Origin of the sequence: Sulfitobacter brevis (assembly GCF_900112755.1) — a bacterium.
Classification (GTDB): Bacteria; Pseudomonadota; Alphaproteobacteria; order Rhodobacterales; family Rhodobacteraceae; genus Sulfitobacter; species Sulfitobacter brevis.
On the sequence record NZ_FOMW01000010.1, the window covers coordinates 1 to 56,863 of the forward strand.

Here is a 56,863-nt window from a genome sequence, read left to right on the forward strand (position 1 = left end):
ACGAGGTGCGTGATAACTTGATGGGCGGGCTGCTGGCTTTCGGAATTGCGACTCCGGTTGTGGTCGCGTGCTGCGGTGGTGGCACGGCTCTGCTGGCTGCCACGTTCAGTAAATTTGGAGCCTGGCTGTCAGGTTTTTGGCGCACTTTCCATCGCGCTTTTGGCAGCGCTCGCCTTCCTTGTCGTTCGCGAAGTCCGGCGATCTGCCAAACGCCGCGCCCCGTATCCCAATAATTTTTCAGACAGAAAGAGTGTTACTTGACCCAGAATACTGAAAACCCCGACCGCATGCTGAAATGGGGGCTGGGCGGCGCGCTTTTTGCTGCCCTGTGCTGCTTCACCCCGCTATTGGTCATCGTCGTGGCCGGTGTCGGACTGTCGGCTTTGACCGGCTGGCTCGACTACGCGCTGTTTCCCCTGCTGTTCTTTTGTCTCGCCGTTGTGTCGCAGGCGCTCTGGCTGCGTGCAGGCAAGCCGGGTCCGGCTCCAAAAATCTGGGCTTCTGCGATTGCCGCTGCGCTGTCGTTCATAATCATCTGGATCGAGTTCCGCTTTGCTCTGCGGATCACGGCTGGCGCTTTTGTAGCTGTCGGGGTCTACGCCCTTTTCCTCAATAAGGCGAAATCTAAAGGAGCTGCACGATGATGATGGGGTCTTGCACTGCGGTTGGCATGTTCTTCGGAATGCTTGGCATGTTGACGCCGCTTATAGCCATTGGTGCGATCATTTATTTGGTCGTTGCCAAACGAAAAAACTCTGATCTGCACGAGGCACGCTGAAATGAAAGATATCAACATGAATGACGACGGTAACGGAAGCTATGATCTGATTGTCATCGGCGCAGGCTCGGCGGGTTTCTCCGCATCCATTACAGCCTCCGATGCTGGGAAGCGTGTCGCACTGGTCGGGCATGGCACCATCGGAGGTACTTGCGTGAACTTCGGGTGCGTGCCGTCCAAGGCGATGATCCGCGCGGCAGAGGCGATCCACGGCGCACAGGCGGCCAAGCGGTTCCCCGGTGTTTCAGGACAGGCCCAAGTTGATGACTGGAGCACCTTGGTGGAGTCAAAGGACGACTTGGTCGCAACCATGCGGCAGAAGAAATACGCAGACCTGCTGCCGGAGTATCCGGGTGTCGATTACATCGACGCTGGCCCGGCAAAACTGATCAAGGGCGGCGTGATGATTGGAAGCCGCACCCTGACTGCGCCCAAGATCATCATCGCGACGGGTGGCCACTCTATCTTGCCAACCATCGACGGTATTGCGGATGTAGGTGCTTTGGACAGCAAGAGCATGCTTGAGCTGAAAACCTTGCCCGAAAGCCTGATCTTCTTGGGGGCGGGCTACATCGGTGCGGAGCTGGCGCAAATGATGAGTCGGATGGGCGTGAAGGTTACGGTCGTCGCGCGCTCGCATCTGTTGCCGGGTGCCGAACCGGAAGTGTCTGAGGCTTTGGCAGATGCGTTCATGGCCGAGGGGATCACGCTGCTGACCGGCCTGAGCTACGATAGTGTGCGCCGTGATGCGGCGGGCGTAACCTTGCGCGTCATGCAGAGCGGGGAGCCTGTCGAGGTCACCGCGGATCATCTTGTCTCCACCGCTGGCAGACGCGCCAATATCGAAGGAATGGGCTTGGATGAAATCGGCGTAGAAACCGACGTGCGCGGGTCCATCATGATTGGCGACGACATGCAGACGTCGGTGCCCGGCATCTATGCGGCGGGCGACGTGACCGACCGCGACCAATTCGTCTATATGGCAGCCTACGGGGCAAAGCTGGCCGTGAAAAACGCTGTTCTCGGCGATGATCAGCGCTATGAGAATGCCGCCATGCCTTGGGTCGTCTTCTCCGATCCGCAGGTTGCCGGCGTCGGGCTGAGCGAACAGCAGGCGCGGGATGCGGGGTTTGACGTGAAAACCTCTGTCGTGCCGCTCGATCAGGTGCCGCGCGCACTTGCCGCCCGTGACCCACGTGGCTTGATTAAACTGGTGGCGGATAGGGCTACAGATAAGCTGCTGGGTGGCCAGATCATCGCGCCTGAAGGGTCCGACACCATCCAGACGCTGGTCATGGCATTGAAGTTCGGCATGACAACCAAAGACCTCGGCGCAACGATCTTTCCGTATCTGACCACCGTAGAAGGCCTGAAGCTCGCGGCCCAGACCTTCGATATGGATGTCGCAAAACTGAGCTGCTGTGCAGGATAAACGACAAAAAGTTATGACCAATGATCCTCACACAATGAGCTTGGATATGTCAGTCGTGACCGATCCCGATGTTGCGAATGCCCTGCCGCAGTTGCTGACCGAATGGCGCGCGCGCAAGCAATGGGACACAATGTCCGTGCCAGCACGTGACCTGCATCTGGCGATCCTGAAGGCATTTTTGAACCACGGCCAACCGCCAAAGGTTGACCCGCAAGATAAGGCGTTGCTTGACGACCTTGAGGCGCGGAATCTGATCGTCATGGACGGTGAAACCATCCAGCACGCCTATTCTTTCTCCAACGGTGATATGCCGCATAGCGTGACAATAGCCGGCATAACCAATCATACGGTCTGCGCGATCGATGCGTTTGGCGCATCTGCGATGGTGGGCCTCCCGGGGGAGGTTCGGTTCGACTGCGGCGCGTGCGGCGATTGCGTTTCGGTCAAGATCGGGGATCAGGGGCTGACCCTGTTGGAGGCCGAACCGCAGGATGCACGGATCTGGGCCGGTATAGTCGAGGATGGCGGATGTGCAGCCTCCAGTCAGTGTCAGTCAATGATCGGGTTTTGCAGTGAAGCTCACCTTGAGAGCTGGCGGGGCCAACAGAGTGGCGACACCAATGGCTTTTCGTTCAGTGCAGCACAGGCGCTGCAAGCGGGCTCAGCGACATTCCGGCCGTTCATGGCACATGACGCTAAGCCGATACAGCGGCCAAGCGAATAACACGCCTGTCGTGCTGCGCAAACACTTGAGATGCCTTCAGCGAAAGAGACTAACCATGAATAATTCAAATAAATACGACTTGATCGTCATCGGCGCAGGCATGGCTGGCGTCGCGGCCGCGAATAAATGCGGCGCGGCAGGCTGACGTGTGGCTATCGTTGATGCGTTGCCCTACGGCGGCACCTGCGCCTTGCGGGGCTGTGATCCCAAGAAAATCTTGCGGCGCGGCGCTGAAATCGTCGATGCCGCGCGGCTTATGGAGGGCAAAGGGATCGATCCCAGCGGGCTGAAGATCAACTGGTCGGATCTGATGGCCCACAAGCGCGGCTTTACCGACCCGGTCCCGGATAAGATGGAAAAGGGTCTGACCGGAAACGGTGTCGAAACACTGCACGGTGCTGCGCGGTTTACCGGCACCAACACGCTCGAAGTTGACGACCAGCCCTATCAGTCAAAACGTATCCTTGTCGCTGCTGGTGCGATTCCGAGACCGGTTAGCTTCACCGGTGCCGATTTGATGATCGACAGCACGGATTTTTTGAACCTCGAAGCCTTGCCCAAGCGTATCTTGTTTGTCGGGGGTGGGTTCGTATCTTTTGAGTTTGCACATATCGCCGCACGTGCTGGGGCCGAGCCTATCATCATAGATCGCGGGGCCCGCCCGCTGAACGCTTTTGACCCCGATCTGGTCGAGATGCTCATCGCGCGCAGTGCCGCTGTCGGTGTGGACTTGCAACGCGAAACCGAGATCGTCTCGATCACAGCATCTGAGGCGGGCTTTGCCGTTGAAGTGAAAACAGGCGACCAGACGACGACCATTGAGACCGATCTGGTCGTGCATGGCGCGGGTCGCATCGCCGCCCTTGCAGACCTGAACCTTGAGGCCGCTGGCGTCTCTTATGGCGACAAGGGCATTATCGTGGCCCCGCATCTGCAAAGTACGACGAACGACGCCGTGTTTGCCGCCGGAGATTCCGCCGACACGAAGGGCATGCCGCTGACGCCCGTTGCCGTAATCGAGGGCAAGGTCGCCGCATCGAACATGCTCAAGGAGCAGAAGATCGTGCCGGACTATTCGGGCATTCCAACGGCAGTGTTTACGGTACCCGAACTTGCCCGCGTCGGCATGTTAGAGGTCGAGGCCAAAGAGGCCGGTCACGATGTCGACGTCCGATTCACTGATACTGGCGGCTGGTATTCGAACTACCGGATCGGGGAAACCTCAGCAGCTGCGAAGGTTTTAGTCGACAAGTCGGACGGTAAGATCTTGGGCGCACACCTTTTTGGACCGGAATATGGCGAGTTGATCAACTTTTTCGGGCTGGCGATCAAAATGGGCCTGACTGCAAAACAGCTCAAGTCGATGACGGCTGTCTATCCCAGCGTTGGATCTGATTTAGGATCACTAATCTAACTGGGAGGGTATAGCCTTCCTACAACTTGGGGGCCGTTCATTCGCGCCTGAGTTTCTCAAAGCGGACCTTGGCATCTGGAAGGCCGAGGTCAATTTTTTTCCGCGAACTGAGAATTCGAATAATGCCAGATATTGCGCTTGCAGCGAAAGTCCGGTTTGAGGGGCCGCACCGCAGCATCGCTGAAGATGGTTGGAGGTCGGCTTTGGTGAAGGAATTCCGATGCGGGCCATTGTGTAAGATTTCCACACGGACTGACTGTGGCCCGCGTTGGAAATCCTCCCAAGGTGGAAGCCGCGGGAGACTTGGATCAGGCTATGGGGAAAGTGCGCGTGCGGTCGAGGCCGCGGGTGCAACCTGCGCCCCGACAGAGGGGTCGCAGGCCTTGGATTCCGGTCTGGTCCTGCGCCTGACGTGTGGATTTCCCGGCGGTGAAGGTTGCCCAAGACCTTTCAGGCAGCAGCCGGAGGCATTGGGCGCATGGCTTCGTGACCGGGACTGCGGGAACAGCCGGTGGTTTGCGAAGGCGGTGAACGGGTGTTGCGTCATGCGGCATGCTCCCTCGGTGGTGCGCGAGACATGGGTTTCTGACCGCGCCGAAAGATCTCGATGATGCGCATCGGGCCGCCGCAGCAGGGGCATGGTTCGCGCAGGGTGAGCGGGATGATCTCGGCTGCCGGTGTAGGCGGGGTGGCCTGTTCTGGATGCGGTGTCCCGAGCAATGTGCGGATATTTGCGATATTGACCTTGCGGGTCGCGCTGGCCAGCAGGCCATAGTGCCGGATACGATGGAAGCCATCGGGCAGAACATGGATCAGGAAACGGCGTATGAACTCGGGGGTGGCCAACCGCATCACCTTTTGCCTGTCACCAGACTTGATGCGGTAGTCCTTCCATCGGAAGGAGACCGTCTCGGCATCAGCGCTGACCAGACGGGTGTTAGAGATCGCCACTCGGTGGGTGTAGCGGCTGAGATAGGCCAGCACCGCGTCAGGCCCGCCGAAGGGCGGTTTGGCATAGACCACCCAGTCGGTTTTACGGAATGGAGCGAGCCATGCAGTGAAGGCGCGCGTGTCCGCCAGCCCAGCCAGATCGTTGAAGAAGACCAACTGCCCGGAGCGCTGCAGGCCCATCAATCCTTCCAGAAACAGACGTCTGAACAGACGCGACAGCACCCGCACGTGAAGAAAGAACCCCGGCTTGCAGGCGATCCATCTCGTGCCATCGGGCGACAGGCCGCCGCCCGGCACGATCATGTGGATGTGAGGGTGGTGGGTCAGTGCTGACCCCCAAGTATGCAGGACGCTGGTGATGCCGACCCGTGCGCCGAGACGTTTGGGATCTACCGAGATAGTCATTACCGTTTCTGCCGACGCCCTGAACAACAATCCATAGATTGCTTTCTTGTTCCAATGGGCGATCCGGGCAATCTCCGCTGGCAGGGTAAAGACCACGTGGAAATATTCCACCGGCAGCAGGTCCTCGGCGCGCGCTTCCATCCAGTCGCGCGCCGCTGGCCCCTGGCATTTGGGACAATGCCGGTTCTTGCAAGAGTTGTAAGAGATGTGATGGTGGCCGCATTTGGCACAGCCAGCCACGTGCCCGCCGAGCGCCTCGGTTCGGCAGGCCTCAATGGCTGACATCACCTTGAGCTGGGAGAGGCTGACATGCCCCGCATTGGCCTGCCGCCACGCAGGGCCATACTTGCGGAGGATGTCAGCAAGCTCCAGCTTTGGACGGGACAACGTCCGCGCCTGTCATTCCAGACTTCGCTTCACCGTCTGATCCTGCAGCTTGGCCAGCATCTCGTAGGGGCTGATCGTGTCGCGGATCGTCTTGGTGGCCACATGGGTGTATCGCGCGGTGGTCGTCAGTTTGGCGTGGCCGAGCAGGACCTGTATCACGCGCACGTCCGTGTTGGCCTCCAGCAGATGCGTCGCAAAGCTGTGCCGCAATGTGTGCAGCGTCGCGGCCTTCTTCACGCCTGCCATGTGCTTGGCCGATGTGAATGCGCGGTTCAATTGGCGTGGTGAGATCGGGTTAATCTTCGGCTTACCCGGAAACAGCCACCCTTCCGGCCGCGCCTCGCGCCAATAGGTGCGCAGCAGCTCCAGCAATCCCGGCGAGAGCATAACCTTGCGGTCTTTCTGGCCCTTTCCCTGCTCAATATGGATCAGCATGCGGTCGCTGTCGATGTCGTCGATTTTGAGGTTACAGACCTCGGCGGCCCGCAGACCTGCGCCGTAGGAAATGCTCAGTGCAGCGCGATACTTCAATCCCGGCCCTGGCGTGGCCATCAGAATATCAGACACTTCCTCGACGCTGAACACCACGGGCAACCTGCGCGGCTGTGTGCGGAACTGCATGTAGCGCTTCATCTCCTCGCGCCCGCAGGTCATGCCGAAGAAAAACCTCAGCGCGACAATGCGCGCGTTGAAGGTCGTGGGCGTGATTCCGGCATCGGTCATATGGAGTTGATAGGCGCGCAGGTCCTCCGGTGAGGCCGTATCCGGTGATCGCCCGAGAAAAGCGGCGAAATCCTTGATTGCTCGAATGTGGGCCTTCTGAGCTTTATCGCCCATCCCGCGAATGCGCATGTCTTCGATCATCCGCTCGCGCAGCGGCGTGGTTCTCTCCTCCGTCATTTGAACCTCCTGTCTGATGATTGAGAGGACCCAATCGTCAGGCAGAATCGCCGGTTGCCAAATGCACAGATCTCAAATCAATGCTGAACGCCCGATACAGGCACCATTGCCGCGCGAGCGGCTTCGTCCATGGGCCGAGAGCGAGCCGGGAGAAGGTCGGCGAGAGGGCCTTCGCTGACTATCATGAGCCTTCCCAGATGAGTTCCAGCGCCGCACTATGTGGGGTCCACGGCGGCGCCGGTGAGGTTAATTCGTGCAGGTAATTGGAGCGCCTTCTTGAACGAGTTTTTGCCAATCAGCTCCGAGCGTCTGCCTCGCTGAGAGTGCATTCTTCGCTTCCGGCGAACGAGCATCTATCAATTGGACAACCATTCCTTGTTCATTGATGCCCGACCAGCCATCATAACCCGTCGTGTCACCTTGGATAATGAATAGATCATGGCCGCGACGGATCACTTCTACGGCAGCGGTGCGAAATGCCACGTTCCGAGTACCCGCTGAGCCGCAAGCGGGCGCTCCGCGAGTTGAAACCTTGAAGCTGGTCTGCGAAAGCTGCTGAACATCGGTGGTTGCACATGCCGAAAGAGTTAATGCAATCGCTGTGATCGAGAATAAAAGACGTCTCAATTGGGTATCCTTTGTCAAAATGTAAGTTTCAAAAATCTACTGGCCAAGATAAATCGATACAACCATTGGGGGAAGCCGGGCTCAATCAGGGGCTATTTTGTTGCATTTGAGTTACGTCGCAACGCGATGGGCAATAACTTTAGACCTGCTATTCGCGGCACTTTCAACAGATTGCAGGACAAGGCTGGCAGCAACAGCCTTCATGAAGGGCGGATAGCGGACTTTTGCTGCAAGTGCGGACTGGTAGTGGGTCAACGGCAAGAGCTGACATGAAATAAGCCACGGATTGAGAGTTCTTTCTGCGATGCGGAAGGCGGTTGTTAGTGCAAACTGCCGAACGGTGCAGAGGAGAGTTTTGCGGATGCAGCAAAGTCAGCCCCGACGCGACCGTCCAACTGCGGACGGTCGCATTTGTGCACCAAACGAGTGTCCCATTGTCCATAAAGGACGGGGATAAAATATACCCTGCGGTTTCTCTCGCCATTAGATTTCAGACTCACCTTAGGCGGTAATGCCCCCAATTTCTGATAGATGCGCAAGGACCTCTGCGAGTCCCTCTCCAGATTTGAGTGAGCAGAATACGGTCGGCAGTGAAGGTCTCATTCTGGCACTGTCGCGGACCATCACATCAAGCGACGCCCCGACATGGGGCGCGAGATCGGTTTTGTTGATCACCAGAATATCGGACTTTGTAATTGCTGGCCCGCCTTTGCGCGGGATCTCTTCGCCGGCTGCGACGTCGATCACATACAAGGTTACGTCGGCCAGTTCGGGGCTGAAAGTAGCGGACAGATTGTCACCGCCACTTTCAATAAATACAATCTCAAGATCCGGATGGCGTGCCACCATTTCTGCCACCGCAGCCAGATTGATTGAGGCGTCTTCGCGAATCGCGGTATGGGGGCAACCGCCGGTTTCCACTCCGATGATGCGGTCCTGCGGCAGCACCTGCATGCGCATTAGGGCTTCTGCGTCCTCCTGCGTATAAATATCATTCGTGATCACCGCGATTGAAAGCTTGTCGCGCAAGGCTTTGCACATGGCGGCGGTCAGCGTCGTCTTGCCCGCCCCGACCGGACCACCGATGCCCACCCGCAGAGGGCCATTCCTACCTGTCATGTGCGAAAAATCCTCGAATACTGGGTTTCGTGTCTCATTGAAGCGATGTCGCTCAGGAAGGCGGTGGAGGAGAGGTCTTCCAATGAGCCTTTCATGGCTGCGTCAGCGATTTCGATGCATGTTGCGGCGAGCTCTTTGATGACAATCTGCCCATCAGTCTGGCCCAAGGGGATAAGCCGCATCCCAGCCGCCGCCAGATTTGAGATGAAGCCGTGCAGAAAGACCTGCATTGTTTGATCAAGAGGCAGGCCGTGCAACCGCGCGGCGAATCCGACAGCGACCGGATAGGTCATCACGGGCATGTCGATATTCCAAATATCACGGGTGGCGCGGCTGAAGGCCTCGCCTTGCAGGACCGTTTCCCTCAACCGTTCGGCGGAGGGCGCGAAGGCACGGGCATGGGCATCAACGTCGGTTACGTCTTCAGTCCGATACGCGGCGCAGAGGAACAAAGCGTCGGTTCGACCTGCACCGTGACGCAGGACGGTCTCTAACCAAGCCTGCAGCGTTTCACGGTCGGTAACTTGCTGCGCATCCACCGCCCATTCCAGTCCGTGGCTATAGGCAAATGCCCCAATCGGATAGGAGGGTGAAAGCCACTGGACCAGCGTGAGAAATTGGTCAGTGCGCATGGTCGTGAACGTGGCCATGATCGTGTCCATGTGTGCGCCCGTGACCATAGGCACCGCCCTCGGGTCGGAAGGGTTCCAAAATCTCGCGCACCTGCGCCCCGATCAGGTGCAGCATGTTTCGGATCACATGATCGCGCTGGATCAACAGCCGGTCAGCCTCGATCTGGCAGGGGGCATGGCGGTTGCCCACATGCCACGCGATCCGCACCAGATCGGCGCCCGTGATCTCCAGCAGCTCCTCTTCCGCCGCGACAACTTCAATATGGCGACCATCCTCTAACTCAAACGCGTCTCCATGATCCAGGGAGGTCGTATGCGCCAGATCGACAAGAAAGCGGCTTCCTTGAGCCGTGGTCAGCACCTTGCGTCGCAGGAAACGGCCTTCATAGGTCAGCTCGATCGTGTCGAAGGCATCAGACCACTCGGCGGCGCGGCGGATATTATGGCTGGCAATAGGGGGCATGATGTCTCTCAGAACAGGAAGTAGCGTTGGGCCATGGGCAGGACCGATGCGGGCTCGCAAGTTAGCAACTCACCGTCGGCACGGACCTCGTAGGTCTCGGGGTTCACGTCGATTTTCGGGGTGGCCGTGTTGAGCAATAGATCCTTCTTGCCGATGTCACGGGTATTGCGCACCGCGATGGTCTGCTTGGCGAGGCCGAGGCTTTTGCCGATCCCCTCGGCTTGGGCCGCTTCGCTGACGAAAACCACTGCCGAGTTCTCTACGGACCGGCCGAACGCCCCGAACATCGGACGGGAGTAAACCGGCTGCGGTGTCGGGATCGACGCATTCGGGTCGCCCATCTGCGCCATGACAATGCTGCCGCCGAGCAAAACCATCTCGGGTTTCACCCCGAAAAACGCGGGGTTCCACAGCACCAGATCGGCGCGTTTGCCCTCTTCAATGCTACCGATCTCGCGAGAGATGCCGTGGGCAATCGCGGGGTTGATGGTGTATTTAGCGATGTAGCGGCGGACGCGGAAATTGTCATTGTCGCCGGCTTCCTCAGCCAGACGCCCGCGCTGTTTCTTCATCTTGTCGGCGGTTTGCCATGTGCGGATCAGCACCTCACCTACGCGACCCATGGCCTGACTGTCCGACGCGATGATACTGAACGCGCCCATGTCGTGCAAAATATCCTCGGCGGCGATGGTCTCACGCCGGATGCGGCTTTCGGCAAAGGCGACATCTTCGGGGATAGATTTATCAAGGTGGTGACAGACCATGAGCATGTCGAGGTGCTCTTCAAGGGTGTTGACGGTGAACGGCCGCGTGGGGTTGGTAGAAGACGGCAGAACATGCTCTTCGCCGCAGATTTTGATGATGTCGGGCGCATGACCGCCGCCCGCGCCTTCGGTGTGAAAAGCATGGATCGTGCGGCCCTTGAGCGCCGCGACCGTATGTTCGACAAAGCCGGATTCGTTGAGCGTGTCGGTGTGGATCATCACTTGAACGTCCATTGCGTCGGCCACCGTCAAGCAGCAGTCGATGGCCGCAGGGGTGGTGCCCCAGTCCTCATGTAGTTTCAACGCGCAGGCCCCTGCCTTCACCTGTTCCTCAAGCGCTGCTGGCAGCGAAGCGTTGCCCTTTCCGGCGAAGGCGAGATTCATCGGAAAGGCGTCAGCGGCCTGAAGCATGCGCCCGATGTGCCAGCCGCCGGGGGTGCAGGTGGTGGCCAGCGTACCGTGAGCGGGGCCAGTGCCGCCGCCGAGCATCGTGGTCAGACCCGAATGCAGAGCATCTTCGATCTGCTGCGGGCAAATGAAATGGATGTGGCTGTCGAAACCGCCTGCGGTGAGGATGCGGCCTTCTCCGGCGATGATCTCGGTTCCTGGCCCGATGATGATGCTAACGGCCGGTTGGGTGTCGGGGTTGCCAGCTTTGCCGATTCTAGCGATCCGCCCGTCCTTGAGGCCGACATCCGCCTTGTAGATACCCGAGTGGTCGACGATTAGCGCGTTGGTAATCACGGTATCGACTGCCCCGCCTGCGCGGGTGACCTGAGACTGCCCCATGCCATCGCGGATCACTTTGCCGCCCCCGAACTTGACTTCTTCGCCGTAGGTGAGCGTATTGCTCCCCGTCCTTTCGGCAGTCAGGTCTCGCTCGACCTCGATGACGAGTTCGGTATCGGCCAGGCGCACCCTGTCGCCAGTTGTGGGGCCGAACATGGCGGCGTAATCACCGCGTTTGATGGATGCAGGCATCAGAGGCCTCCCATTACGGCCTGATTAAAGCCGAATATCCGGCGCGCTCCGGCGATTGGGATCAGGTGGACTTCACGACGCTGGCCGGGTTCGAACCGCACAGCAGTGCCCGCCGCAATATCGAGACGGCAGCCACGCGCCGCGTCACGGTCAAACGCCAGTGCCGGATTGCTTTCAGCAAAATGATAGTGGCTGCCGACCTGCACCGGACGGTCACCGGTATTGGCGACCATCAGCGTGATCGCCTCGCGGTCGGGGTTTAGCGTCAGGGTCCCTGGGGCGGGAAAGACCTCGCCCGGGATCATGGCCGCGATACCGCTTTGCGGCGGCGCACTAAGACAACTGACACCACGCCTGCGGTGGCCAATGACGCAGCAAGCCAGTTGAACTCACCCGTATGTGCATGGGCCGATGGCTCGACATGCGCCAGTGCGGGCGCGGCCGTAATAGCGGCGAAGGTGGCGAAAGCGAAAAGCTGTGAACGGATCATTGGGTAAGGTCCTTATCTGATCGGGTTGTGAACCGTGACGAGTTTGGTCCCGTCAAGGAATGTGGCTTCTACCTGCACTTCGGGAATCATCTCGGAGATACCTTCCATGCATTGCGCGCGCGTGATGACATGGGCTCCTGCCTGCATCATATCCGCGACGCTGCGGCCATCACGCGCGCCCTCGACGACCGCGTCGGTGATCAGCGCGATGGCCTCTGGGTGGTTCAATTTGACGCCGCGCGCGAGGCGCTTGCGGGCCACTTCGGCCGCCATGGAAATCAACAGTTTGTCGCGTTCACGAGGGGTTAGTTGCATGTCAGGTCATCCAGGATCGGGGAAGCGCATCAGCGCTGAGTTGGCGCAAGATTGGGATCAGCGAGCGCCGTAATTCAAAGCTGTCTGGCGCAAGTATACGCGCAACCAAGAGGTCGGCGCCGATCAGGCTTGCCCCTCCCGAAGCGGGCAGGAGTGCGCGGAGTCTGGGCAAATGCGCTTCGGCATCGGGGGCGACGTAGACGACTGTCGCCAAAGCGCCGGCCCCGCTAGCAATATTTGCTGAGGCCAGATGCGCGGTCACATCGCCTTGCAACGAGATGGCGTCGAGGTAAAGCGGCCGCCCCTCGCGCCGAACCTCGATGCGGTCTTTAAAGTTGATCGCGCGAAGTTCTTCCCCCATCGCAGCACGGCCAAAAACCAATGGCTCGACCAACAGCAGGGATGCTCCTTCGTCCAGATCAATCGACAACCGCCGCTGCAATGCGCAGGCCTCATAGAGGATGGTCTCTTGCGGCAGCCAATGCAGCGTGGCTCCGCGTCTCACCATAAGCCGGTTGCGAATTTCGGCGACCTGATCCGGTTGGGCGCGGTAGGCGCGTTCGGCGGCCTGTGTGGTCAGAGTGAGAAAGGCATCTTCTTCGGCGCAGGCGTTCAGGGCGAAGTCATCGCCCCCCGTCACCCCGCCTGCCGTGTTGATCACAATGGCCTGCAAGGCGGCGCTGTCGGGCCTTGGAAAGAGCAACTTCATCGCGCCGGACTGGTGCAGATCAGTAATGACCGAGTGCTCGGACAGCCGCTTGGCCCGCACCATAACGGCACCGATGGCACGCGGTTGTGCCGCGAGACTGGCCGCTCTGGGTATGATCGCCGCGCGTGTAATCTGTCGCATTCCAAAGATGGGTTGGGTTACCTGGTACCCACCACATGCATGGTGCCGTGTCATCGAATAGGCGCTTTTTACGCCTTGGCGCGTCTTGCGATGCTGAATGATTAAGCATCAATTTTGGCAGCAGATTAAATTTTAGGCGCAAGGCGACGAATATCTCCGGAGGGGCGAGATGTGGCTTGCCAGTTTCGCTGCGACGCAGAAACGATCACCTTGCCATCCCGACCGCGCACAGTGTCGGAATAGGTGTGTGGTAACCGGACGAAGTGAAGCCCGACCCGGCCACCACACGGATTGCAACACTTAAGTTGCGGGATTGACGTAGGACACTCAGCGCTGTCGCGCAAGATCGTCTGCGCTCGTCCTGCGAGGAGAAATATCATGAACACGCTTAATTCCGTACTGGCTGGCACGCTTGCCTTTTCCGGTTTGGCAGCACCCGCATTTGCCGCCAATTGCCCGATCAAAGTCGGCGTCCTGCACTCTCTCTCCGGCACCATGGCAATTTCCGAAACGACGCTGAAAGACACCATGCTAATGTTGATCGAACAGCAAAATGCCAAGGGTGGCTTGCTCGGCTGTGATCTTGAGGCGGTTGTGGTCGATCCGGCCTCTGACTGGCCGCTGTTTGCCGAAAAGGCACGGGAGCTTTTGTCGGTCCATGAGGTTGATGTGATTTTCGGCAATTGGACCTCCGTCAGCCGCAAATCCGTTCTGCCGGTCATCGAAGAACTCAACGGACTGCTGTTCTATCCCGTGCAATACGAAGGCGAAGAAAGCTCCAAAAACGTATTCTACACCGGAGCTGCTCCAAACCAGCAGGCGATACCGGCGACCGACTATTTTCTTGAGGAACTGGGCGTCGAGAAGTTTGCGCTTCTGGGCACCGATTACGTCTATCCGCGAACAACAAATAACATCCTCGAAAGCTATCTGAAGTCCAAAGACATCGCCGACGCCGACATCTTTGTAAACTATACGCCTTTCGGCCATTCCGACTGGTCCAAGATCGTGGCTGATGTTGTGGCGCTGGGTGCGGACGGCAAGAAAGTCGGCGTGATCTCGACCATCAATGGCGACGCGAACATTGGTTTTTACAAAGAACTGGCCGCAGCAGGCATTTCCGCTGACGACATTCCCGTCATCGCCTTTTCGGTTGGCGAGGAAGAGCTTTCGGGCCTCGACACCTCCAACCTCGTCGGCCACCTCGCCGCTTGGAACTACTTCCAGTCTGCCGAAGCCGAAGCCAACACCAGCTTTATCGAAGCGTGGAAAGCCAAGATGGGTGAAGAGCGCGTAACCAACGATCCGATGGAGGCGCATTACATCGGCTTCAACATGTGGGTGAACGCGGCCACAGCTGCCGACTCCACCGAGGTCGACGCCGTGCGTGCCAAGATGTACGGGCAGGAATTTCCCAATCTGACAGGCGGCACCGCCGTGATGCTGCCCAACCATCACCTCGCCAAGCCAGTGCTGATCGGGGAAATCCAGGCCGACGGGCAGTTCGATATTGTTAGCCAGACTGCTGAAGTGCCCGGCGATGCATGGACCGATTTCCTGCCGGAAAGCGCGCTGCTGACCTCGGATTGGAAAGATCTGGACTGCGGGATGTACAACACCGAGACCAAGACCTGTGTCCAGACATTGTCCAACTACTGATCACTGTCACCGAGTAGCGGAAGGGGCGCGTTGTCCCTTCCGAACCTTACGGGATTTTACATGAAACACCTATTGATTGCGGCCCTTGCCCTGGCGATGACCAGTTCGCTTGCGCGCGCCCAAGAGGCTCCGATACAGGCGATCCTTCAGGCACAATCTGCGCTGATCATGGAGAATTCGCGCAGGACCATCGCCCCGGTAATCGCCGCGGTGTCGGGCAGCGGATTGCCTCAGGCGCAGGACGTTTTGCAGGCGTGGCAGGGCAAGAAGCTTTGGCAGCGCACTACCGACGGGCTGTTCTTTCGTGCCGAGAAGGCCGATGGCGCAACCTATAATCTCTATGATTTCGATACACGTGACGCTTCCGGTTCTGCCCCTGTTTCTGATTTGGAACAGATCAAACCCAATAGTGGTATCCGCGCATTGATTGGCTCAGCGCTGGTGCAATTTCAGTTACAGGATGCCGATCCCAAGCGGCGGCTTGCCGCACTCACGTCGGTGCAGCGCAATCCCAGTGCGGATGTGCTGGAACCGCTCAGAGGATCGATTGCCGCAGAAAATGATCCGATGATCCGCGCCATGAAGGTCAGAGCCGAGCGGTTGCTAACCATCGCCTATGATGCCGATGAAGCCGCGCGGATCAAGGCCATATCCGAGATGTCTGGCGACCTTGGTGTTGACGTCAGGGCGACGCTCAATCCTCTGCTCGTAACGCGCAGGGCTGTTTTTGTGGGCGCACCGCCAGCGACATTAAACATTGCCGAGATATTGGAGCCGGGCACCTCGATCGAGGTGACGAAGGCCTATGACATGCTGGTAGAGGCTGACCTTGCGCCGCCGCGGGTGACGGAGGCGCAAGTGCGCAGCGCACTGGCAGAAAATGCCGAAGGTGGCAGGGTCGGGGGCATTCCGATCCGCCAATTGGATGATCCAGATATGCGGCTGCGTGCCTATGCCGCTTTGGCCGCCGCGGGTAGCGTGCCACCTGCGCCGGGCGCCGCGCAGATCGCACAGGCGCTGAAGGCACACAGCATTGCCGATATTTATTTGGAGCCCTCGCGGATAGTGACAGACGCCGTTTCCGAGGCGTTGGGTACCATTGCGCTTACGGTTGGATTGAACCAGACGATTGATCTCGTTCTTGATGGTCTGTCGCTCACATCGATCTACTTTCTCGCGGCCATCGGGCTTGCCATCACCTTTGGCGTTATGGGCGTCATCAACATGGCGCATGGCGAATTTATCATGATGGGCGCCTACACCGGTTATGTGGTGCAACAGATCATCCCAAACCACACCGCCAGCATTCTGGTCGCAATACCGGTGGCCTTTGCCGTGACATTCGCAGCGGGCGTGGTGATGGAGCGGCTGGTGATCCGCTGGCTTTACAATCGCCCCCTGGAGACCTTGCTGGCGACCTTTGGTGTCTCCATCGCGCTGCAGCAATTGGCCAAAAATATTTTCGGGACGCAGGCGCGACCGCTGACATCTCCGGCCTGGCTGGATGGTGCTTTGGTAATCAATGACGTGGTGGCGATCAGCTTTATCCGCATCGCTATCTTTGTGCTCGCCGTGTTTTTCCTCGGGGTTTATCTGTTCATCATGCGGCGCACGCGGTTGGGTTTGGAAACCCGCGCCGTGACGCAAAATCCGCGCATGGCTTCTTCGATGGGGATCAACCTGAACAAGGTGAACATGCTGACCTTTGGCCTCGGCTCCGGCATTGCCGGCGTTGCGGGCGTTGCCATCGGGCTTTTTGCCAAGGTCACCTCAGAGCTCGGCAGCGACTATATCGTGCAAAGCTTCATGACGGTGGTTGTTGGCGGTGTCGGCAATATCTGGGGCACGCTCGCGGGGGCGGCGATGATCGGTTTCCTGCAAAAGGGCATCGAATGGTTCAATCCGTCCAACACGCTGGCGGCGCAGACCTTCATGATTGTGTTCATCATCATATTCATTCAGTTCCGGCCCAGAGGCATCATCGCCCTCAAGGGCCGTGCGGCGGGGGATTAACGCCATGCAATCTGCTTTTCAAAAGCGCGGCGCCTCAACCGTGATCTTTCTGACCCTGCTGGTGGCCTTCACCCTCCTCGTGACGGTCTTGTCCGAAGGCATGGGAATCGGCGTGATCTCCACCAGCTTCGTCAAGACGCTGGGCAAGACCCTCTGTCTCGCGCTGGTTGCGATCTCGATGGATCTGGTCTGGGGCTACGCGGGGATCTTGAGCCTCGGGCATTTCGCCTTTTTCGGGCTGGGCGGTTACATGATCGGCATGTGGCTGATGTACGAGCGCACCCGCGAGATTGTCGTGAGCTCGCTCGCCGACGCGCCGATACCGCCCACAGCGCAGGAGGTGTCGGACGCCATTGCCAATCAGATTTTCGGCGTAGTTGGAAGCGCGGATTTCCCTTTGATCTGGGTCTTCGCCGACAGTCTGTTGGCGCAGCTTATGTTGGTGGTTCTGGTGCCGGGGGTGCTGGCAGGGGTGTTTGGCTGGTTGGCCTTTCGCAGCCGCGTGGCGGGTGTTTATCTGTCCATCCTGACGCAAGCGATGACGCTGGCACTGTCACTTTACCTGTTCCAGAATGACAACGGGTTGCGCGGCAATAATGGTCTTTCCGGTTTGCAGAACTTGCCGGGATTGGCGGAAGTGTCCCAAGCCCTGGTCTCGGTTTGGTTCCTTTGGGGGGCCGCACTTGCGCTGGGGTTGGGCTATTTGCTGGCGGTCTGGGTCGTGTCTGGCAAATTCGGCTCGGTCCTGCGCGGGATCAGGGACGACGAGGCGCGGGTGCGTTTTCTTGGCTATCCGGTGGAGACCTACAAGTTGGTGCTTTTCACCGGCACCGCCTGCATGGCCGGCATCGCAGGGGCGCTCTATTATCCGCAGGCCGGCATCATCAACCCGGCAGAGATGGCGCCCATCGCCTCGATCTATCTTGCGGTCTGGGTCGCGATTGGCGGGCGGGGGCGGCTTTATGGCGCGGTGATCGGGGCGGCCTTTGTCAGCCTTGTGTCGTCGTGGTTTACGGGCGGGCAGGCCCCCAATGTGCCGCTGGGAGTCTACACGATCAAATGGGTCGACTGGTGGTTGGTGGTGCTCGGGTTGTCCTTCGTTCTGGTCACGTTGTTCGCGCCCAAAGGGATTGGCGGTCTGTTCGACCTGTTGGAACGGCGCACGGCGCCTGATCGGCACGGCGCCGATCTGGGCCCCGATCAAGGTGCGTTACGCGAGAAGGAGGCGAGCGAATGAGCACATTGCTTGAAGTCTCCGATGTCACGGTCAGCTTTGACGGCTTCCGCGCCATTAACAACCTGTCGTTCCACATCGGTCCGGCAGAGATGCGGGCGATCATCGGGCCGAATGGTGCTGGCAAAACCACGTTCATGGATATCGTGACCGGCAAAACCAAGCCGGACAAGGGACGGGTGATCTGGGGGGCGCGCCGTCTGTCATTGCTCGGGCTGTCCGAGGCCCGCATCGCCAGAGAAGGAATCGGGCGCAAGTTTCAAAAGCCGACCGTGTTCGAAGATCAAAGTGTGCAGGAAAACCTACTGATGGCGCTGAAGAACCGGCGCGGGCCGCTATCGGTGTTGTTCTACCGCCCGATGGCCGCACATCTGGCGCGCGTCGCGGCCCTGGCCGAAGAAATCGGGTTGGCAGATCAACTGCAACGCAAAGCGGGCGAGCTGAGCCATGGCCAGAAGCAATGGCTGGAGATTGGCATGTTGCTCGCACAGGAGCCGAAGTTGCTGCTCGTCGATGAACCCGCCGCAGGGATGACGCCTGCGGAGCGCGAGCATACAACAAATATACTGGTCGAAGCGGCGAAAACACGCGCCGTTGTGGTTGTCGAACACGACATGGAGTTTGTCCGCCGCCTTGGCTGCAAGGTCACCGTTCTGCACGAGGGTTCAGTGCTGGCAGAAGGCAGTCTTGATCACGTTACAGCCGATAAGGAAGTCATTGATGTCTATCTCGGGCGCTAAACCATGCTGAGCGTGCAGGACCTGACCCTGCACTACGGTCGCTCTCAGATCCTCAACGGGATAAGTCTTATGGCGGCACGCGGCGAAGTCACCTGTGTGATGGGCACCGATGGCGTAGGCAAGACCAGCCTGATCAAGGCAATCTGCGGGACGCATGCCAGATCCGGCGGCACCGTATCGCTTGATGATGAGGTGCTGCCCGTTCTGCCACCACATTTGCTTGCCCGGCGCGGCATCGCCTGCGTGCCGCAGGGCCGTGAGATATTTCCTTTGCTAACGGTCAAAGAGAACCTCGAGACTGGTTTTGGCTGTTTGCCCGCTGCGGACCGGAGGGTGCCCGACGAGATATTCGAGCTCTTTCCAGTGTTGAACGAAATGAAATCACGTCGCGGGGGCGATCTCTCGGGTGGCCAGCAGCAACAGTTGGCGATTGCCCGCGCCTTGATCACCCGCCCCAAGCTTCTGTTGCTGGATGAACCGACCGAGGGCATTCAGCCCAACATCATCCAACAGATCGGGCGCGTGATCAGCCAGCTTCGCGAGGAAGGGCAGATGGCGATCATCCTGGTCGAGCAATATTTCGAGTTCGCCTACGAGCTGGCTGATAAATTCGTCGCGCTGCGGCGCGGAGAAGTGATTCTTTCAGGCAGGAAAGGTGAATTTTCGAAACGGGATTTGCTTTCGAAAGTCTCGATTTAGGATTGGCGGTTAGAAAACCCTGTGGCGATTTCTATCGGCAGCGGCACTGAGCAACATAACCGGCGCAAAGGCGCGATGCGCCAAAAGCTGAAGGGCTACATGGCACGGTGCTGGTTGACGTTCCCCGCGACCGCGACGGTCGCTACAAGCCTGAGCTGATCAAAAAGGGCCAGACCCAATTCGACGGGTTTGATGCAAAATCATAAGTCTTGTTCGTCCCGATTACCGACCAACTCCATGACGGCATAGGTATCCGCACCAGCAGGCTCCACGATGTCGAGTGCGCAATTAGCCTCCTGTGGGTTCGCGCCAGATTGCGCCTTGGGGTCTGCAATGTTCTCGGGGCGCACGCCGATGATCACATCCTCTGGCAGGCTGAGATTCTTGCGGGGTCAGGATCCGTCTTTCTGTTTGCTCTTCATCACTTTGCGCCATGCATATGCGTGTCCCGCGGCGTCAGGTCCGGCACGGTGCTGTGTGTGCTGTGATCGGATCACTTTATAGGCGAGCCCAAGCTTCCCTGGGTTGATCCTGCCGTTCTGCGCGAATGCCCATTCAAGTGCCACGTCCATCGAATGGACCCGACACCAGTCCTGAGGTCCTACCAGAAGCCTCAGCCACCTCTCATCGAAGGATAAAGCATCAGACACCAATGGTCTGCCATCAACCAGGTCTTCAAGCCATCGTGCTACTAAGTCGGCCTCTGGTGCGGCAATCAAATCGCGCTTAGGAATGTTGTGAATCTTCGCACTCCCCTCGTCCCATTCAGTACTGGACCAGTCGTGGCGAGGGCGGATCAGCGAACTGTGAGTGATAACACGCTTACCGTCGGTCCATGACATACCGACCTCAATGGGCCAGCTATCATCTGACAAGGACGAAGCCTCGAAGTCGATGAAGACGGGAGCGTCAAACATTAGGGAACCTCGGGGCCGCCGCTCGTGGCAGTAGAAAAGCTAACGATGATCTGGCCGCGTCTAATCTTTTACAGGCCGTTCTCGCGGGATCAAAAGCCGGGAAACCGATTGGGTTCATGGGTTCTGTCTCGACATACTGGTTTATACACATAGCTATGTCAGCTAAATTCAATCAGTCTTGAAATGCACTTGCCGCGGGTCCTCGTAGTTTGATTTGCTGTTAGCGGAAAAGCTACTCCACTTGGGCCGACTTAAGTCACTGAAAGGTGGCATTAACAGCAGGGCGTAAGAAACATCCCCACTTTGTTTACAACTGCTCAGCCTCACGTTGCTCGCGTCAGCCGATCATCACCGATCGAGATGCGTCGGGCTCAGCATCACCAGATCTATCGTAAAAAGCGTTCTGAGATAACGGGTTAGAGAAAAACGCGCAAATAAGCTACGCGGTCGATGCATCGTCATGGGCGATGGCCATTTGTCGATAATGTTTTAATTTTAGATGCTGGGCGATCCAAGCTTGGACCTGGTAAAATCGCGCAAGCTCGCCATAAGTAGAATTATGCACGAAGCAGCGTAAGTATATGAATACAGGACGTTTTCAGAGATTCAAGGCGCAGTGCGACGCGCAAAGTTATGCGCGCCACGCAATTTTATGTGCTTCCCTACAAATCCTCAAAAATCCAAATTCTCAACATTCAGCGCGTTTTGCTGAATGAACTCGCGGCGTGGCTCCACTACGTCACCCATCAGCTTGGTAAACAAATCGTCGGCCTCGGCAGAGTCGTTTACTTTTACCTGCAGCAATGTCCGTGCGTCGGGGTCAAGCGTGGTTTCCCAAAGTTGCTCGGGGTTCATTTCGCCCAAGCCTTTATAGCGCTGTAGGGACAGGCCTTTTTCGCCCTCGGCGAGTACGGCGTTCAGCAGGTCCATCGGCCCGTGGATCATCTGGGTGCGATCCTTGCGCACCAGAACCGCAGGCAGGTCATAGACTTCTTGCAAGTGCTGGGTGAAGGCTCCGGACCGCTTGCTGTCCACCGATCGCATCATCTTGCCGTCAAGGGTGCGCACTTCTTCGACGCCGCGCAGGATGCGGGCGAGGCGGATACCGTGGTCTTGTGTGATACGGCCATGCCAGCCACGCTCGTATTCCAGCGCGATCAGGTTCAGGCGTGTCGCGACCTTATCGGCCACGGCCTGAAGGTCACTGTCCACGGCGCCGGGAACAAATGCACCAGCGATGGCGGCCTGTTCCAGAATGTGACGCGGATAATGGGTCGGGAAGGCCTCGAGAACGCGGCGCATCTGGCGGGCCAGATCGACAACGCGGATCAGATCCTCGCCTGCGATTTCCTCGCCATTGCCTTGACGCATCATCGCGCCTTCGACACCTTGGGCGACAAGATACTCCTCCATCGCGGCTTGGTCCTTGAGGTAAACCTCGGACTTGCCACGCGACACTTTGTAAAGCGGCGGCTGCGCGATATAAAGGTGCCCGTTTTCGATCAGCTCGGGCATCTGGCGGTAGAAGAAGGTGAGCAGCAGGGTGCGGATGTGCGCGCCGTCGACGTCAGCATCTGTCATGATGACGATTTTATGGTAGCGCAGCTTCTTGATGTTGAACTCGTCGCGGCCAATGCCGGTGCCGAGCGCCATAACAAGGTTGCCAATTTCCTGACTGCCCAGCATCCGGTCAAAACGCGCGCGCTCGACGTTGAGGATTTTACCTTTCAGCGGCAGAATCGCTTGGGTCTGTCGGTCGCGGCCCGTTTGGGCGGAACCGCCAGCGCTGTCACCCTCGACGAGGAAGACTTCGGTTTTGGACGGGTCTTTCTCGGAGCAATCCTTGAGCTTGCCAGCGAGGAAGTTCACATCCATCGCGGTTTTGCGGCGGGTCAGGTCGCGGGCCTTGCGCGCGGCTTCGCGGGCATGGGCGGCTTCGATGATCTTGCCGACCACGATCCGTGCTTCGGCAGGGTTCTCTTCAAACCATTCGGACAGCTTTTCGTTCACCAAACCTTCGACGGCAGGGCGCACTTCGGAGCTGACCAACTTGTCTTTGGTCTGCGAGCTGAACTTGGGGTCCGGCACTTTGACGGACAACACACAGGTCAGGCCTTCGCGGGCGTCATCGCCGGTAAAGCTGATCTTTTCGCGCTTTGCGATGCCGCTGGATTGGGCGTAATTGTTGATTGTACGGGTCAGCGCGCCGCGAAAACCGGCCATGTGGGTGCCGCCATCACGCTGCGGAATGTTGTTGGTAAACGGCAAGACATTCTCGTGGTAGCTGTCGTTCCACCACATCGCGACTTCGACGCCGATGTCATCTTTCTCACCGACGATAAAAATCGGCTCGGGCATGACTGACGATTTGTGCCGGTCGAGGTATTTCACAAATTCCTTAACGCCACCCTCATAGAACAGCTCGGATTTAAGCGGCTCTTCGGGGCGTTCGTCGGTCAGGATGATCCGCACGCCGGAGTTCAGGAACGCCAGTTCGCGCAAGCGCTTTTCCAGCGTCTCAAAACTGTATTCGAGGTTCGAGAATGTCTCGGTCGAGGCCATAAACCGGACTTCGGTGCCGGTGCGGTCGGTCGGACCGACGACGCTCAGATGCTCTTTGGTGAAACCGCCTTCGAAGCGGGCGATATGTTCTTTGCCCTCGCGCCAGATACGCAGTTCCAGCCATTCGGACAAGGCGTTTACAACAGAAACACCCACGCCGTGCAGACCGCCCGACACCTTATAGGAGTTGCTGTCAAACTTACCGCCCGCGTGCAGTTGGGTCATGATGACCTCGGCTGCCGAGACACCTTCGCCTTCGTGGATGCCAACCGGAATGCCGCGGCCATTATCGCTCACCGAAACGGATGAATCGTCGTGAATTGTGACCGATACCGCGTCGGCGTGGCCCGCCAAAACTTCATCAATGCCGTTATCGACGACTTCATAGACCATGTGGTGCAGGCCGGAGCCATCATCGGTATCGCCGATGTACATGCCGGGGCGTTTGCGAACAGCCTCCAAGCCCTTGAGAACCTTGATGGAATCGGCACCATATTCTTGTGAAGCCTGCGCGTTATCGGACATGCGGTGTAACCCTTATCTTTTGCCCGTTTTATAGTGTTTTTCTGTGGGAGTGTCACGCGAATGGCACGAGATTTTGTGTCAGATGAACGGAATCGCCACGCCGACCACGATCAACAGCACGCCAGAGACCAGATTGATCCGCCGCAGGGTCTTGGGATTGGTGATCAGGCCGCGCAGATGCCCTACAAAACCCGCCAATGCGAGGTTGCCCAGCAGCGGAATAATGGTCGAAACCCCGATGATGACCGCCACGTCGACCCATGTAATCTGGCGCAGGTCAAAAAAGCCGGGCAGCACGCCAATGTAGAATAGCACGGCTTTGGGATTGCCGAGAATTGCAATCAGCCCCGCGACAAAACCGGACCACATGCCGGGGCGGGTCAGGCGGCTGTTCTTGTCGATCTTGGCATCGGCATGGGCGATCAACAGGCCGCCCATCAACAAAAACACCCCGCAGGCGACCCAGCGCATGACGGCCATGAACATGTCGAACACCGATAGGATCCAGCTGATCCCCAGCACCGCTACCAACGGCCAGAGCATATCCCCGACCGAGACACCCAAAGCCAGCGGCTAGGCCGCGCGAAACCCGCCTGACATCGCCCGCGCCATCATCGCCAGCCAAACGGGGCCGGGGGTGATGAACAAGATCACCAAGGCCCCGCAATAGAGCAACAGATCGGGCAGCGAGAGCGTCATGACGGCCCCTGCACGTGGGAAAGGCCCGCGGCCTCGGTAACTTCAAGCTGTTGGGCGCGATCCCCCAGCTCGGCAAAAAGCTCGGAGCCGGTGCCGGTCATCCATGCCTGTGCGCCCAATGCTGCTATTTCATCGTATAGGGCGGCGCGGCGGGCTGCATCAAGATGGGCGGCAACCTCGTCGAGCAGCAAGATCGGCGGGGCGCCGAAGTCAGCCGCCAGCGCGCGGGCATTGGCCAGAATAAGCGAGACCAGCAGCGCCTTTTGTTCGCCGGTGGAGCAATCCTGCGCGGGCACATCCTTGGCGGCAAAGACCCCGTAAAGGTCCGCGCGGTGCGGCCCGATCAGGGTGCGACCTGCGGCCAGATCGCGCTTGCGGTTGTCGGCAAGGGCGGTACGCAAATCTTCGGTGCTTTCCGGCATCTCGCTCAGCAGCGTGAGCGTCGCGGTTGGAAACGCGGTCTCGGCTTGATCCTGTGCGGCGGCAATGGCGTTAAGTGCCACAACTCTGTTTGCATGGATCGCGGCACCGGTTTCGGCCATACGCGCCTCAAGCGCCGCATACCAAGACGGGTCGCGAACCATATCCTTCAGCAGCCGATTGCGTTGGCGCATTGCCTTCTCATAGGCCAGCGATACCTCGGCGTGGTCGGGCAGAAAACTGAGCGTCATACGGTCCAGAAACCGCCGCCGGCCTTCGGCACCTTCGATCCACAGCCGGTCCATTGCGGGGATAAGCCAAAGCACGCGGGTGATCCGCCCCAAGGTCGATTGGGCAGCAGCCTTGCCATCAATTTTGACCTGCCTTGCTGCGCCACCCTCGGACCAGACTTCAATCTCGTGGACCTGTTGCAGCGACCGTAAGACCGCTGTCAATTTCCACCCCAGAGCCTCGGGCCGCCGCGTCATTTCTTGGGCACTGGCACGGCGCAGACCCCTCCCGGGGGAGAGCAGGGAAACGGCTTCGAGAATGCTGGTTTTGCCAGTGCCATTCGGCCCGTGGATCGCAACAGGGCGCGGATCGGTATCGATCACCGCACGCTTGTGCGACCTGAAATGCGACAGGGTCAGATTGGAAAGGTACAGGCTACCCATATGCGCGTTCGATTTCCGGCGCGGAAAACGAGCGGAGTTTCAGAAAAACTCCGCTGCCCTCAGACACGCATCGGCATGACCACATAGACGGCGGACATGTCGTTGCCTTCGCGCATCAGGGTCGGATCACCGGAGGAATTGAACAGGAATACCGCGTTTTCACGGTCCACCTGACTGGCGATTTCGAGCAGGTATTTGGCGTTAAAGCCGATCTCCAGCCGTTCGTCGCCATAGGCAACAGCAAGCTCTTCTTCGGCGGCACCGCTATCTGGTGCATTGACCGACAGGATCAAGCGGTCTTCGTCGAGCTGCAATTTCACAGCACGCGAACGTTCGGAGCTCACGGTCGCCACACGGTCGACGGCCATCGCGAAATCTTTGGCGTCCACTTCCATCCGGCGGGTGTTGCCCTGCGGAATAACGCGGGTGTAGTCGGGGAAAGTGCCATCAATGACCTTGGAGGTCAGGGTGATTTCTGGCGTGGCAAAGCGCACCTTGGTCTCGGAGACCGACACCGCGATGATCGCGTCGTCGTCGTCCAGCAATTTGCGCATTTCGCCCACAGTCTTGCGCGGCACAATCACGCCCGGCATATCCGCAGCGCCCTCGGGCATATCTGCATCAATCCGCGCCAGACGGTGACCATCGGTGGCCACACAACGCAGAACCTTGCCGTTCTCGCCATCTGAAATATGCATATACACACCGTTCAGATAGTACCGCGTTTCTTCGGTCGAGATGGCAAATTTTGATTTATCAAACAGCCGCCGCAACACAGGCGCGGGCGCGCTGAAGTTAGAGGCGTATTCTGCCGTCGCCATCACCGGAAAGTCTTCCTTCGGCAGGGTGGCAAGACTGAAGTTCGAACGGCCTGCCTCAACAGTCAGACGTCCCGCAGCGCTATCAGCAGTAAGGTTGATCAACGCACCATCAGGCAGTTTGCGCACGATCTCGTGCAGCATGGTTGCAGAGACGGTGGTAGAGCCTGCGCGCTCAACCATCGCGCCGATTTTATCGACAACTTCGATATCAAGGTCGGTGGCGCGGAAGGAGACATCGCTGCCCTCGGCTTCGATCAGCACATTCGCGAGGATCGGAATGGTGTTGCGCCTTTCGACCACAGATTGGGCCTGTGACACTGCCTTGAGTAACGCTGCGCGTTCGATGCTGATTTTCATGTGCTTCTCCCTACACAACGCCGGGAAAGGCAAACTACCCTGTTCCCCCGCTTTCACAAGACTTTTTGTTGATTAACCGGCCCAATTGCAAGGGGAGGGCGAGTGCGCCCTCCGGATCATTGCAAAGTGGGGCCGAAACGCCTCAGGATTCGAGCGCGCGGCGCAGCAATTGCAGGTCTTCGGCAATCTGGTCGTCCGATTGCTTCAACTCTTCGATACGCCGCACCCCGTGCATCACGGTGGTGTGGTCACGCCCGCCAAAGCGACGGCCGATTTCAGGCAGCGAGCGGCTGGTCATCTGCTTGCACAGATACATCGCGACCTGACGTGGCCGGGCATAGCTGCGCAGACGCTTGGGGCCGATCATGTCGCTGAGTCGGATGTTGTAGTGGTCGCTGACCTTGCGCTGGATTTCCTCGACGGAGATCTTGCGCTCGGAATCGCGCAGCACATCAGCGAGACAATCCTGCGTCAGCTCCATGGTGATGCTGCGCCCGACAAGCGAGGCAAAGGCAAAAAGGCGTGTCAGCGCACCTTCAAGCACACGCACGTTGGAGGTGATGCGGTGGGCCAGAAACTCCAGCACGCCATCGTCCATCTCAAGCTCGGGGTAGGAAACCATCTGGGCCTCGACCTTGGTTTGCAGGATGCCGAGACGCAGCTCATAATCGGTTGGGTGCAGATCGACGACCAGACCGCATTGCAGGCGTGATTTCACCCGGTCTTCGAGGTCCTTGATCTCGCCCGGCGCACGGTCGGCCGAGATGATGATTTGTTTGTGCTGGTCCACGAGCGCATTGAATGTGTGAAAGAACTCTTCCTGCGTGCTGTCCTTGCCCGCAATGAACTGGACGTCATCGACCATCAGCACGTCGACGGAACGGAAGATTTCCTTGAAGTCCATCATCTTGCGGTCGCGCAGCGCCTGCACAAAGCGGTACATGAACTGTTCTGCCGAAAGATAGAGCACGTTCATCTCTGGTTTGCGGATTTTCAGCTCTTGCGCGATCGCGTGCATCAGGTGGGTCTTGCCAAGACCGACACCGCCATAAAGGAACAGCGGGTTAAAGGTGACAGGTCCACCCTCGGCCACACGGCGTGCAGCGGCATGGGCAAGCTCGTTGGGCTTACCGACCACGAAATTATCAAAGCTGAAGCGTGCTTCGAGCGGCGCTGTCTGCAGCACATTGGATTTGCTTGCAACGGGCTGGGCCGCCGGACGCGGGGCGGGGCGCGACGCTGCATTGGCTGCCTGAGGCGACAGTGTAAAATTCAGGCGCTCAACTTTGACGCCTTCGGATTTGATCTCATGCAGGATCAGGTCAGAGAAGTTCTGGCTGACGTAGTTTCCAAAGAAGTTTGTCGGCACATGCAGGGTCGCGATCCCTTCGGAGATTTTGCCCGCCGAGAGCGGCTCGATCCATGTGGTGTAGTTATTCTGCCCAACAGTCTTAAGTAATCGCTGCTGGATTTGGCCCCATTGTTCCTGTGTCATAAGTATCTTTGCCCCAACTTATTTTATACGTCCCGAAACACCGAATAAATCCCGGTGCACCGCTGTGCCCTGCCTTATGAATACAGGTCATCGCTCCGGTCCCCGCAGAGAAACCGACCTGTGTCCTTCGGACCTTTGTTTACAGAGTGACTCGATTCGGTATCCGGATGCCCAAAGGGCGCGCCTGATGACCCGAACGAAGTCGTCCGTGCTTATTCTCGACAGGGCAAAGAAGCCAAGGCTTCGTTCGCAGACTTCCAGAAACCGCTATATATGCGGCATCTGTCTGTCCCTGAAATCCGGCGTCGACAAAGTTGTCGTACTTGGGCTTTCAGGGCCTGTCCCCCCGTGCGATGTGAATCGCACTGCCTTGGTAGCAAGGACTGAGCGTTCGCTTCAACACATCTTCAAACTTGACTCGTTGATTGTCAGAAAAGAATCTCTGGGCAAATTTTCGCTGGTCAGATTCCATGAAAAAAGGCACCGCGAAGCGATGCCTTTCTAATCAATCAGCTAGCCATAAAGCAGGCTGCGGTCGTCGGGCTTAACCCAGCGATTTAACCCGCGATGCCAGGCGCGACATTTTCCGCGAGGCAGTGTTCTTGTGGAAAACGCCTTTTGTGACGCCGCGCATCAACTCAGGCTGGGCCGCCTGCAGAGCTTTTGCAGCTTCGTCTTTGTCGCCCGAAGCAATTGCTTCTTCGACTTTGCGCAGGAAAGTCCGGATCCGTGAGCGACGTGCTTTGTTGATCTGGAAACGCGTTTCGTTCTGACGTGCGCGTTTTTTTGATTGTGATGTATTTGCCATGAGGATCAGCCTTCAGGTGGTTCGTTACGATTTAATAGCGTGACGCCAACCCCGTTCCGGCCTGAGTGCCGAGTAGGTGATTCTAGCCAGAGCGGGCTGCACGCGCATGTATGGGGCGGGCTATAGTCTAACCCGCCCGTCTTTGCAAACCCTCGATTATTTATCGCGGAATTGCGCTTCGCGTTTTTCGACAAAGGCAGACATGCCTTCTTTTTGGTCTTCTGTGGCGAAAAGCGCGTGGAACATCCGCCGCTCGAACAACAGACCTTCGCGCAGCGGCACCTCATAGGAGCGATTGACCGCTTCTTTGACGACCATCACGGAAATAGTGGATTTCTCCGCGATCTTGCCCGCCGCGCTCAGCGCTTCTTCCATCAGCTTTTTGACAGGCACCACACGGCTGACGAGGCCGGAGCGTTCTGCCTCGGTCGCATCCATGAACCGACCCGTGAGGTTCATGTCCATCGCTTTGGACTTGCCGACCAGTCGTGTCAGCCGCTGGGTGCCGCCAATACCCGCAACCACACCAAGGTTGATCTCGGGCTGGCCGAATTTGGCGGTTTCCGAGCAGATGATGAAGTCACACATCATCGCCAATTCACAGCCGCCACCCAGAGCATAGCCGGAAACAGCCGCGATGATCGGTTTGCGCACCCGCATGATCTGGTCGGTTTCGGGAGTGAAGAGGTCCTCTGAAAAGGCCTCGACAAATGTCTTGTCGCGCATCATCGCGATATCGGCGCCAGCAGCGAATGCCTTTTCCGATCCGGTGATAACGATGCAGCGCACCTTGTCATTTTCCTGTGCGGCTTTCAGCGCATCAGCCAGTTCGCCCAGCAGATGGTCATTCAGCGCGTTGAGCGCATCAGGGCGGTTTAGCGTGATCAGGGATACATGGTTATCCACGTCCACAATGATCGTTTCGTAAGCCATCAAGTATGCTTTCATTGTTGCGCTCAGAACGTTGTGCATACCACGAGCACAGATCGTTTCAAGTTATCTTTGGCAGGACGCGCAATAGAAGGACGACCGTCCTGACTGTACAATCCGCTCGATGGCCTTTGTGCAATCAGGGGTGCGGCAGGGTGCGCCCTCACGGCCATAGACATCAAAGCTGTGCTGGAAGTAGCCCAATTCGCCATCAGCGCGGCGAAAGTCTTTCAAGGACGACCCGCCCGCCTCGATCGCTTCTGACAGCACTTGACGAATGATCGGCACGAGGGAGGCGACGCGGCGGGCCGAGATCTGCCCCGCTTTGCGCGCGGGGTGAATGCCTGCACGGTAAAGGGCCTCACAGACATAGATATTTCCCAGCCCAGCAATAATACGTTGGTCCAGCAACGCGGATTTCACCGGCATGTTTCGCCCTTTAAAAGCCGCCACCAAATGCGCTTCGTGAAAATCGTTGCCAAAAGGTTCCGGCCCCAATGCGGCCAGCAGCTTGTGATCCTCTGCGGTTGCGGTGTCCAACAGGTCCATAGCGCCGAAACGGCGCGGATCGTTGAAGGTGATCCGCGCGCCCGTGGCCATATGCAGAACCACATGATCATGCTTTTCCGCCGCCGGATGGTCGTGCAAGAATTGCCCCAACGGATCGCCCGAAATCAGCATCCGCCCCGACATTCCCAAATGGATCAACAGCGATTCGCCACTGGCCAGATCAACGAGAATGTATTTCGACCGCCGCCTCAGCGCGATCACCTGCTGGCCGCTCAATCGCTCTGCCATCCGTTCGGGGAAGGGCCAGCGCAGGTCGGGTCGGTTCACATCGGCGCGCGCAATCACCGCGCCTTCCATTACTGGCGCAAGGCCGCGCCGCACGGTTTCGACCTCGGGAAGTTCGGGCATCATGCCTCCTTTGCACCATTCTGCGTCAAATGGCGGTTTGTATCCGCGGTTCTGAGGCTATATCCCCACAAAGACAATATCAGGACGCATGCCATGACAGACAAGACCACCCATTTCGGTGCCCGCACCGTGCGTGAAGATGAAAAGGCCGGTATGGTCCGTTCGCTGTTCTCTGATGTGGCCAATAAATACGACATTATGAACGATGTGATGAGCATGGGCATCCATCGCATCTGGAAAGAAGCGATGATGGACTGGCTCGCCCCGCGCCCCGGTCAAAAGCTGTTGGATGTGGCGGGCGGCACCGGTGATGTATCGTTCAAGTTTCTCGCCCGCGCCGGTTCGGGCCATGCCACCGTGCTTGATCTGACTGAAGGCATGTTGGTCGAGGGCCGCAAACGCGCCGAAGCCACCAGCCTTGCCGACAGCCTGACTTGGGTCTCGGGCGACGCGATGGCGCTGCCCTTTGAGGACAACAGCTTTGACGTTTATACAATCAGCTTTGGCATCCGCAACGTCACCCGCCCGCAGGAAGCGCTGAACGAAGCTTATCGCGTCTTGCGCCCCGGTGGCCGTCTGATGGTGCTGGAATTCAGCCAATTGCCTAATCCCGCGATGCAAAAAGCCTATGACCTCTATAGCTTTAACGTGATCCCCCGCATGGGGCAGATCATCGCCAATGACTACGACAGCTATCAGTATCTGGTCGAATCAATCCGTAATTTCCCCGACCAAGAAACCTTCCTCGGCATGGTGCGTGCCGCCGGATTCGCCAATGCGAAGTATCGCAACCTCACGATGGGCGTTGCCGCCCTGCACTCTGGTTGGAAGATATAAGATGCGCGGTCCTCACAACCTTTGGCGGTTGATCCGCACCGGCGCGACGCTTGAACGCACCGGCGCGATGAACGTCGTACTCGATGCCTTTGATGCAACGCCGGCATTGCGTTTCGTCGCACGGGCGCTGGGCCTGCCGTTCAAATTTCTGGGCTATAAAGGCGACCCCGCCATGCCTCCCGCCACCCGTGCGCTGACTGCGCTGGGCCCTGCCTATATCAAGTTCGGTCAGGTGCTTTCGACCCGCCCCGATGTGGTCGGTGACGAACTCGCTGTGCAACTGCGCGTGTTGCAAGACAAACTGCCGCCCTTCCCGCTCGAAGTGGCACGCAAGGCGGTCGAATACGAACTCGGTTTGCCGATAGCCGAGATGTACTCCGAATTTAGCGAACCGGTCGCTGCCGCCTCCATTGCGCAGGTGCACCACGCACGGCTCGCCGAAACCGGCGAAGAGGTCGCGGTCAAAGTCCTGCGGCCCGGAATCGAGAGAGCGTTTCAGAAAGACATCGACGCCTTCTACCTCGCCGCCCGCATGGTGGAAATATTCTCGCCCGGGTCGCGCCGCCTGCGTCCGATGGAGGTCATCGACCACTTTAACGGCGTCGTGCAGGGCGAACTTGACCTGCGCCTCGAAAGCGCCGCAGCTTCCGAATTTGCCGCGAATACAGTCAACGATGCAGGCTTCCAACTGCCCGACATCAAATGGAACTACTCGGCACGCCGCGTGATGACGCTGGGCTGGGCCGATGGCGCGCCGATGGGCGATAACGACGCCATTGATGCCGCAGGTCATGACCGTGTGGCCCTGTCAGAGCGTGTCCTGCAACTCTTTTTACAACACGCCCTGCGCGACGGCTATTTTCACGCCGACATGCATCAAGGCAATCTCAAGGTCGCCCCGAACGGTGACATCATCGCTTACGACTTCGGCATTATGGGCCATATCGACGAATACACCCGCCGCGTTTATGCCGAAATCCTATTTGGCTTCATCCGCCGTGATTACCAGCGTGTCGCCGAGGTCCATTTTGAGGCTGGCTATGTCCCTGCCGACAAGAACGTCGATGAATTTGCCCGCGCCCTGCGCGCCGTGGGAGAGCCGATCTTTGGCATGGATGCCACCCGCATTTCCATGGCCCGCCTGCTCACCTATCTCTTTGAGGTCACCGAACGCTTCGGCATGGAAACCCGCACCGAGCTGATCTTGCTCCAGCGCACCATGGTTGTGGTCGAAGGTGTGGCCCGTTCGCTCAACCCCCATATCAACATCTGGGAAGTCGCGAGCCCGATTGTCACCGATTACATCAAGCAATCTATTGGCCCGAAGGCAATGATCAGAGATCTGGGCAAAACTGCCATGGTGCTCGCCCGCTTTGGCCCGCGCCTGCCTGCGCTCGTCGAGGCAGCGTTGGTCCGGCAAAGCAACGAAGTCTACATCGACCGCCGCCCCCGCAAACGCTGGATCGCAGTCTCCGCCGCGTTGGGGTCGGTCTTCACTCTCGGTCTGATCGCTCTCATCGAAGCGCTGACCTAGACCTTCTCTCTTTGCAGAAAAATATCCTGCGGGGGCCGGGGGCGGTGAACCCCCGGCGCCAACCTCAGGACATACGTTCAATCGCCAAAGCAATCCCCTGACCACCACCAATGCACATGGTGATCAACGCCCGTTTGCCACCAATCCGCTCCAGCTCGTAAAGCGCCTTGATGGTGATGATCGCACCAGTCGCCCCGACAGGGTGCCCCAGCGCAATCGCCCCGCCATTGGGGTTCACAATCGCCGGATCAAATCCAAGCTCCTTGGACACCGCCAAGGCCTGCGAGGCAAAAGCCTCGTTGCTTTCGATCACGTCAAAGTCGCTGGCTTTCAAGCCCGTCCGCTCCAGCAAACGCTGCACAGCGGGTACCGGACCGATCCCCATCACTTCAGGCCGCACACCGGCATGAGCATAGCCAATGATCCGCGCCCGAGGGGTCAGACCCGCAGCCTCGGCAGCATTCGCTGTCGACATAACGATCGCAGCGGCACCGTCGTTAATGCCACTGGCATTACCTGCTGTGACGCTGCCATCTTTCTGGAAAACCGCCCGCAGGCCAGCCAGTGCTTCGGCGGTGGTCGCTTTGGGGTGTTCGTCGACCTCAAATGCTACCATGTCGCGCTTGACCCGTACTTCCACCGGCACGATCTGGTCTTTGAAATAGCCCGCCTTGATCGCCGCTGCCGCACGTTCCTGGCTATGCAGGGCAAAGGCATCCTGATCGGCACGGCTCACACCATTCTCTGCCGCAACATTCTCGGCCGTAACGCCCATGTGGCCGGTGCCGAATGGGCAGTTCAACGTGCCCAACAACATATCCAGTGTTCGCACATCGCCCATCTTTTGGCCCCAACGGGCGTCAGGCATAATGTAAGGCGCGCGCGACATGCTCTCGGCACCCCCGGCGAGCGCAAAATCCGCATCCCCCAGCATCAGGTTCTGCGCGGCAGAGATAATTGCCTGCACGCCAGATCCGCAAAGCCGGTTCACGTTCATCGCAGGCACCTCATCAGGCACACCCGCATCCCGCGCTGCAACGCGGCTGAGGTACATATCGCGCGGTTCAGTATTGATCACATTGCCAAACACGACATGGCCGATCTGGGCAGGGTCGACACCAGCACGGGCCATGGCTGCCTTGGCCACTACGGTGCCAAGTGCGGTCGGCGGTGTGCCCGCCAAGGCGCCCCCGAAGGTCCCGATTGCGGTGCGTGCACCCCCGAGGATAACAATTTCATTACTCATATCCGGCTCCATGCTGATTTGGCGCCACTATGCAAAGATGCACCGGCATTGTCAGTACGAACGCCCCGTCATTTGCGCCAAATTAACCATGCCGTTTGTGACGCCCTTCGGTCGCGGTGTTGACAGCACCCCGCGCGCACGCGCAGATGTCTGCAACATGACCGACCCGCACGATATCATTCTTTCGCAATTGCCCGCCCGCCTGAAAGAGGCGCGTCAGGGGCAGGGGCTGTCGCTCGAAGCGGTGGCCAAGCTTTCGGGCGTCTCACGCTCGATGGTCAGCCAGATCGAGCGGGGCGAATCCTCTCCCACCATTGCAACGCTCTGGAACCTCACCCGCGCTCTTCAGGTCGATTTTGCGGGCCTGCTGGATGGCGCAAGCTCCGCCGCGCAAATCGAAGTGTTGCGCAGTAACGCGGTGCCGACGATCTCCAACCTTGGTACAGGCTGCAAAGTACGCATTCTGTCCCCGCCCGAAGAAGCAGGGCGGCATGAGGTTTACGAGCTGATCTTCTCTGCTGGGGGTATGCTCGACAGCCAACCACATACCCGTGGCGCGCGTGAACATCTGACGGTTATCGAAGGGACGGTCGAATTGCGCAGCGCCGAAGCGGTTGAACTCCTCGCGCAGGGGGATACCGCGCGCTATGCCGCCGATGTGCCGCACCGGATCGCCGCCACAAACGGTGCCGCGCGGGCCTTTCTTGTGGTACAGGACTCCTAAAGCAATTTACCTGAAATCCGGAGTATCGGAAAATTTCCGCTATACAGGAATCCGGTATTTCGGATATCTATCCTTTATGGTAGACGTTCGCGTAAAAGGAGCCCTGATATGACCCAAGCCTATCTGACCCATGTCACCGAAACCCTCGCCCAGATCGAGGCCGAAGGCATGATGAAACGCGAACGGATGATCACCTCCCCACAGGCGGGCCAGATCACCGTGGGCGAACATCAGGTTATCAACCTGTGTGCCAATAACTACCTCGGTCTCGCCGACCACCCCGAGCTTATTGCTGCCGCCCGTGGCGCGATGGAGCCTAAGGGATTTGGCATGGCCTCGGTCCGGTTCATTTGCGGCACACAGGATATTCACCGCGAGCTTGAACAAAAGCTGGCAGCCTTCCTGAACAAAGACGACTCGATCCTCTTTGCCGCGTGCTTTGATGCCAATGGCGGGCTGTTCGAGCCGCTGTTCGGGCCCGAAGATGCCATCGTTTCCGACGCACTTAACCACGCCTCGATCATTGACGGCATCCGGCTTTGCAAAGCCAAGCGCTACCGCTACGCCAACTCCGATATGGCCGACCTTGAAGGCCAGTTGAAGCTTGCGCGTGACGAGGGCGCACGCTTTATCCTGATCGCGACCGACGGCGTGTTCAGCATGGACGGCTATCTCGCCAAACTGCCGGAAATTACCGCATTGGCCCAGAAGTACGACGCCATGGTGATGGTCGATGATTGCCACTCGACCGGCTTCATGGGGCCGAAAGGGGCAGGCACGCCCGCGCATCACGGTGTCGATGTCGACCTGCTGACCGGCACGCTTGGCAAGGCGCTTGGCGGGGCGATTGGCGGTTATATCGCGGGACCACAGGCGGTGATTGATCTGCTGCGCCAGCGCGCGCGGCCCTATCTGTTCTCCAACTCGCTGCCGCCCTCCATCGTCATGGCGGGGATTAAGGCGCTGGAACTGGTGGCGCAGGGCGACGATCTGCGCGCGCAACTGTTTGAGAATACCCGCTACTGGCGGGCAGGGCTGGAGAGGCTCGGCTTTGATCTGCTGCCCGGCGAACACCCCATCGTGCCGGTGATGCTGGGCGAGGCGCAATTGGCGCAAGATATGGCCGCGCGGCTCTTCGATGAAGGCGTTTACGTTAGCGGCTTTTTCTTTCCCGTCGTGCCGCGCGGACAGGCGCGCATCCGCACCCAGATGAACGCAGCCTTGACCCGCGAGCAACTAGACCGCGCATTGGCGGCCTTCGAGGTCGCGGGCAAAGCTTGCGGTGTGCTGTCATGACCAACGAAATGAAAGCCCTGTCCAAACTGCACCCGCGCGAAGGGCTGTGGATGACCCATGCGCCAGTGCCGGAAATCGGACCGGATGATGTGCTGATCAAGATCAACAAAACCGGCATTTGCGGCACCGATATCCACATCTGGAACTGGGACGACTGGGCGGCGAAAACCGTGCCGGTGCCGATGATAACCGGCCATGAATTTGCCGGAGAGATTGTCGAGATCGGGCGCAATGTCGAAGGGTTGGAGATTGGCCAGCGCTGTTCGGGCGAGGGGCATCTGATCGGCAAGAACTCGCGCCAGTCACGGGCGGGCAAGTTCCACCTTGATCCGGCGACACGCGGCATTGGGGTCAACGAACAGGGGGCGTTCGCGCAGTACCTCAAGTTGCCTGCCTTCAACGTGGTGCCGCTACCCGACGAGATCAGCGATGACATCGGTGCGATTCTCGATCCGCTTGGCAATGCCGTGCACACCGCGCTGAGCTTTGATTTGGTCGGAGAGGATGTGCTGATCACTGGCGCGGGGCCAATCGGCATCATGGCTGCGGCTGTCGCCCGTCACGTCGGCGCCCGACATGTGGTAATCACCGATGTGAATCCTGACCGTCTGACGCTGGCACAGAATGTCGTGCCGGATGTGGTGACTGTCGATGTCAGCCGCGAGGATTTGGGCGATGTGATTCCACGTTTGAAAATGAAACAAGGCTTTGACGTCGGGCTGGAGATGTCGGGCAACCAGCGAGCACTCGATCAGATGGTCGAGGCGATGACGATGGGCGGGCGGATTGCCATGCTCGGCATCCCTCCGGGCAAATCGCCGGTAGACTGGTCGCGGATCGTGTTCAAGGCGATCACCATTAAAGGCGTCTATGGCCGAGAGATCTTCGAGACGTGGTACAAGATGATTGCCATGCTGGAGAATGGGCTCGATGTGTCGCGCATCATCACCCACCGTTTTGCGGTCGATGATTTCGAGGCCGGTTTTGCCGCCATGCGTTCGGGACAGTCGGGTAAAGTCGTGCTCGACTGGACGTGATGTGCAGACCGCCTGACAACCTGTCATAACGCTGCCAATATGCGGGCACGGCACAAGGCCACGCGGCGGCGGATGAAGGACGGAACACTCATGCAGGCGGACATACCCCTGACGCGCGATCTGGTTTTGGTCGGCGGTGGCCACGCCCATGCGCTGGTGCTGAAAGCTTGGGGCATGAAGCCGCTGGCGGGCGCGCGGCTGACGGTCATTAACCCCGGCCCGACGGCCCCCTATACCGGCATGTTACCCGGTCATGTGGCGGGCCATTACGGGCGAGACGATCTTGAGATTGATCTGGTCCGGCTGTGCCATTTCGCTGGGGCGCGGCTGATCCTCGGTAAAGCCACTGCCATTGACCGCGCCGCACGGCAAATCACGGTGACGGGGCGCGGCCCTGTCGGCTATGACGTCGCTTCCATCGACATCGGCATTACCGCGCGCATGGACCTCGCAGGCTTTGCAGAACATGCCGTCGCCGCGAAACCGCTGGATGTCTATGCTGCGCGGTGGCGGGGGTTTCTGGAGCAGGTCGCACGTGGTGAGATGCCGCCTGAGGTTGCAGTGATCGGGGGCGGAGTCGCGGGCTGTGAGTTGGCCATGGCGATGGCGCACGCTTTACAGAGCGCAGGCAGCGCCCCGCAGGTGACGGTCATTGAGCAGGGGCCCGAAATTTCAGGCGTCGGACCGCGTGCCCGCGCCCGCTTGTTACGCGAGATGGCGCGGCTCGGTATCACCTTGCGGCTCAATGCGACAGTGACGGGTATCGAGGCCACGCGCGTGCAGATTGATGGACAGGCCGCGGTTCCTGCCGCACTCTGTGTCGGGGCGGCGGGGGCGTTCGCCCATGAGTGGATCCGTCAGACCGATCTGCCGCATAATGATGGGTTTATCGAGGTCGGCCCCGATCTGGGGGTCATTGGCGACCCGAATCTCTTTGCCGTCGGGGATTGCGCCCATATGGGTTTTGCCCCGCGCCCCAAGGCGGGCGTATTTGCCGTACGTGCCGCGCCGGTGTTGCATAAAAATCTGCGTGCAGCGCTTTCGGGTGGGCGGCGGCGGGCGTTTAAACCGCAGAAACATTACCTCAAACTCATTTCCTTGGGCGGCAGATCCGCCTTGGCCGAGAAATTTGGTTTTGCCCTCGCCGCGCCTGTGCTCTGGCGTTGGAAGGACCGTATCGACCGCGCCTTCATGGACAAGCTGGGCGATCTGCCGGTGATGCAGTCCGCAGCCATTCCGGCGGAGGTTGCGGAAGGCGTGCATGAGATCATGCGCGACCGCCCGCTATGCGGAGGCTGCGGGGCCAAGGTTGGTGGCGGTGTGTTGGCAGAGGCGCTTTGCGCATTGCCCGAAGCCACGGGCGATCTGGTCACAGGTGCGGGCGATGATGCGGCGATCCTGCGTCAGCCCGGCGGCGGCTTTCAGGTGCTCAGTACCGACCATTTGCGCGCGTTGATTCCCGATCCGGTGCAGATGACCCGCATCGCGGCGGTGCATGCCTTGGGGGATGTCTGGTCGATGGGGGCGGCCCCGCAAACGGCACTGGCGACGGTGATTCTGCCGCGCCTGTCACCCACACTGCAGGCCCGCACCTTGGCCGAGATCATGGCAGCCGCCCGGGATGTGTTCGGGCAAGCGGGCGCACAGCTGGTGGGCGGGCATACGACGATGGGCGCAGAGTTGACGATCGGCTTTACCGTCACAGGCACCCGCGCAACCATGCCAATCACTCAATCCGGTGCACAGGCGGGAGACGTGCTGCTGCTGACGCGGCCCATTGGCGCGGGCGTGATCATGGCAGCGCATATGCAGGGTCTAGCACCGGGCCGAGTGGTCGCTGCGACATTGGAGCGAATGCAAACCGCGCAACACCGCGAGGCGGATATTCTCGCACAGGCCCATGCTATGACCGACGTGACAGGTTTCGGCCTCGCCGGGCATATCCAGATGATGTGCCGCGCCTCCAAGCTATGTGCGGTGCTCGATCATGCGGCGATTCCGATTTATGACGGCGCACGAGCCCTCTCCGACCAAGGAATTGCCTCGATCCTGCTGCCCACCAATCAGGCCGATGCGCCTGTCGAGGGGCAGAGCGACCCGCTGTTGCATGATCCACAAACCGCAGGCGGCTTGCTGGCAGCCTTGCCTCGGGATGCCGCCGAGCGCGCCCTGACGGCCCTAGAGGCGGCGGGCTGCTCGGGTCATATCATCGGCGCTCTGGAAGCCGGAGACGGGCCGATCCGGCTTAGGTAAACTCTTTGCTCCACTGCGCGGCGGTGGCCGCAAGGGTAGCTTCGTCAAGATCAGGCAAATCGAAAACCGAGGCATCCTCGGCCATTCGGGCGAAGGACTTGGCATAGCGCGGGTCGTAGTGTTCCGAGATCAAGGCGCTGGCCAAGGTCGCGTAGGTGCCCGACTGTGCCATTGCGTGCCAATCGGCGATCTTTCCAGCGGGGTGATAGGGGCGCAGATGGCCGATCTGTTCGGTCAATTGAGCGTCATTGCGGGTCAACTCGTCATAGGCGCGGCACAGAAACTGCGCGCGGGCCTCCAGCGGAGCTTGCACCGAAACGCGAGGCGCCGCGCACATCGAGGTCCACAGCGAGGGCGGCAGGATGCGCGCGCCGATCTTGCTACTTTCAGCCTCCACCCACGTCAGGCGGGCAGGGTCGAGCGCGGCCAGTTGTGCAGCGAGCCGCGATTCGAACATTTTCTGGCTGGGTTGCTCTCCCGCCATGCCGCCAAACAGCGATCCGCGATGCTGGGCCAACCCTTCGAGGTCGAGCACCTGTGCGCCGGATTCCGACAGATGGTGCAGCAGGCGGGTTTTGGCAGTACCCGTGCCGCCTTCGATCACCCGCAAGCGGTGGGGCAGCGGCGTGTCATAGAGCAGCCCCACCACCAGCCGCCGATAGCTGCGATAGCCGCCCTGTAGCAAACGCACCCGCCAGCCGACCTGATCGAGAATCGTGGCAAACGCCCCCGAACGCTGCCCGCCGCGCCAGCAATAGACCAGCGGCTGCCAATCGCCCTGCTTGTCCTTCAGCGGCCCTTGCAAGTGCATTGCCGTGTTCTGCGCAACCAAAGCGCCGCCAATTTTGCGAGCCTCAAATGGCGCGACCTGTTTGTAGATCGTCCCGACCTCGGCCCGCTGCGCGTCTGATAGGACTGGCAGATTGATCGCCCCCGGCACATGGTCTTCGGCAAATTCTGCTGGCGCACGCACGTCGATGATGGTGTCCACCCCAAGCTGCGCGAGATCATTCAAAGAGGTCAGGGAAGTAGGGGTCATGAGCTACCTTCGGCCAGCGTGTCGCCCTTGTAGCGGGTGTTTAGGCCGGTGGGTAGGGGAGGTGCGCCGCAGGGGCGATAGAGGTGGATCAAACTAGCCGTGCCGCTTAGGGTAGAGGAAATAAACGAAAGGGATCGGCATGCGCGCAACAATCTGGAGTGGTCTCGTCTTGGGGCTTGGCACCGTGGGGCTCGTCGCCTGCACAGAGCCGTCGATGCCTGATCGCACGGACGGGGCGGCGTTTTTTGCAGATAATTGCACCTCTTGCCACGGTGGGCAGGGGCGCGGCGATGGCCCGCTGGCGGCAGGGCTGCCCGTTGCGCCTGCGGATCTGACAGTGCTGAGCCGTCGCAATGGCGGCACTTTCCCATCTGCCCGCGCGCTGAGCTATATCTACGGTGACCCCGAGCAGGCCCACCTCGCGCGGGTTATGCCGCAGTTTGGCGGCGCGATGGCAGAGGATTTGGTGCCGGTCCAGTTTGACGGCATCATGACGCCGACGCCGCGCGTTCTGGCCGGGCTGCTGGCCTATCTTGAAAGCGTTCAGGAGTAGTCGTTTCGGCAATGCCGGCTGAAAAGCAGGCTTCGTCGCACAAACACGGCTGAGAACCTTCCAACTTGGCGTTCACCGACAAGCGGCAAGTAGCGAGCGCCTGCCGGCTCTCAGGGCGCGGCTGCGTAAATCTAATGCCGGGAACAAAGAAAATGGGGGAGCATAGCGGGAACTCCACCAAATTTTTAAACTATTGATAAGGCTTAGCAAACTGATGTGCGGCTGTTGGTACGTCACACCTCAGTGTCACACTTGGCAAGGCTGCAAGGATAACCTTCAAGTTCATCGGGTGGGGTTGGTATTATCTCAGCACGATCCTGGATGATTACAGCCGCTACATTATCGCTTGGAAGCTTTGCAACCGCAGCCCGACAGAGTATTTCGCAGCAATGCACGAGAGGGAAGCATGCGAGCTGAAGACGTAACAGACACGATCGAACTGGCGCTGATGGCATCGGGGTGCGACCCAGCCACCGTGCGTCACAAGCCACGCCTGCTCAGCGACAACGAGTCTTGTTACATCTCAGGTGATCTGGCGGAGTGGCTTGAGGGGCAAAGCATGGAGCATGTCCGCGGCGCGCCATTCCACCCGCAAACGCGGGGCAAAATAGAACGCTGGCACCAGACCATGAAAAACCGCGTTCTGTCGGAAAACGACTATCTGCCCGGCGACCTTGAGCGCCAGATCGGCGCATTCGTCGAGTAGTACAACAATCAGCGTTACCACGAGAGCCTGAACAACGTCACACCCGCAGACGTTTACTTTGGACGCGATAAAGCAATTCTCAAAGAAAGGGAAAGGATCAAGAAACGGACAATCCAGCAACGCCGCTTGCAACATCAAAAACAAGCAGCATAATCAATCAGTCAAACGATCCAGACCCTCCAATGCTCAAGCCGCTCTGATGTCCAACTTTATATGACGACGGACAGCATTCGTAGTTTCGCTCCAGATAGCTGCCTGCTTGAGCCAGCGCGGAGTAATTCTGGGATCTGGCAAGCCGATGGTTTCGATGTTCGTCGTCACGCGCATTATATCTGAGCGCCGCACCCGCGGAAAAAGGCAAGCATCTCGTCGCTCAGCAATCCTTTTCCTGTGGCCATCTGCATTAACTCAAAGGCACAACTGTTGTTTACCTCAACGACAACGGGTCCATCCTCGGTCAACGCAATATCGGTTGAGCCATACCTGTTCGCCCCATGCAGAAGCGCAACCTTTTTGTTCAGCTCCCTCAATTCCGACCACATGGGCAGTTGCTCACCAATCAGCTTGCGTGCGGAATTTGGCAGGCTGTCGAATTCAATACGGGTTCCGTCCTGCGTGTCTACAATCGTCAAGACCGTTCCGGTCTCAGGGTCCAGCTGACACAGTAGGTTGCCAGGCCGCCAGAAATTATCAGCCACGTTGCTCTGCATTGGAAGCTTCAGCGCCGTGAAAGGTACATTCAACCCGTCCTTTCCAATCAGGTTTAGCGATCGCACAGTACCAATTGCATCTGTGAGGCCATCAAAAAAACTGTGCGGGGTTAGGCACTTTTGAATAAGGTAACTCTGGTCACTAAAGATCGTTTCCGCCAATTCCACGAAGGTGACCGGGTCCTGACCGTCAATCAAAATATGAGATTCGGTACAGCCAATGATGCGGAAGGCCCCAGCGCTCCACATGCCCCTCAACGGCTTGGCGAAAAGTGGAAAAGCTGGTCCTGCGTCAAAGAAAGACTTGAGCTCTTCCGCCGTTTCCAACTTCGGCACATCAGGAAAGCTACGCGGCCCTTGGTCGAAAACAGCGGCGATTGTAGGAACGGGCAGATCGTGATGGCTCAAAAAGCTTGAGGACAACCATTTGTCTTCAGTGACTGCCCACCAGCTTGTGTCATTGCAGGCATTGGAGATCGGCCAGTGGATGTGTGCGGAAACAAACCGGTTGCGCTCATCGTCGCTCCAGCGATTTCTGTCATAGAGTTCATATAGCATGTATTCGTAGAATTGAAGCTTACCCTGGCCACGTTTTAGCTTTCGGTAGTCAAACCAAATAGCTACCGGGTTTTTCCCACACCGGCGAGCAGCTTTGACGAGAGCCGGAGCGACCTCGATTTGCTGCTTGGTGCCGATCATGCCAATATCTTTTGCCTGTGCGTTCATATTTCCCTCATGCCTCTGATAGTATTGATTGATAGAAATTAAATTAAACTGAGCCAATCAGAAAATTATGTAAACAGTTTGGCCTGATTGTGGCATGCGAGGCTCCTTGAATCGACAACCATTATCTGCTTCGCCCTATGTCGAGCCAAGCGGGCTGAGGCCTTTGATAACGGCGCTATGTCTGGGCGATGGAGGGGGCAGCGGAGGTATTGGCGTGATAGCGCGAGGGCAGACAATCCTTAAGTGACCCGGTAGGGGAGATCCCTTCTTACAGTACCCTCTAAATCTGCTTCCATAAGGTCTTGATTGCTACCGTAGGGAACTGTCCGAACTGTTCTTTGAATGTGGCTTTCGTAACGTCTTGGAGTTCTACAATACGGTCCAGCTGTATTATGAAGCGGTCGTGTATTGGTAGGGCTGGCACTCCCTGCTCCACAAAATGCAGCATGATGCGCTCTGCCATCTCGCTGTCTTTGCGCTGCAATACCCAACCGGCTTCCGAATCAAGGGCTCCCGGCAGCATTGAATAGGCGTCGATCACCGTTTGCCGGAACTTCTCTGCGGTCATGCCATGCTTGGCACAGTGGAAGTCACTCGGCTCATTGTGTCGCATCGATTTAGCGTTCAGCAACGCAATAAACGTATTCTTTGTGTGGCCTCGCAGCGTTTTGTTTCCATGTACCCCGGTAACCAAGGCGTATGGGTCGTCAGGGTTGGTCAGCCCTCGCCCTGAAGAAAGTATGGCCGCGTGTAAGCCCGTGAAGTCTGCTTCAACTGTCGGTAGGCCATTTATGGTGGTGTACTTTCTTGGTGTTTGTTCTCGAGCTGCCACCAGCCGCCATAATATCTACCGCCGTGTCCGAAGGTGTTATTGTTGAAGACGCGATAAAGTCCGGTGGCCTGCCAATACGTCTATCTTCGAGGCTAACGTCTTTTATGGTGTAACCGGTAACGCTCAGCTGCAAGCTCCAGATCGGACATCGGGCCATCATCGTTGATCTGGTCTATCCGCATCGACAGCGTTTTTTTGAAAACTTGGTGGATCAAGGCTCTGAGTTCGTCCTGACGCAACTCCGACAGAACCATGCTGTACCGCTGGGGCAGCACCACATGATGTAAGGTGACGTGCCAGTTGGCCTGCGAATTTGTATACCGTGTTCCTGACGACGGGCGAATGAAAGCACGAATCGGGCTGCGTGGGGCTTTGGAAAGGGGCCAGCGAAAGTAGAAGGGGATGTGCCCCAAACGGAATAAGTACGCATCAAGATGCCGTTTTGAGCCTCATAGCGTGAACTCCACCACAATTTTAAGCTATTAAGAAGACGTAGAAAACTGTTGTGCGTTTATTCTTGTGTGACACCCTGGCGTTACACTTGGCATGGTTTGCAAGGACGCAGGTTGGGTATGTTGATCAGCTTGGCCACGGGCTGCCCTCCGAATTTAGAAGACTCCGGCGCGATTCGCTCCTACGCTAATTGAATTACCTGCGATTGTCCGTTTCTAATAGAAGGATTTTTATCATGGGCAAACCCAAGCTTAAAAAGTTCAAAGGTGACAACGACAATAATATCTTCGATATCGATATCCCGGACGTCAAAGTGGATGGCAAGAAGGGTTTCGACGCGGTGATACTACCCGGCGAGATCGGGGACTACACAATCGAGCAGAAAGGCAAGAAGTTCACTCTGACCGACGACGATGGTGGCATCTACAAGCTGAAGAAAATTGAAAGTGTGGTCTTCGACGGCGACACCGTCGGGACCGCCGACGACATGGTCTTCAACACAAGCCTTGGCACTGTCATGAGCCCGGACACCTCTATCGATCTTTCCGGTCAAACCACCGGTGGCAACCTCCTAGTTGGCTCCGGTATCCCCGCCAGTGATTTTGTCGTCGTCCGCAGCGAGGCCGACGGGCTGGAACTCGGACTTAGCATCATCTATCGGCAAGGTCCCTCGGTCGATCCGGTCTCGGTCGATCCCGACGGCACGGTGCACTTCCTAGTCAATGACGGTAGCCAGTCAACGGTGAACGGTTCCTCTGACGATAATGCAGGCCGGGCCGCTTGGAGTTTCCAATACTCCGCCATTACCGGTTTGAACGGCGAAACCACCGATCTTGGCGATTTCACATTTATGCTTAAGATCGACGTGGATGTGACGGAAGGTGTCGATTACCGCACCTTCACCATGGTCGACCCTGGCTTTGCCATTCCCAATGCCACCGGCATGTACTGGGTTGATGAAGACAATACCCCTGTCATCGGCGACGACGGTGGCAACACCAATGTCGCGCAAAATTCTGAGAACTTCGCTTTTGGCTTTATTAACAATTACATTGATGCCGATCCTGACACGCCCGGCATGCAATCCTATACGGGAGACGGCTTCCCTGAGGGCGAGTTCGATATCGTGCTGGAAGCCTACAATGCGGGGGGCGATCTAATTGCGTCGAACCACATCGTGGTGGATGTTTTCGATTTTATCTAGAACGCATCAAGGGGCGGTTTACGCCGCCCCTAACCCTGATTATCAGCCTTCGGCCTGTCCGAAGAATAAGGCGTGCTGACACCCTTGAGTCAGCACTCTTCGGGCAAGTCGCCGATCACCAGACCACTGCACTGCATGGCGCTGGGTCACCGGCAACGGCTCCTCTGCCAATATCGGTCTACTTTGTACGGCACTATTTTTGCGGCGAATTTTTGTGATGGGGTATCAATGGACGGTCTCGTTCTTGTTTCCCCCAAAGTACCCTAAGGGCACCGTGTTCCTAACGAGAGGTAAATGGAAGCCCGTTCTGGGCTATTTGGGGCTTTGGAAAAGGGCCAGCGGAAGGAGATGATGCTGTGCCGCGAACGGTATAGGTACGCATCAAGATGCATTTTTGTGCCTCACGCGTGCGGCACACCGTTACAATGCTTTTCTAAGATGCTGGGAAGAAAGAAAATGGTGGAGCATAGCGGGATCGAACCGCTGACCTCCTGCATGCCATGCAGGCGCTCTCCCAGCTGAGCTAATGCCCCATTCCAGATCAGTTGACCTGTTGTGGTGGCGCGTAGTTATGCGCAAGCGGGGGCGGGATCAAGCGGAAAAATCCATTCCGCTGTGATTGTTTGGAAAACGATCCCGCCCCTGTCGATCAATCGTCGTCGTTGGTTGTGACGTCTGCGATATCGTCCAACGGAACAGTATCATCGTCATCGTCGTCGTCGTCCAGAATGTCGTCGTCGAGATCCACATCGACATCGTCATCATCAAGGATCTCGTCATCCTCCACCTCGGCCTTTTTGGCCTTGGCTGTTACCGCGTCCTCGGCGTCAGCGGCAATCATCCGCGACTTGGAGCTGTCGAGCTCCAGCGTCTCGCCGGTATAAGGGCTAACGATCGGGTTCTTGTTGAGGTCGTAGAAGCGCTTGCCCGTAGTGGGGCACAGGCGCTTGGTTCCCCAGTCTTCATTGGGCATGAAACACCCCTTCTTGAAATTGCTGTTGCGTATAGATGATTCAGGGCAAGTGCCATATGAGGTAGGCACTGTCAAAGCTTTTAGCCACCCCAGCACTGCGTGAGCCCCCAGATGACCGACCCTGTCTTGCACGGAAATCCGCCAATACCGCTTTTGTTGCGGCGTTCTGCACGCGCTCGGCGCATCTCGTTGCGGATTTCCCAACTCGACGGGCGCGTGACTCTGACCATGCCAAGCAAGCTCGCCGAGGGCGAAGCGATGGCCTTTGCGCGCAGTAAAGAGGATTGGATTCGCCAGCATCTTGAGGCGCGCGGCGCGGATGTGGCAATGCATCTCGGTGCGGAATTCCCGTTGGGCGGGCAGATGCTTAGGATCGTGCAAGGCGCGGGCAGGCGGGTCATAATCGGAGAGGACAGCATCAGCGTGCCAGGCCCTGCGGACCGCGTGCCCGCGCGTCTAGGCGCCTATCTGCGCGAAGTCGCCCGCGACCGACTCGCCGGCGCCTGCGACGATTATGCGGCGCGTCTGGGTCGCTCCTACGCTCGGCTGACCCTGCGCGACACGCGGTCGCGATGGGGCTCCTGCACCAGTGATGGCGGGCTGATGTTTTCCTGGCGGTTGATCATGACGCCACCTGAAGTGCTGGATTATGTCGCCGCCCATGAGGTCGCGCATCTGGCCCAGATGAACCACTCCGCCGCGTTCTGGAACGAAGTGGAGCGCATCTACGGCGACTATAGACAGCCACGTCTTTGGCTAAAGAAAAACGGCAGCGACTTGCATCGCTACCGTTTTGACTGATTCTACTGGTGCTCTAAGGGCGTTGCCCCAAGCCGACCCGCTTACTGCGGATAGATAAACCCGTTGATCGGATATACGCTACCGAAAGTCTCGGGGCGGCTTTCCACCCGTACCGCAGACCAATCACCTTGTTTAGAAACATCGACTACCGCCATTTTGAGCGAAACCTTGTTGCGCTCCCAATTGGCGTGGTCGACGCGGATCTCGCGGTCGGAGACGACTTCGGAAACCACGGCGACATGGCCCATCGGCATGGACCCTGTTGCACTAAACGCCATCACAGCGCCCACCACAGGCTCGGTCCCGCGGTCATAGATGCCTTTGGCCTTGCCCCACCATGTTTCGGCATTGCCGCGGATTTCGACGCCACTCACGTTGCGGGCGAAAGGCACACACCAAACGCGCTGGCCCTTGGCTTGGAGCGTTCTGACCTCACGCAACGCCATCTGCTGGCGCGACGGATCAAGCTCGACCGATGACAGTGTCTGCAGTTCCATCTCCGGCACGGTGCGCGCACAGGCTGAGACCAGCAAAAGCGCGGCCAGAAGAAATGGTATGCGAAAAAAAGTGCCCGCGGCGTGTTTCACGCTCATATGTGCCTCAAAAGCTGTTGATATTTAGCGGCGCTGCCACGCCAAGTCCCGCAAAAGACATCGCCGATTCCCGCTTCAAAACAAAGCGCCTCATCGAGCCGTGGGCGAAATCTTGCCACTTGCATATAATTTCGGGAACCGCTGAAGGGGTGAAATGCCCTTGTTACATATGAACTTGACGCGCAGCCCGCTTGTGATCACAAACCCCACATGAACCTTTCGCCCCGCCCTAGCGACGCCACCATGCTGGCGCATGACCGCGTTTATCGCCGTCTGCGCACTCGAATCATGCATGGTGATCTGCCGCCCGGACACCCGCTTACCCTACGCGGCATCGGCACCGAATACGGCGTCTCGATGACACCTGCGCGCGAAGCGGTGCGCCGTCTGGCCGCCGAAGGGGCGCTGACAATGTCGACCTCGGGGCGCATTTCCACCCCCGCACTCAGCAACGACCGCATTGAGGAACTGGCGGCGCTACGGGCCTTGATCGAGGTGGAACTGGCCAGCCGCGCCCTGCCGCGCGCGCACCTCGCCCTGATCGAGCGGCTGCAATCCATCAATGCTTCGGTCGGGGAGGCGGTCGCACAGCGCGATGCTGTGGCCTATATCCGCACAAATCTGGAGTTCCACAGAACGCTCTACCTGCGGGCGCAAGCACCAGCGATGCTCGCAATGGCCGAAACAGTCTGGCTGCAAATGGGGCCGACCATGCGGGCGCTCTATGGACGTCTGCGCCGCACCGAAGCCCCGCAATTTCACCGCTTGATCATCGCAGCCCTGCGCGCCGGAGACGAACCCGGCCTGCGCCTCGCCGTCCGCTCGGATGTCACCCAAGGTCTACGCATGCTGGTCGGCTAGCCGCGTCCAGCACTTATTTTGACTATAATTTGGGGGTCTGGAGCAAAGCCCCCGATCTGACCTAGCGGAGCGATCAGGCCGCCAAACCTTTACCGCCGATATCAAGATACTTCTGGCGACGGTCCGCCACCAAAGCAGCAGCGTTCTTGCCATCAAGTTCTTTCAACATCGCCGCGATCGCCTCGCCTACCGACGCAATCGCCTGCGCCGCGTTGCGGTGCGCCCCGCCCTTGGGCTCCGGAATAATCCGGTCGGTCACACCTAGCTTGAACAGATCGTCCGCCGTCAGGCGCATTGCCTCGGCCGCTTCGCGCATTTTCTCACTGTCTTTCCACAGGATCGACGCGCAGCCCTCCGGTGTGATCACCGAATAGACAGCATGTTCCAGCATCGCGACACGGTTTGCTGTGGCAAAGGCCACCGCGCCGCCCGAGCCGCCTTCGCCAATAATCACACTGATCAGCGGCACCCCGATCTGGAGGCACTTTTCGGTGGAACGGGCAATCGCCTCGGACTGTCCGCGCTCTTCCGCCCCCTTGCCCGGGTAGGCGCCGGGAGTGTCGACCAGCGTTATCACCGGCAAATTGAATTTGCCCGCCAGTTCCATCAAACGCACGGCTTTGCGGTAGCCCTCGGGCCGCGCCATGCCAAAATTACGCTCAATACGCGATTTGGTGTCATTGCCCTTCTCATGGCCGATCACCATTACCGGCTGGTCGTTGAACCGCGCCAAGCCACCCATGACGGCCAAATCGTCGGCAAAGTTCCGGTCGCCCGCCAGCGGCGTATATTCCTGAAACAGTGCCTCGATGTAATCTTTGCAGTGCGGGCGCTCGGCGTGCCGGGCTACCTGACATTTGCGCCAAGGGGTCAGATTTTTATAAAGCTCGTCGAGCATGGAGGCCGCTTTGGCATCCAGCGCCTTGGCCTCCGTTGTCACATCCATCTCGTCATTGGCCCGCGCCATGGCGCGCAGCTCTTCTGCCTTGCCTTCAATTTCGGCCAAGGGTTTTTCAAATTCAAGGTACTGGGTCATGACATGCTCCGGCTGACGTGGGGCCTATATGGCGCTCATTTGCCTGCTTTGCAACGCATCCGACCACCCGCAGACAGCCTGCAAACCCCCTGTGCAGAGCGCAAGCGGATTAGCGCGCGGTGCAGGGCGATTTTCGCAATCACTTTTGTCGTTTTGTTTCTCAAGAGAAAACAGTGTCGAGAATGAGGCGTAATTGCGGCGCGAACCCTAGCGGAAACACATTGTTTCCACCGGAAAACTTGCGTTTCGCCCTTGGGTTGCGCCAGGAAGGGAAGAGAACAATGGCAATTTCGTGTCCAGAAGGGGCAACCAATATGGCGCTACTGAATTATACGATGGCTGGTGTCCTGGGCGCGATGGTCGCTCTGATCATCTTTGATGCACAGCTAAATGTCAGTCAGAAAACGCCTGCGATGCACCCCGTAGAGGCGACACCAAGCCCCGCTAAAACGGCCTGAATCTCTGCAGCTACTTTTTGACCTCAAATATCCCGGAGGTAAGGGGGGCATTGCCCCCCGCCTTTTGCAAACGCGCCAAATCCGACCTAGCTGCCGCTGATCATCTCTGATTGCCGCACAATCACCTCGGCCTGTTTAATGCTGGCGATATCAACCAACCGCCCTTTGTAAACGGTGGCGCCTTCGCCGCTCTCCTTGGCTGCGGCCATGGCTGCTAAAATCTCGCGGGCTTCGGCCACTGCTGCGTCCGAAGGGGTGAACACCTCGTTTGCCAAGCCAATCTGCTTGGGGTGGATCGCCCATTTACCGACCATGCCCAAAGTTGCCGAACGGCGTGCCTGCGCCCGGAAACCTTCGTCATCGGAGAAGTCGCCAAAGGGGCCATCGACTGGTAGCACTCCGTGGGTGCGACACGCCGCGACAATCGCCGCCTGCGCCCAGTGCCAAGGGTCAGACCAATGCTTTTGGCCATCGCGGTACATATAGTAATCTTCCTGCGTGCCGCCGATGCCGGTGGTCTGCATCCCCATTGATGCTGCGAAATCTGCTGCACCAAGGCTCATCGCCTGCAAGCGCGGGCTGGAGGCCGCAATCTCTTCGACATGAGCAATACCCGCCGCCGATTCGATGATGACTTCAAAACTGATCTTTTTGGTCCGGCCTTTGGCGGCTTCGACTGCTGTGACGAGCGCATCGACCGCATAAACATCTGCTGCGCAGCCGACCTTGGGGATCATGATCTGATCAAGCCGATCGCCTGCCTGCTCCAGCAAATCAACAACATCCCGATACCACCAAGGCGTATCAAGCCCGTTAATCCGCACTGATAGGGTCTTGGTGCCCCAATCTACATCCGAGATTGCCGCGATGACATTGGCGCGCGCTGTGTCTTTGTCGCTGGGGGCCACGCTATCTTCGAGGTCCAGATTAACGACATCCGCCGCACTCGCCGCCATCTTTTCAAAAAGCGCTGGCCGCGATCCAGGTCCGAACAGTTGGCAGCGGTTGGGGCGGGCAATGGGCGTGGGTTGAATGCGAAAGCTCATAACGTCTCCGGGTAATAAAGTTGCGATTTACGTTTGCTGCGGGATATTAAGTTACGCGGCCTTTCGCAAGGTTATTCTGCATTGCAGCGGAACGCCGAGGCTTGGGTTCAAGCACGCCCGCGCAAGATTTTTGCGCTGAACGAGCCCCCTGCATACTTTCTTCGCGCAGAAAGCCGTTCGAGTGTTGGATTTGCAATGCGCATGCAGCATGCTGCGCCTAAACTGACCCAAAGCCCCCCTATCCGGAGATATCCCCATGATCGAAACCCCGTATCTGTTGTTCTTGGGCGATGCCCCAGACCCGCTTGCCGCGAAAGTCGCACAAGGCATCAAGGATTGGCGTCCGGAAAATGCAGTGGGCCAGTTCCGGATGGCGGGCTGTAAGGCCGACCTCGGTCTCAAAGATCTGACACTTGCCGAGGGGAAAGAGGCCGGAGCACGCACTTTGGTAATCGGCGTTGCCAACCGTGGCGGGGTAATTTCGCAGGCTTGGAAAGATGTGCTCATCGAAGCGCTGCAGATGGGGTTCGATCTTGCTTCGGGTCTGCATAATCTTCTGGCGAACGAAGGCGACCTCGTTGCGGCCTCGCAGGTTAGTGGCAGCACCCTGCATGACGTGCGGGTGCCAAACGTTCAGTACCCGATTGCCGATGGCACCAAACGGGCGGGCAAGCGCGTGCTGGCCGTGGGGACAGATTGCTCCGTCGGCAAGATGTACACTGCACTGGCGCTGGACGAGGCGATGCGCGCACGGGGCATGAACAGCACCTTCCGCGCCACTGGCCAGACCGGTATTCTGATCACCGGATCGGGCGTGCCGCTGGATGCGGTGGTGGCCGATTTCATGGCCGGAGCTGTTGAGTATTTGACGCCTGCCAACGATCCCGATCACTGGGACATCATCGAGGGGCAGGGCAGCCTGTTTCACGTGAGCTATTCTGGTGTGACCTTGGCATTGATCCACGGAGGCCAGCCGGATGCATTGATCCTGTGCCACGAGCCGACCCGCGAACATATGCGCGGTCTGCCTGGCTATAAACTTCCAACACTGGAAGCAGTGCGGGATATGGCGCTGACGCTGGCGCAGGTCGCGAACCCCGCGTGCAAGGTTGTCGGTATCTCGATCAACACGCAGCATTTGTCGGAGGCGGATGCCAAAAGCTATCTGGCCGAGGTGGAAGCGCGTTTGGGTCTGCCAGCAGTTGATCCGTACCGCGAGGGTGCCGCGCGGTTGGCCGAAGCACTTGCAGAATTGTAAGCGCAGTGGTTTTTGCGCAGGTGGATTTGAGTTTTCTTAGCCAAATGAAGGATGAGCGATGCGCTTGGAAGTAAGTCGGGATGTGTTCAAGCTGGCGCAGGTTTTTACGATCTCGCGCGGGTCGCGGACCGAGGCGCAGGTTTTGACGGTGCGGATTGACGACGGGGCGCATCAGGGCTGGGGCGAATGTGTGCCCTATGCCCGCTATGGCGAAACCTTGGAAAGTGTGACGGCGCAGATCGAGGCTTTGGCCGGTGATCCGTCGCGGGAGGCGCTTTACGATCTTTTGCCTGCGGGGGCCGCGCGTAATGCCGTTGATTGTGCGCTGTGGGACCTGGCGGCAAAGCAGCAGGGCAAGCGGGTGTGGGAGTTGGCCGGATTGGCAGCGCCAAAGCCGATGGTGACCGCCTATACCCTGTCGCTAGACACACCCGAGGCAATGCAGACGCAGGCGGCAAAGAACGCGTTTCGGCCCTTGTTGAAGATTAAATTGGGCACCCCCGATGACATGCCGCGGCTTGAGGCGGTACGGGCGGGGGCGCCCAATGCGACAATCATCGTGGATGCCAACGAGGGTTGGTCTGCTGAAGTTTATGCCGATCTCGCGCCGCATCTGGTGCGGCTCGGGGTGACGTTGGTTGAGCAGCCTTTGCCAGCGGGTGAGGATGATGCCCTGCTCGGCATGGCGCGGCCTGTGCCTGTCTGTGCCGACGAATCCTGCCATGATCGCGACAGTTTGGCCAAATTGAAGGGCAAGTATGACGTCATTAACATCAAGCTGGATAAGACCGGTGGTCTGACCGAGGCGCTGGCCTTACGCGATGCGGCGCGGGCCGAGGGGTTTGGCGTGATGGTCGGCTGTATGGTCGGGTCGTCACTGGCGATGGCGCCGGCAGTTCTGGTGGCGCAGGGGGCCGAGGTCGTCGATCTGGATGGCCCGTTGTTGCTGGCCGAGGACCGTGAAAATCCTTTGACATTTGACGGTGCGGGGGTGCATCCACCTGCCAAGGAATTGTGGGGTTGATGCGATGCGCACTGTTTATGTGAACGGGGACTATCTGCCGGAAACCGAAGCCAAGGTCTCGATCTTTGACCGCGGGTTTTTGATGGCCGACGGCGTCTATGAAGTGACCAGCGTGCTGGATGGCAAGCTGATTGATTTCGACGGCCATGCGGTACGGTTGCAGCGTTCGCTTGAGGCGCTGGAAATGCGTAACCCGATCAGCAAGGACGATCTGCTGGAGGTGCATCGCGAGTTGGTGCGCGCTAATGAAATTACCGAAGGGCTGATCTATTTACAGATTACCCGCGGCTCGGACGGCGATCGCGACTTTGCCTATCCGGCGCCCGAAACTGAGCCGACCATCGTGCTCTTTACCCAGAACAAGCCCGGATTGGCCGATAATCCTGTTGCCAAAAAGGGCATCAAAATCATCTCGATCGAGGATATCCGCTGGGGCCGTCGCGACATTAAGACTGTACAGCTTTTGTATCCGTCGATGGGCAAGATGATGGCCAAAAAAGCGGGCTGTGATGATGCGTGGATGGTTGAGGAGGGCTTCGTGACCGAAGGTACTTCGAACAACGCCTATATCGTTAAAGACAACAAGATCATCACCCGCGCGCTGTCGAACGACATCCTGCATGGCATTACCCGCGCCGCTGTTTTGCGGTTCGCGAATGAGGCGCAGATGGTCGTTGAGGAGCGCAACTTCACGATCGATGAGGCGCAGCAAGCTGATGAAGCATTTACGACGTCGGCCAGTGCATTTGTAATGCCCGTGGTCGAGATTGATGGCGTGGCTTTGGGCGATGGCACACCGGGTCGTGTCGCACCGCGGTTGCGCGAGATATACCTCGACGAGATGCGCAAAGCGGCTGTCTGAGTTTAGAAAATCCTGCACCAGCTCGAACAACGGGCTGGTGCAGCGTTGTTTGCACCCGTTGCTTCGCTAGTTCCTGAAGCCGGTCGTTAAGACGGCGAATTCTATGTCGGGGACATCTGCTGCTGTAAGACCAGCGAGCGTGGCGACAACCTCTGACCCGATGGTGATTTGCACAGTTTCGGTTTTGGCGTCAAAGACCACCGCCACATCGCCAATGGATTCGTCGTCATATTCGACCAACAGGGTGTCTTCGGCAGTGTCGAAATCGCGGATATCGACTGCGTTTTGCAGGCCGATATAGCTGCGTTGGATGTGAAACAGATCCTCGCCCGCACCGCCGATCACTATATCCCCGTCATCGATCTGCAAGGTGTCATTGCCTGCACCGCCAAAGACGTCATCCGACCCGATCAAATTTCTTTGAAATACGGGATTGTGTCCATCAATAGCGCGGATCAGATCGTCGCCCGCTCCGCCATCGAGCACGTCTCGTCCTTCGCCTTCGATCAGCGTGTCATTGCCCGCGCCTCCCAAGACCGTATCGTCCCCCTGTGACGCATAGCCGTAAAGCTGGCTGGTATCGTCGCCATCGCCCATGTCAACGTAATCGTTGCCATAATTGCCGCTGATCGTATCGTCGCCATCGCCACCAAAAACCTGGTCGTCACCTTCTTGACCGCGCACCAGATCGTTTCCTGCGCCGCCATAAAGTTTGTCCTGGCCATCGTTGCCAAGGAGATTGTCGTTGCCGCTCCCGCCTTCAAGCAGATCGTCGCCTGCGCCGCCGTGAACTTCGTCATCGCCGCCGCCAGTGCTGACCTGATCATTTCCGTCGCCGCCAAAGACCAGATCGATGGCGGTGTCACTGCCGGTAACAAGGTCATCGCCCCCGCCACTGCGGATGGTGCCGCCGGCTTCCCGCGCCGTTATGGTATCTGCGCCGGTGGTCCCCCTGAATTCGGCGATGTCATCCGCAACCTGAACCGGCTCATCCGGCAAGGCGTTGGGGGTTTCACTGTCATCATCATCGGAAATGTAGTCGACAATCAAAACGAGACCCAGAAGGGCGGGGAGCAGCGCAAAGGCCAACATAAATCACCAGTTTTTGGACAAAAATCTTCAAAAACGTTAACCGAAGAAAGCCTGATCGCCAAACCTTTAGCGGCAACAATTACGCGCTACTGTTTCCAAAATCGCACCAATGCGCCCTTGCCGCCGCGATTGCGGACGGCTCAGCCTTTGTCTTCGACGTTTTCCTTGAACGCGGTTTTGAACGCTTCTTTCTGTGCGTCCCCCGCGTCGGTCTGATGCTGGGCCTTCCACGCGTCCATTGTCATTCCGTAGAAAAGCTCGCGGGCTTCGTCCTTGTCCATTTCAATGCCACGTTCGTTGGCGGCTTCTTGATACCAGCGGCTCAGGCAGTTGCGGCAAAATCCGGCGAGGTTCATCATATCGATGTTCTGCACATCGGTGCGGTGTTGCATCAAATGCTGTTGCAGGCGGCGAAAGGCAGCGGCTTGCAATTCAATTACTGTCTGGTTGTCCATCGGGACCTCCTTGGGGGATTGATCGGGCGGTGAGGGCAGGTCACACTTGAGAAACCGTAAATATGTTCTACTGCAGGAGTGGAGCCGGTAGCAAACATGTGTTACCGCTAACACCAACCGCAAAGTAACGGCACAGCGCCAATCCGCCAAACGAGGACGCACCATATGAGACGCAGTCGCAACGTAAAGATCGTGGCAACCCTTGGGCCTTCTTCCGAAACGCTTGAGATGATCGAGGCGTTGCATCGCGCGGGGGCGGATGTGTTCCGGCTGAATATGAGCCACGGCAGCCATGCCGAGATTGCCCAGAAACATGCGATTATCCGCGAAGTCGAAAAGCGCACTGGCTCGACCATCGGCATTCTGGCTGACTTGCAGGGGCCGAAATTGCGGGTTGGGGTGTTTTCGGGCGATAGCGAGTTGCTGTCCGAAGGCGCTGACTTCCGGCTCGATCTTGATCCGGCAGAGGGCAATTCCGCTCGGGTCTGTCTGCCGCACCCCGAGATTTTTGCAGCCCTTGAGGTTGGGGCGAGCTTGCTGGTCAATGACGG

At 58.4% G+C, this 56,863-nt stretch carries 54 protein-coding genes, 1 tRNA gene and 3 pseudogenes (1 of these 58 cut by a window edge); 26 read left to right on the forward strand and 32 right to left on the reverse strand.

Going from position 1 to position 56,863, the window contains the following annotated elements; all coding sequences use genetic code 11:
* From BM174_RS21250 to BM174_RS13870, 5 genes and pseudogenes are all read left to right on the forward strand, one after another.
* A pseudogene (locus tag BM174_RS21250) lies at positions 1-233 on the forward strand (hypothetical protein); the annotation flags it as partial.
* Between the two features lie 24 nt (positions 234-257).
* A complete protein-coding gene (merF, locus tag BM174_RS13855) occupies positions 258-644 on the forward strand; it encodes a mercury resistance system transport protein MerF (RefSeq protein WP_245766375.1) in 387 nt (128 codons plus the stop codon).
* Positions 645-779: 135 nt separating this feature from the next.
* A complete protein-coding gene (merA, locus tag BM174_RS13860) occupies positions 780-2,210 on the forward strand; it encodes a mercury(II) reductase (RefSeq protein WP_093924459.1) in 1,431 nt (476 codons plus the stop codon).
* Positions 2,211-2,256: 46 nt separating this feature from the next.
* Complete coding sequence (merB, locus tag BM174_RS13865) at positions 2,257-2,934, forward strand: organomercurial lyase (RefSeq protein ID WP_177209491.1); 678 nt, start codon at positions 2,257-2,259, stop codon at positions 2,932-2,934.
* Positions 2,935-3,082: 148 nt separating this feature from the next.
* On the forward strand, positions 3,083-4,348 hold the full coding sequence (locus BM174_RS13870; protein WP_245766376.1) for a dihydrolipoyl dehydrogenase family protein: 1,266 nt from the start codon (positions 3,083-3,085) through the stop codon (positions 4,346-4,348).
* A gap of 543 nt (positions 4,349-4,891) precedes the next feature.
* Here BM174_RS13870 and BM174_RS13875 read toward each other — a convergent pair.
* The 11 genes from BM174_RS13875 to BM174_RS13925 all read right to left on the reverse strand — a co-directional run bounded on the left by BM174_RS13875 (position 4,892) and on the right by BM174_RS13925 (position 13,232).
* Positions 4,892-6,091 carry an IS91 family transposase gene (locus BM174_RS13875; protein WP_093924461.1) on the reverse strand — a complete coding sequence of 400 codons (1,200 nt, stop codon included), beginning with the start codon at positions 6,089-6,091 and terminating at the stop codon, positions 4,892-4,894.
* A gap of 12 nt (positions 6,092-6,103) precedes the next feature.
* Positions 6,104-6,991: a tyrosine-type recombinase/integrase gene (locus tag BM174_RS13880; RefSeq protein ID WP_093924462.1), complete on the reverse strand. Its 888-nt coding sequence runs from the start codon at positions 6,989-6,991 to the stop codon at positions 6,104-6,106.
* Between the two features lie 246 nt (positions 6,992-7,237).
* Positions 7,238-7,618, reverse strand: a complete 381-nt coding sequence (locus BM174_RS13885; RefSeq protein WP_245766377.1) for a hypothetical protein — start codon at positions 7,616-7,618, stop codon at positions 7,238-7,240.
* Between the two features lie 501 nt (positions 7,619-8,119).
* Positions 8,120-8,737, reverse strand: a complete 618-nt coding sequence (gene ureG, locus BM174_RS13890; protein ID WP_093924463.1) for an urease accessory protein UreG — start codon at positions 8,735-8,737, stop codon at positions 8,120-8,122.
* Positions 8,734-9,369 carry an urease accessory protein UreF gene (locus BM174_RS13895; RefSeq protein WP_093924638.1) on the reverse strand — a complete coding sequence of 212 codons (636 nt, stop codon included), beginning with the start codon at positions 9,367-9,369 and terminating at the stop codon, positions 8,734-8,736. Before BM174_RS13895 ends, ureG begins: the two co-directional genes overlap by 4 nt.
* Complete coding sequence (ureE, locus tag BM174_RS13900; RefSeq protein ID WP_093924464.1) at positions 9,359-9,832, reverse strand: urease accessory protein UreE; 474 nt, start codon at positions 9,830-9,832, stop codon at positions 9,359-9,361. Before ureE ends, BM174_RS13895 begins: the two co-directional genes overlap by 11 nt.
* Before the next feature lie 8 nt (positions 9,833-9,840).
* Positions 9,841-11,577, reverse strand: a complete 1,737-nt coding sequence (ureC, locus tag BM174_RS13905; RefSeq protein ID WP_093924465.1) for an urease subunit alpha — start codon at positions 11,575-11,577, stop codon at positions 9,841-9,843.
* Complete coding sequence (locus BM174_RS13910; protein ID WP_093924466.1) at positions 11,577-11,882, reverse strand: urease subunit beta; 306 nt, start codon at positions 11,880-11,882, stop codon at positions 11,577-11,579. Before BM174_RS13910 ends, ureC begins: the two co-directional genes overlap by 1 nt.
* Positions 11,879-12,067, reverse strand: coding sequence for a hypothetical protein (locus tag BM174_RS13915; RefSeq protein ID WP_093924467.1), 189 nt, complete (start codon positions 12,065-12,067; stop codon positions 11,879-11,881). Before BM174_RS13915 ends, BM174_RS13910 begins: the two co-directional genes overlap by 4 nt.
* A 12-nt stretch (positions 12,068-12,079) precedes the next feature.
* A complete protein-coding gene (locus BM174_RS13920; protein WP_093924468.1) occupies positions 12,080-12,382 on the reverse strand; it encodes an urease subunit gamma in 303 nt (100 codons plus the stop codon).
* 1 nt (position 12,383) lies between these two features.
* Positions 12,384-13,232, reverse strand: a complete 849-nt coding sequence (locus BM174_RS13925) for an urease accessory protein UreD (protein WP_093924639.1) — start codon at positions 13,230-13,232, stop codon at positions 12,384-12,386.
* Between the two features lie 378 nt (positions 13,233-13,610).
* Between BM174_RS13925 and urtA the strand changes: the two genes are divergently transcribed.
* From urtA to urtE, 5 genes are read left to right on the forward strand one after another with little or no spacing between them, the layout of a single operon-like run.
* A complete protein-coding gene (urtA, locus tag BM174_RS13930) occupies positions 13,611-14,891 on the forward strand; it encodes an urea ABC transporter substrate-binding protein (protein WP_093924469.1) in 1,281 nt (426 codons plus the stop codon).
* Positions 14,892-14,951: 60 nt separating this feature from the next.
* Positions 14,952-16,904, forward strand: coding sequence for an urea ABC transporter permease subunit UrtB (gene urtB, locus BM174_RS13935; protein ID WP_093924470.1), 1,953 nt, complete (start codon positions 14,952-14,954; stop codon positions 16,902-16,904).
* Between the two features lie 4 nt (positions 16,905-16,908).
* Positions 16,909-18,141, forward strand: coding sequence for an urea ABC transporter permease subunit UrtC (urtC, locus tag BM174_RS13940; protein ID WP_093924471.1), 1,233 nt, complete (start codon positions 16,909-16,911; stop codon positions 18,139-18,141).
* A complete protein-coding gene (gene urtD / locus BM174_RS13945; RefSeq protein ID WP_093924472.1) occupies positions 18,138-18,878 on the forward strand; it encodes an urea ABC transporter ATP-binding protein UrtD in 741 nt (246 codons plus the stop codon). Before urtC ends, urtD begins: the two co-directional genes overlap by 4 nt.
* Before the next feature lie 3 nt (positions 18,879-18,881).
* Positions 18,882-19,577, forward strand: a complete 696-nt coding sequence (gene urtE, locus BM174_RS13950) for an urea ABC transporter ATP-binding subunit UrtE (protein WP_093924473.1) — start codon at positions 18,882-18,884, stop codon at positions 19,575-19,577.
* Positions 19,578-19,777: 200 nt separating this feature from the next.
* Here urtE and BM174_RS20830 read toward each other — a convergent pair whose 3' ends face one another.
* From BM174_RS20830 to mutM, 10 genes and pseudogenes are all read right to left on the reverse strand, one after another.
* Entirely contained in the window at positions 19,778-19,939 is a 162-nt protein-coding gene (locus BM174_RS20830) for a hypothetical protein (protein WP_177209492.1), read from the reverse strand.
* 30 nt (positions 19,940-19,969) lie between these two features.
* The gene (locus BM174_RS13955; protein WP_093924474.1) at positions 19,970-20,494 is read right to left on the reverse strand and encodes a 3'-5' exonuclease; all 525 of its coding nucleotides are present in this window, start codon (positions 20,492-20,494) and stop codon (positions 19,970-19,972) included.
* Positions 20,495-21,166: 672 nt separating this feature from the next.
* Positions 21,167-23,581, reverse strand: coding sequence for a DNA topoisomerase (ATP-hydrolyzing) subunit B (gene gyrB / locus BM174_RS13960; protein WP_093924475.1), 2,415 nt, complete (start codon positions 23,579-23,581; stop codon positions 21,167-21,169).
* Positions 23,582-23,659: 78 nt separating this feature from the next.
* A pseudogene (locus BM174_RS13965) lies at positions 23,660-24,280 on the reverse strand (LysE family translocator).
* On the reverse strand, positions 24,277-25,374 hold the full coding sequence (gene recF, locus BM174_RS13970) for a DNA replication/repair protein RecF (RefSeq protein WP_093924476.1): 1,098 nt from the start codon (positions 25,372-25,374) through the stop codon (positions 24,277-24,279). Before recF ends, BM174_RS13965 begins: the two are co-directional and overlap by 4 nt.
* Positions 25,375-25,433: 59 nt before the next feature.
* Entirely contained in the window at positions 25,434-26,552 is a 1,119-nt protein-coding gene (gene dnaN / locus BM174_RS13975) for a DNA polymerase III subunit beta (RefSeq protein ID WP_093924477.1), read from the reverse strand.
* Between the two features lie 142 nt (positions 26,553-26,694).
* Positions 26,695-28,047: a chromosomal replication initiator protein DnaA gene (gene dnaA / locus BM174_RS13980; protein ID WP_093924478.1), complete on the reverse strand. Its 1,353-nt coding sequence runs from the start codon at positions 28,045-28,047 to the stop codon at positions 26,695-26,697.
* Positions 28,048-28,591: 544 nt separating this feature from the next.
* Positions 28,592-28,855 (reverse strand): 30S ribosomal protein S20, encoded by a 264-nt coding sequence (rpsT, locus tag BM174_RS13990; protein ID WP_093924480.1) that lies wholly within the window; start codon positions 28,853-28,855, stop codon positions 28,592-28,594.
* Positions 28,856-29,011: 156 nt separating this feature from the next.
* On the reverse strand, positions 29,012-29,788 hold the full coding sequence (locus BM174_RS13995) for an enoyl-CoA hydratase (RefSeq protein WP_093924481.1): 777 nt from the start codon (positions 29,786-29,788) through the stop codon (positions 29,012-29,014).
* Between the two features lie 63 nt (positions 29,789-29,851).
* Positions 29,852-30,703 carry a bifunctional DNA-formamidopyrimidine glycosylase/DNA-(apurinic or apyrimidinic site) lyase gene (gene mutM / locus BM174_RS14000; RefSeq protein WP_093924482.1) on the reverse strand — a complete coding sequence of 284 codons (852 nt, stop codon included), beginning with the start codon at positions 30,701-30,703 and terminating at the stop codon, positions 29,852-29,854.
* Between the two features lie 93 nt (positions 30,704-30,796).
* Between mutM and ubiE the strand changes: the two genes are divergently transcribed.
* Entirely contained in the window at positions 30,797-31,540 is a 744-nt protein-coding gene (ubiE, locus tag BM174_RS14005) for a bifunctional demethylmenaquinone methyltransferase/2-methoxy-6-polyprenyl-1,4-benzoquinol methylase UbiE (RefSeq protein WP_093924483.1), read from the forward strand.
* 1 nt (position 31,541) lies between these two features.
* Positions 31,542-33,074: a 2-polyprenylphenol 6-hydroxylase gene (gene ubiB, locus BM174_RS14010; protein ID WP_093924484.1), complete on the forward strand. Its 1,533-nt coding sequence runs from the start codon at positions 31,542-31,544 to the stop codon at positions 33,072-33,074.
* A gap of 64 nt (positions 33,075-33,138) precedes the next feature.
* On the opposite strand, the gene BM174_RS14015 is transcribed toward ubiB, so the two are convergent.
* A complete protein-coding gene (locus tag BM174_RS14015; RefSeq protein ID WP_093924485.1) occupies positions 33,139-34,320 on the reverse strand; it encodes an acetyl-CoA C-acyltransferase family protein in 1,182 nt (393 codons plus the stop codon).
* Positions 34,321-34,477: 157 nt separating this feature from the next.
* On the opposite strand from BM174_RS14015, the gene BM174_RS14020 reads away from it, so the two are divergent.
* The 4 genes from BM174_RS14020 (at position 34,478) to selD (ending at position 39,630) form a co-directional block, all read left to right on the forward strand.
* Positions 34,478-35,044, forward strand: coding sequence for a helix-turn-helix domain-containing protein (locus tag BM174_RS14020; protein WP_093924640.1), 567 nt, complete (start codon positions 34,478-34,480; stop codon positions 35,042-35,044).
* A 108-nt stretch (positions 35,045-35,152) separates the two neighbouring features.
* A complete protein-coding gene (locus BM174_RS14025; protein WP_093924486.1) occupies positions 35,153-36,340 on the forward strand; it encodes a glycine C-acetyltransferase in 1,188 nt (395 codons plus the stop codon).
* Entirely contained in the window at positions 36,337-37,377 is a 1,041-nt protein-coding gene (gene tdh / locus BM174_RS14030) for an L-threonine 3-dehydrogenase (protein ID WP_093924487.1), read from the forward strand. The genes BM174_RS14025 and tdh overlap by 4 nt, the downstream gene beginning before the upstream one ends.
* 39 nt (positions 37,378-37,416) lie before the next feature.
* Complete coding sequence (selD, locus tag BM174_RS14035; RefSeq protein WP_245766378.1) at positions 37,417-39,630, forward strand: selenide, water dikinase SelD; 2,214 nt, start codon at positions 37,417-37,419, stop codon at positions 39,628-39,630.
* Here selD and mnmH read toward each other — a convergent pair.
* Positions 39,623-40,669 (reverse strand): tRNA 2-selenouridine(34) synthase MnmH, encoded by a 1,047-nt coding sequence (mnmH, locus tag BM174_RS14040; protein ID WP_093924489.1) that lies wholly within the window; start codon positions 40,667-40,669, stop codon positions 39,623-39,625. The genes selD and mnmH overlap by 8 nt on opposite strands.
* 139 nt (positions 40,670-40,808) lie before the next feature.
* On the opposite strand from mnmH, the gene BM174_RS14045 reads away from it, so the two are divergent.
* On the forward strand, positions 40,809-41,222 hold the full coding sequence (locus tag BM174_RS14045; protein ID WP_245766379.1) for a c-type cytochrome: 414 nt from the start codon (positions 40,809-40,811) through the stop codon (positions 41,220-41,222).
* A 275-nt stretch (positions 41,223-41,497) separates the two neighbouring features.
* A pseudogene (locus BM174_RS14050) lies at positions 41,498-42,081 on the forward strand (transposase); the annotation flags it as partial.
* Between the two features lie 173 nt (positions 42,082-42,254).
* Here the strand turns inward: BM174_RS14050 and BM174_RS14055 are convergent.
* Both BM174_RS14055 and BM174_RS20835 read right to left on the reverse strand, forming a co-directional pair.
* Complete coding sequence (locus BM174_RS14055) at positions 42,255-43,364, reverse strand: sugar-transfer associated ATP-grasp domain-containing protein (protein ID WP_093924490.1); 1,110 nt, start codon at positions 43,362-43,364, stop codon at positions 42,255-42,257.
* A gap of 280 nt (positions 43,365-43,644) precedes the next feature.
* Complete coding sequence (locus BM174_RS20835; protein WP_143092460.1) at positions 43,645-44,196, reverse strand: hypothetical protein; 552 nt, start codon at positions 44,194-44,196, stop codon at positions 43,645-43,647.
* Between the two features lie 688 nt (positions 44,197-44,884).
* Here BM174_RS20835 and BM174_RS14070 point away from each other — a divergent pair.
* Complete coding sequence (locus tag BM174_RS14070; RefSeq protein ID WP_093924493.1) at positions 44,885-45,853, forward strand: hypothetical protein; 969 nt, start codon at positions 44,885-44,887, stop codon at positions 45,851-45,853.
* A 457-nt stretch (positions 45,854-46,310) separates the two neighbouring features.
* Here the strand turns inward: BM174_RS14070 and BM174_RS14075 are convergent.
* A tRNA-Ala gene (locus tag BM174_RS14075) sits at positions 46,311-46,386 on the reverse strand.
* A gap of 116 nt (positions 46,387-46,502) precedes the next feature.
* Positions 46,503-46,826, reverse strand: coding sequence for a TIGR02300 family protein (locus tag BM174_RS14080; RefSeq protein ID WP_093924494.1), 324 nt, complete (start codon positions 46,824-46,826; stop codon positions 46,503-46,505).
* Between the two features lie 111 nt (positions 46,827-46,937).
* Between BM174_RS14080 and BM174_RS14085 the strand changes: the two genes are divergently transcribed.
* A complete protein-coding gene (locus tag BM174_RS14085) occupies positions 46,938-47,627 on the forward strand; it encodes a M48 family metallopeptidase (protein ID WP_093924495.1) in 690 nt (229 codons plus the stop codon).
* Positions 47,628-47,668: 41 nt separating this feature from the next.
* Here BM174_RS14085 and BM174_RS14090 read toward each other — a convergent pair whose 3' ends face one another.
* Complete coding sequence (locus BM174_RS14090; RefSeq protein WP_093924496.1) at positions 47,669-48,220, reverse strand: CHAP domain-containing protein; 552 nt, start codon at positions 48,218-48,220, stop codon at positions 47,669-47,671.
* Positions 48,221-48,430: 210 nt separating this feature from the next.
* Here BM174_RS14090 and BM174_RS14095 point away from each other — a divergent pair, with 210 nt between their 5' ends.
* Positions 48,431-49,081 carry a GntR family transcriptional regulator gene (locus BM174_RS14095; RefSeq protein WP_093924497.1) on the forward strand — a complete coding sequence of 217 codons (651 nt, stop codon included), beginning with the start codon at positions 48,431-48,433 and terminating at the stop codon, positions 49,079-49,081.
* 73 nt (positions 49,082-49,154) lie between these two features.
* On the opposite strand, the gene BM174_RS14100 is transcribed toward BM174_RS14095, so the two are convergent.
* Complete coding sequence (locus BM174_RS14100) at positions 49,155-50,117, reverse strand: acetyl-CoA carboxylase carboxyltransferase subunit alpha (protein ID WP_093924498.1); 963 nt, start codon at positions 50,115-50,117, stop codon at positions 49,155-49,157.
* Between the two features lie 314 nt (positions 50,118-50,431).
* On the opposite strand from BM174_RS14100, the gene BM174_RS21105 reads away from it, so the two are divergent.
* On the forward strand, positions 50,432-50,575 hold the full coding sequence (locus BM174_RS21105) for a hypothetical protein (protein WP_177209493.1): 144 nt from the start codon (positions 50,432-50,434) through the stop codon (positions 50,573-50,575).
* An 86-nt stretch (positions 50,576-50,661) separates the two neighbouring features.
* Here the strand turns inward: BM174_RS21105 and BM174_RS14105 are convergent, their stop codons facing one another.
* The gene (locus BM174_RS14105; RefSeq protein ID WP_093924499.1) at positions 50,662-51,621 is read right to left on the reverse strand and encodes an L-malyl-CoA/beta-methylmalyl-CoA lyase; all 960 of its coding nucleotides are present in this window, start codon (positions 51,619-51,621) and stop codon (positions 50,662-50,664) included.
* Between the two features lie 256 nt (positions 51,622-51,877).
* Here BM174_RS14105 and dgcN point away from each other — a divergent pair, with 256 nt between their 5' ends.
* Genes dgcN through BM174_RS14120 form a run of 3 tightly spaced genes read left to right on the forward strand, consistent with a single transcriptional unit; the run spans position 51,878 to position 54,765 of the window.
* Positions 51,878-52,879 (forward strand): N-acetyltransferase DgcN, encoded by a 1,002-nt coding sequence (gene dgcN, locus BM174_RS14110; protein ID WP_093924500.1) that lies wholly within the window; start codon positions 51,878-51,880, stop codon positions 52,877-52,879.
* Positions 52,880-52,937: 58 nt separating this feature from the next.
* Positions 52,938-53,903: an N-acetyl-D-Glu racemase DgcA gene (gene dgcA / locus BM174_RS14115; RefSeq protein ID WP_093924501.1), complete on the forward strand. Its 966-nt coding sequence runs from the start codon at positions 52,938-52,940 to the stop codon at positions 53,901-53,903.
* Positions 53,904-53,907: 4 nt separating this feature from the next.
* The gene (locus tag BM174_RS14120; RefSeq protein ID WP_093924502.1) at positions 53,908-54,765 is read left to right on the forward strand and encodes a D-amino-acid transaminase; all 858 of its coding nucleotides are present in this window, start codon (positions 53,908-53,910) and stop codon (positions 54,763-54,765) included.
* Between the two features lie 66 nt (positions 54,766-54,831).
* On the opposite strand, the gene BM174_RS14125 is transcribed toward BM174_RS14120, so the two are convergent.
* Together BM174_RS14125 and BM174_RS14130 are read right to left on the reverse strand one after the other, a co-directional pair.
* Positions 54,832-55,857, reverse strand: a complete 1,026-nt coding sequence (locus BM174_RS14125; RefSeq protein ID WP_093924503.1) for a calcium-binding protein — start codon at positions 55,855-55,857, stop codon at positions 54,832-54,834.
* A gap of 140 nt (positions 55,858-55,997) precedes the next feature.
* Positions 55,998-56,312 carry a DUF1244 domain-containing protein gene (locus BM174_RS14130; protein ID WP_093924504.1) on the reverse strand — a complete coding sequence of 105 codons (315 nt, stop codon included), beginning with the start codon at positions 56,310-56,312 and terminating at the stop codon, positions 55,998-56,000.
* A 165-nt stretch (positions 56,313-56,477) separates the two neighbouring features.
* Between BM174_RS14130 and pyk the strand changes: the two genes are divergently transcribed.
* Positions 56,478-56,863: the 5' end (the start) of a pyruvate kinase gene (gene pyk / locus BM174_RS14135; RefSeq protein ID WP_093924505.1), read on the forward strand. It continues 1,060 nt past the right edge of the window; 386 of the gene's 1,446 nt are visible here — the first part of the coding sequence; its start codon is at positions 56,478-56,480; its stop codon lies beyond the right edge, outside the window.

Excerpts from the sequence above, each read along its gene's own strand:
- merA (WP_093924459.1), top strand. The coding sequence starts at position 780 with ATGAAAGATATCAACATGAATGACGACGGTAACGGAAGCTATGATCTG.
- merB (WP_177209491.1), top strand. The coding sequence starts at position 2,257 with ATGTCAGTCGTGACCGATCCCGATGTTGCGAATGCCCTGCCGCAGTTG.
- BM174_RS13880 (WP_093924462.1), bottom strand. The coding sequence starts at position 6,991 with ATGACGGAGGAGAGAACCACGCCGCTGCGCGAGCGGATGATCGAAGAC.
- ureG (WP_093924463.1), bottom strand. The coding sequence starts at position 8,737 with ATGACAGGTAGGAATGGCCCTCTGCGGGTGGGCATCGGTGGTCCGGTC.
- BM174_RS13895 (WP_093924638.1), bottom strand. The coding sequence starts at position 9,369 with ATGCGCACTGACCAATTTCTCACGCTGGTCCAGTGGCTTTCACCCTCC.
- ureE (WP_093924464.1), bottom strand. The coding sequence starts at position 9,832 with ATGCCCCCTATTGCCAGCCATAATATCCGCCGCGCCGCCGAGTGGTCT.
- ureC (WP_093924465.1), bottom strand. The coding sequence starts at position 11,577 with ATGCCTGCATCCATCAAACGCGGTGATTACGCCGCCATGTTCGGCCCC.
- BM174_RS13910 (WP_093924466.1), bottom strand. The coding sequence starts at position 11,882 with ATGATCCCGGGCGAGGTCTTTCCCGCCCCAGGGACCCTGACGCTAAAC.
- BM174_RS13915 (WP_093924467.1), bottom strand. The coding sequence starts at position 12,067 with ATGATCCGTTCACAGCTTTTCGCTTTCGCCACCTTCGCCGCTATTACG.
- BM174_RS13920 (WP_093924468.1), bottom strand. The coding sequence starts at position 12,382 with ATGCAACTAACCCCTCGTGAACGCGACAAACTGTTGATTTCCATGGCG.
- BM174_RS13925 (WP_093924639.1), bottom strand. The coding sequence starts at position 13,232 with ATGCGACAGATTACACGCGCGGCGATCATACCCAGAGCGGCCAGTCTC.
- urtA (WP_093924469.1), top strand. The coding sequence starts at position 13,611 with ATGAACACGCTTAATTCCGTACTGGCTGGCACGCTTGCCTTTTCCGGT.
- urtB (WP_093924470.1), top strand. The coding sequence starts at position 14,952 with ATGAAACACCTATTGATTGCGGCCCTTGCCCTGGCGATGACCAGTTCG.
- urtC (WP_093924471.1), top strand. The coding sequence starts at position 16,909 with ATGCAATCTGCTTTTCAAAAGCGCGGCGCCTCAACCGTGATCTTTCTG.
- urtD (WP_093924472.1), top strand. The coding sequence starts at position 18,138 with ATGAGCACATTGCTTGAAGTCTCCGATGTCACGGTCAGCTTTGACGGC.
- urtE (WP_093924473.1), top strand. The coding sequence starts at position 18,882 with ATGCTGAGCGTGCAGGACCTGACCCTGCACTACGGTCGCTCTCAGATC.
- BM174_RS13955 (WP_093924474.1), bottom strand. The coding sequence starts at position 20,494 with ATGTTTGACGCTCCCGTCTTCATCGACTTCGAGGCTTCGTCCTTGTCA.
- gyrB (WP_093924475.1), bottom strand. The coding sequence starts at position 23,581 with ATGTCCGATAACGCGCAGGCTTCACAAGAATATGGTGCCGATTCCATC.
- recF (WP_093924476.1), bottom strand. The coding sequence starts at position 25,374 with ATGGGTAGCCTGTACCTTTCCAATCTGACCCTGTCGCATTTCAGGTCG.
- dnaN (WP_093924477.1), bottom strand. The coding sequence starts at position 26,552 with ATGAAAATCAGCATCGAACGCGCAGCGTTACTCAAGGCAGTGTCACAG.
- dnaA (WP_093924478.1), bottom strand. The coding sequence starts at position 28,047 with ATGACACAGGAACAATGGGGCCAAATCCAGCAGCGATTACTTAAGACT.
- rpsT (WP_093924480.1), bottom strand. The coding sequence starts at position 28,855 with ATGGCAAATACATCACAATCAAAAAAACGCGCACGTCAGAACGAAACG.
- BM174_RS13995 (WP_093924481.1), bottom strand. The coding sequence starts at position 29,788 with ATGGCTTACGAAACGATCATTGTGGACGTGGATAACCATGTATCCCTG.
- mutM (WP_093924482.1), bottom strand. The coding sequence starts at position 30,703 with ATGCCCGAACTTCCCGAGGTCGAAACCGTGCGGCGCGGCCTTGCGCCA.
- ubiE (WP_093924483.1), top strand. The coding sequence starts at position 30,797 with ATGACAGACAAGACCACCCATTTCGGTGCCCGCACCGTGCGTGAAGAT.
- ubiB (WP_093924484.1), top strand. The coding sequence starts at position 31,542 with ATGCGCGGTCCTCACAACCTTTGGCGGTTGATCCGCACCGGCGCGACG.
- BM174_RS14015 (WP_093924485.1), bottom strand. The coding sequence starts at position 34,320 with ATGAGTAATGAAATTGTTATCCTCGGGGGTGCACGCACCGCAATCGGG.
- BM174_RS14020 (WP_093924640.1), top strand. The coding sequence starts at position 34,478 with ATGACCGACCCGCACGATATCATTCTTTCGCAATTGCCCGCCCGCCTG.
- BM174_RS14025 (WP_093924486.1), top strand. The coding sequence starts at position 35,153 with ATGACCCAAGCCTATCTGACCCATGTCACCGAAACCCTCGCCCAGATC.
- tdh (WP_093924487.1), top strand. The coding sequence starts at position 36,337 with ATGACCAACGAAATGAAAGCCCTGTCCAAACTGCACCCGCGCGAAGGG.
- selD (WP_245766378.1), top strand. The coding sequence starts at position 37,417 with ATGCGGGCACGGCACAAGGCCACGCGGCGGCGGATGAAGGACGGAACA.
- mnmH (WP_093924489.1), bottom strand. The coding sequence starts at position 40,669 with ATGACCCCTACTTCCCTGACCTCTTTGAATGATCTCGCGCAGCTTGGG.
- BM174_RS14045 (WP_245766379.1), top strand. The coding sequence starts at position 40,809 with ATGCGCGCAACAATCTGGAGTGGTCTCGTCTTGGGGCTTGGCACCGTG.
- BM174_RS14055 (WP_093924490.1), bottom strand. The coding sequence starts at position 43,364 with ATGAACGCACAGGCAAAAGATATTGGCATGATCGGCACCAAGCAGCAA.
- BM174_RS14070 (WP_093924493.1), top strand. The coding sequence starts at position 44,885 with ATGGGCAAACCCAAGCTTAAAAAGTTCAAAGGTGACAACGACAATAAT.
- BM174_RS14080 (WP_093924494.1), bottom strand. The coding sequence starts at position 46,826 with ATGCCCAATGAAGACTGGGGAACCAAGCGCCTGTGCCCCACTACGGGC.
- BM174_RS14085 (WP_093924495.1), top strand. The coding sequence starts at position 46,938 with ATGACCGACCCTGTCTTGCACGGAAATCCGCCAATACCGCTTTTGTTG.
- BM174_RS14090 (WP_093924496.1), bottom strand. The coding sequence starts at position 48,220 with ATGAGCGTGAAACACGCCGCGGGCACTTTTTTTCGCATACCATTTCTT.
- BM174_RS14095 (WP_093924497.1), top strand. The coding sequence starts at position 48,431 with ATGAACCTTTCGCCCCGCCCTAGCGACGCCACCATGCTGGCGCATGAC.
- BM174_RS14100 (WP_093924498.1), bottom strand. The coding sequence starts at position 50,117 with ATGACCCAGTACCTTGAATTTGAAAAACCCTTGGCCGAAATTGAAGGC.
- BM174_RS21105 (WP_177209493.1), top strand. The coding sequence starts at position 50,432 with ATGGCGCTACTGAATTATACGATGGCTGGTGTCCTGGGCGCGATGGTC.
- BM174_RS14105 (WP_093924499.1), bottom strand. The coding sequence starts at position 51,621 with ATGAGCTTTCGCATTCAACCCACGCCCATTGCCCGCCCCAACCGCTGC.
- dgcN (WP_093924500.1), top strand. The coding sequence starts at position 51,878 with ATGATCGAAACCCCGTATCTGTTGTTCTTGGGCGATGCCCCAGACCCG.
- dgcA (WP_093924501.1), top strand. The coding sequence starts at position 52,938 with ATGCGCTTGGAAGTAAGTCGGGATGTGTTCAAGCTGGCGCAGGTTTTT.
- BM174_RS14120 (WP_093924502.1), top strand. The coding sequence starts at position 53,908 with ATGCGCACTGTTTATGTGAACGGGGACTATCTGCCGGAAACCGAAGCC.
- BM174_RS14125 (WP_093924503.1), bottom strand. The coding sequence starts at position 55,857 with ATGTTGGCCTTTGCGCTGCTCCCCGCCCTTCTGGGTCTCGTTTTGATT.
- BM174_RS14130 (WP_093924504.1), bottom strand. The coding sequence starts at position 56,312 with ATGGACAACCAGACAGTAATTGAATTGCAAGCCGCTGCCTTTCGCCGC.